Raw genomic sequence first — 41,574 nt, forward strand, 5'->3', positions numbered from 1 at the left:
GGATCTCCCCGAAGAGCGGGTGCAGCCGGTACCACGAGTGCCCCAGGGACTCCACGAAGGCGTTCTGGCGGCGCAGCCCGTTCAGGATCGACTCGGCGTCGAGCCGGCCGGTGAGGGAGTTGGCGAGCGCGGGGGAGAAGCGTTCGAGGACGCTGACCCGCAGCAGCAGGTCCTGGGTCTCGGCCGGCTGACGCCTGAGCACCTCGCCGAGCAGGTAGTCGGCGACTGTGCTCTGTCCGGCCTCGAACTCCTTGAGGTAGAGCTCGGCGTCGTCGGCCTCCTGCGCGGCCAGCGCGCACAGCCGCAGTCCGGCCGCCCAGCCGCCGGTGCGCTCCACCAGGGAGCCGGCGGCCGCCACGGACAGCCGCAGCCCGTGCAGCCCGACCAGGCCGACGGCCTCCTCGGGGGTGAAGGCGAGTTCGGCGTTGCGGATCTCGGTGAGGGTGCCGGCCGCGCGGTAGCGGTGCAGCGGCAGCAGCGGCTCGTTGCGGGTGACCAGGACCAGCCGCAGGCAGGGTCCGGCGTGCTGGAGGACGAACTCCACCTGCTCGCTGATGGCCGCTCCGGTCACCCGGTCGTACTCGTCGAGGACGACGACCACGGGCCGGTCCCGGGCGGCGAGGGCGACGGCGAGCCGGGCCAGCAGACCCCGGTCCACGCGGTGCGCGTCGGCGGGGAACCCCACGTCGGCGGGGTCGAGTACGCCCTGGTGGTGCAGGGCCTCCAGCAGATACGCCCAGAACAGGCCGGGCGTCTGGCCGGTGTCGGCGGTGAGCCAGACGACGGGCCCCTCCAGGCCCGCGGCCCAGTCGGCGACCAGCAGGGTCTTGCCCGCTCCGGCCGCGCCGTTGACCATCGTCAGCGGGGTCGTCCGGCCCTGGTCGAGCCGACGGTGCAGACGGGCGCGGCGCAGGAAGGTGGCGGGGCGGGCGGGTATCGCGAAGCGCCCGGGGAGGTACGGCGCGCCCAAGGGGTCGACGCCCGCGGCCGAGGGACCGTGCCCACCCTGATCGACCGCAACCATGCCGACCACCACCATTCATCAGGCCATGGTCAGTGTTCCTCCTCAAGAATCCCAGTTTCTCCGCATATCGGCATGCGATAAGGAGCCGCGCGGCCCCTCCGGCCCCCTCTCCGGGGCTCTGATCAGGAACGGAAGGCCGTCACCCGGAGGGTGGAACGGGGCGCACCCGAGGCGCCGCGCCGGTAAGCGCCACGGCCGTCCGGTCGGGGCGCCGCCCACCCCCGCTCCGTCGCTACCCCTCCGCCGTCCCGGCGTCGCTCGCGGCCGTCTCCCGGGCCCACCGGTAGTCCGCCTTGCCGCTGGGGGAGCGCCGGATCGAGTCGGTGACCACCAGCCGGCGAGGGATCTTGTACCCGGCGAGCCGGGAGCGGCAGTGCGCCTGGACGTCCGCCAGGGACGGCCGCTCCGCGCCCTCGCGCAGTTGCACCACCGCCGCCACCCGGTGCCCCCACTTCGCGTCGGGCACCCCGGCGACCAGCGCGTCGTAGACGTCGGGATGGGACTTCAGGGCCTGCTCGACCTCTTCCGGGTACACCTTCTCGCCGCCGGTGTTGATGCACTGCGATCCGCGGCCGAGGACCGTGACCACGCCCTCCTCGTCGACGGTCGCCATGTCCCCGAGCAGCACCCAGCGCGCGCCGTCCCGCTCGAAGAAGGTCTCCGCGGATTTCGCCGGGTCGTTGTAGTAGCCGAGCGGTACGTGCCCGCACTGGGCGACCCGCCCCACCACGCCCGGCCCGACCGGCGCCCGGGTCACCGGATCGACCACCTGCGTACGGGAGTTGACGCGGATGCGGAAACCGCGCTCCGGCCCGGCGTCCTCGGTGGCGGTGCCGTTGAAGCCGGACTCGGAGGAGCCGAAGTTGTTCAGGAGCAGTACGTGCGGGACCAGTTGGAGGAACTGCCGGCGCACCGTCTCCGACATGATCGCCCCGGACGACGACACCGAGAACATCGAGGAGCAGTCCGTGCCCTTCATCGGCCCGGCGAGCGCGTCGATGAGCGGGCGGAGCATCGCGTCACCGACCAGCGACATGCTGGAGACCTTCTCCTTCGCGATCGTGCGCAATGCCTCCTCGGGCACGAACTTGCGGTGCAGTACGACCCGTTGGCCGAAGTTGAAGCCGATGAACGCGGTGAGCGTGGAGGTGCCGTGCATCAGCGGGGGAGCGGGGAAGAAGGTGATCCCGGACCCGCCGGCCGCGACCCGCTCCGCGAGTTCCTCGGGCTTGCCGACCGGCTCTCCCGTGGGCGCCCCGCCCCCGAGCCCGGCGAAGAACAGGTCCTCCTGGCGCCACATGACGCCCTTGGGCATGCCCGTGGTGCCGCCGGTGTAGATGATGAACTGGTCGTCCCCGGAACGCGCCGCGAAGCCCCGCTCCGGTGAGCCGGACGCCTCCGCCTCGGTGAACGGCACCCCCACCGCCCCGTCGCCGTCCCCCACCCGCACCAGGTGCCGGAGTTTGTCCACGCGCGGCCGGGCTGCGGCCACGCGGTCCGCGAACTCCGCGTCGAAGACCACCGCCACCAGATCCGCGTCCCGGTAGAGGTAGACCAACTCCTCCTCGACGTAGCGGTAGTTGACGTTCACCGGCACGATCCGCGCCTTGAGGCAGCCGAGCACCGTCTGCAGGTACTCGACGCCGTTGTAGAGGTGCAGCCCGAGGTGTTCGCCGGGGCGGATCCCGCTGTCCAGGAGGTGGTGGCCGATCCGGTTGGCGGCGGCGTCGAGCTGGGCGTACGTCAGCCTGCGCTCCGCGCCGGTGCCGGGGTGGTCGAGGTAGACCAGCGCCTCGCGGTCCGGCACCACGTCCACGACCGACTCGAACAGGTCGGCAAGGTTGTACTCCACCGCTCCTCCTGACCTCGCTGTCCCGGGATGCCGGTCATCAGAGCAAAGGGCGGCACGAGTGTGAAGACTCCGCGCACAACAAATCTGACTGACTGTCAGAAAACTCTTGAAGTGCTCCGCCGCCTCCTGCAACCTGTTCTCGTTCTCGAGAGGGGAGACGGGCGATGAGTGGAACCGAACACCTCACCGTGCGGCGCGAGGGCGCCACACTCGTCCTCACGCTCAACCGGCCCGAGGCGAAGAACGCGCTCTCGCTGCCCATGCTCGTCGGCCTGTACGACGGCTGGACCGAGGCCGACGAGGACGACACCGTCCGCTCCATCGTGCTGACCGGCGCGGGCGGCGCGTTCTGCGCGGGCATGGACCTCAAGGCCCTGGCGGGCAAGGAGATGACCGGACAGGAGTACCGGGACCGGCTCACCGCCGACCCCGACCTGCACTGGAAGGCCATGCTCCGCCACCACCGCCCGCGCAAACCGGTGATCGCCGCCGTCGAGGGTCCCTGCGTGGCCGGCGGCACCGAGATCCTCCAGGGCACCGACATCCGCGTCGCCGGCGAGTCCGCCGTCTTCGGCCTCTTCGAGGTCAGGCGCGCACTCTTCCCCATCGGCGGCTCCACGGTCCGGCTGCAACGCCAGATCCCGCGCACCCACGCCCTGGAGATGCTGCTCACCGGCCGCCCCTACAGCGCCGAGGAGGCCGCCGGCATCGGCCTGATCGGGCATGTCGTCCCCGACGGCACCGCCCTCGACCGGGCCCTGGAGATCGCCGAACGGATCAACGCCTGCGGCCCGCTCGCCGTCGAGGCCGTCAAGGCGTCCGTCTACGAGACCGCCGAGCTGACCGAGACCGAGGGCCTCGCGGCCGAACTCAAGCGCGGCTGGCCCGTCTTCGACACCGCCGACGCCAGGGAAGGCGCCCGCGCCTTCGCCGAGAAGCGGCCGCCCCGCTACGAGCGCCACTGAAGGAGACCCGGCATGCCCGAAGTCCTCAAAGCCCCCCTCGTCGTCGAGTTCCCTTTCACCCGCTCCCTCGGTCCCGTCCAGAGCACCTTCCTCACCGGACTGCGCGAACGCGTCGTCCTCGGGGTGCGCACCGGCGACGGCCGCACCCTCGTCCCACCCGTCGAGTACGACCCGGTCACCGCCGAGGAACTGACCGAACTCGTCGAGGTCGCCCCCACCGGCACCGTCACCACCTGGGCCTGGAACCACGCCCCCCGCCGCGACCAGCCCCTGGACACCCCCTTCGCCTGGGTCCTGGTCCGCCTCGACGGCGCCGACACCGCCCTCCTGCACGCCCTCGACGCACCCGGCCCCGACGCCGTCCGCACCGGAATGCGCGTCCGCGTCCGCTGGGCCCCCGAACGCACCGGCGCCATCACCGACATCGCCTGCTTCGAACCGTACGACGGCGAGGCCGACCGGCCCGGCGGCCACCCGGGCGAGTTCGCGAACCCGGTCACCGGCATCGTCGCCGCCGCCCGCCTCGACTACACCTACTCGCCCGGCCGCGCCCAGAGCGCCTACATCGAGGCCCTCGCCGACCGGCGCAACGTCGGCGAACGCTGCCCCTCCTGCCGCAAGGTGTACGTCCCGCCCAGGGGCGCCTGCCCCACCTGCGGCGTCGCCACCACCGAACGGGTCGAGGTGGGACCGCACGGCACGGTCACCACCTTCTGCATCGTCAACATCAAGGCGAAGAACCTCGACATCGAAGTCCCCTACGTCTACGCCCACATCGCCCTCGACGGCGCCGGACTCGCCCTGCACGGCCGCATCGCCGGCATCCCCTACGACCAGGTCCGCATGGGCCTGAGAGTCGAACCGGTGTGGACCGAGGGCGCCCGCTACCCCGACCACTACCGGCCGACCGGCGAACCCGACGCGGACTACGACACCTACAGGGAGCTGCTGTGACCCGCGAGATCGCCGTCGTCGCCTTCGCCCAGACCGACCACCGGCGCACCACCGCCGACCTCTCCGAGGTCGAGATGCTGATGCCCGTCCTGCACCGGGTCCTCGACTCCACCGGGCTGAGGACCGCCGACATCGGCTTCACCTGCTCCGGCTCCAGCGACTACCTCGCCGGCCGCGCCTTCTCCTTCACCCTCGCCCTCGACGGCGTCGGGGCCTGGCCCCCGATCTCCGAGTCGCACGTCGAGATGGACGGCGCCTGGGCCCTGTACGAGGCGTGGACCAAACTCCTCACCGGCGACGCGGACACCGCCCTCGTCTACTCCTACGGCAAGTCCTCCCCCGGACCGCTGCGCGACGTGCTGACCCGCCAGCTCGACCCGTACTACGTGGCACCCCTGTGGCCCGACTCCGTCGCCCTCGCCGCCCTCCAGGCGCAGGCCCTCATCGACGCCCACGAGACCGACGAGCGGGAACTGGCGACGATCGCCGCCCGCAGCCGCACCACCGACAACCCGCACGCCCAGCTCCGAGGCCCGGTACCGCAGGGCGACTACCTCGTACGGCCCCTGCGCACCGGCGACTGCCCGCCCATCGGCGACGGCGCCGCCGCCGTGATCCTGGCCGCCGGCGACCGGGCCCGGGACCTGTGCGCCCGGCCCGCCTGGATCCGCGGCATCGACCACCGCATCGAGGCCCACTCCCTGGGCGTCCGCGACCTCACCGACTCGCCCTCCACCCGGCTCGCCGCCCAGAAGGCCGGAGCCTTCCTGCGCCCCGTCGACACCGCCGAACTGCACGCGCCCTTCACCGCCCAGGAGGTCGTCCTGCGCAAGGCGCTCCGCCTGGGCGACGACGTCCGCGTCAACCCCTCCGGCGGGGCGCTCGCCGCCAACCCGGTCATGGCCGCCGGACTGATCCGCATCGGAGAGGCCGCCGCCCGCGTCCACCGCGGCGAGTCCGACCGCGCCCTCGGCCACGCCACCTCCGGCCCCTGCCTCCAACAGAACCTGGTCGCCGTACTGGAAGGGGATCCGCGATGAGCAAGGAACCCGTGGCCGTCGTAGGGATCGGCCAGACCAAGCACGTCGCCGCCCGCCGGGACGTCTCCATCGCCGGGCTGGTCCGCGAGGCGTCCCGGCGGGCCCTGGACGACGCCGAACTGACCTGGGCCGACGTCGACGCGGTCGTCATCGGCAAGGCACCCGACTTCTTCGAGGGCGTCATGATGCCCGAGCTGTACCTCGCCGACGCGCTCGGCGCGGTCGGCAAACCCATGCTCCGGGTCCACACGGCCGGCTCGGTCGGCGGCTCCACCGCCCTCGTCGCCGCCGCCCTCGTCGCCTCCCGCGTCCACGGCACCGTCCTCACCTGCGCCTTCGAGAAACAGTCCGAGTCCAACGCGATGTGGGGCCTGTCCCTGCCGGTCCCCTTCCAGCAGCCGCTGCTCGCCGGAGCGGGCGGCTTCTTCGCCCCGCACGTCCGCGCCTACATGCGGCGCAGCGGAGCCCCCGACACCGTCGGCTCCCTCGTCGCCTACAAGGACCGGCGCAACGCCCTGAAGAACCCCTACGCCCACCTCCACGAGCACGACATCACCCTGGAGAAGGTCCAGTCCTCGCCCATGCTCTGGGACCCCATCCGCTACTCCGAGACCTGCCCCTCCTCCGACGGCGCCTGCGCGATGGTCCTCACCGACCGCGCCGGCGCCGCCCGCGCCCCCCACCCGCCCGCCTGGATGCACGGCGGCGCCATGCGCAGCGAACCCACCCTGTTCGCCGGCAAGGACGCCGTGTCCCCCCGGGCCGGCAAGGACTGCGCGGCCGACGTCTACCGGCAGGCCGGCATCGCCGACCCCCGCCGGGACATCGACGCCGTCGAGATGTACGTGCCGTTCTCCTGGTACGAGCCGATGTGGCTGGAGAACCTCGGCTTCGCCGCCGAGGGCGAGGGCTGGAAACTCACCGAGTCCGGGGTGACCGAACTCGACGGCGACCTGCCCGTCAACATGTCCGGCGGGGTGCTCTCCTCCAACCCCATCGGCGCCTCCGGCATGATCCGCTTCGCCGAGGCCGCCCTCCAGGTGCGCGGCCGGGCGGGGGAGCACCAGGTGGCGGACGCCCGCCGCGCCCTCGGACACGCCTACGGCGGCGGATCGCAGTTCTTCTCCATGTGGCTGGTGGGATCGGAGCCGCCCGACTCGTGAAACGGGCTTCACAAAGGTCCCCCTCACGTGGCCTGTCGGCACCACGGGCCGCTCGCTAGGCTGGCCGCGGACGACGAACCGGGAGGAGCACGGACGTGGCCGAGAGCACCATCCAGCAGCAGCCGCCCATCGGTTGGGACAAGCCGGAGCTGGACCTCAGCAACGCCGATTGGCACTCGAGCAGCCGCGGTCTGGGAGACGTCCAGATCGCCTTTGTGGAGGGTTTCATCGCGATGCGCAACAGCGGCAGCCCCCAGAGCCCTTCCCTGATCTTCACCCCCGCGGAATGGGGCGCGTTCGTCTCGGGCGCGCGGGAGGGCGAGTTCGACCTCACCTGAGCCGGACGCGCCGGACCCGCCGGACCCGGTCCGGCGGGCCGATCCCGCCCCAGCCGGCGGAATGAACACCTCCGCAGCCGACCCGGCCCCGGCGCGGCCGGGCGCCCTCGCGGCGCGCCCTCACGGCGCGGTGGAGACGGGGCGCCCAGCCGTCATGGACCCGCCCCGGACACGTACCATGGCGGCATGTCGTTCCTCCGCCGCCGCAGCGCCACGCCCGCCGGGCCCGACTTCGACGTCCTGGCCATGGACCCGGGCGACTGGCCCGGCAATCTGGGCGCCGGACTGCTGCCCGCCCCCGACGGCAGCTGCCAGGGTGTCTTCCTGCGCTACGACCTGTTCGGCGGCCGCGGCCCCGCGATGATCATCGGCAATCTCCCCGAGGGCTCCCCGGCCCGCGAGGTCGCCGAGGGCGAGATCCCCTTCGAGGTCGCCCAACTGCTGCTGGCCCTGGAGAACGACGAGGAGATCACCGTCGTCAGCACCGAGGACGTCCCGGTGATGCAGGGCGACAACCTCCTCATCGTGCGCCGGCTGAAGCTCTCCGAGGGCCGGATCTCCTGCGTGCAGTTCGACCGCAGCGACAACGTCCTGGTGACCATCGCCGCCTGGGACCGTCCCATCACCGACGACCTCTACGCCCTGCTGAAGCCCCTGCCCGCGGAGCTGTTCCAGCAGGGCTGAGGCCCGCCGTGCCCTACCGGGCCGAGGACACCACCTCCACGTCCGCGGCCCTGACGAACGCCACCCGGTGGCCGAACTGGATCTCGTAGTACAGGTCCTCGCCGGTCACCACCCGGTGCGTGGCCTCGTCGAAGGTCACCGCGTAGTAGTACTGACCGGGAACCCTGTCCCCGACCACGTACCTCTGCCCCGCGAGCAGCTGGTACGGCAGCGGTGAGACCGGCTGGACGGGTACCCCCTCCGGGTAGGCGGACGCCTCCGGGTAGGCCCTCCCGTACACAGGGACGCTCTCCACGCCCTCCTTCGCCCGCACCACGAGCCCCTTCGCGGGGACGGCGGTCGGCGCCTTCGCCGGGTTGTGGAACCAGGCCCGCTGCCCCAGGTACCAGATCGAGGTCCAGTCCCCGTCCCGTCCGGCGACCGCGAACCGCTGCCCGGTGGAGACCCGCGAGGACAGGTCGTTCACCCCGGTGGTCGGCGTGATCCCCAGACCGATGTCCTTGATCAGCGGGTACGACTCACCGGGCCCGGAGTACAGCCGTACCGCGCTCGAACCGTGCGGGGCGCAACTCTGCCCCGCGGTCGTGCAGCCGGTGTACGACGGCTGGTGGGTGGCGTAGTCGGGGCGGATCGTGACGAGTCCGCCGTGCTTCCCGGCGGTCGGCACCAGCGGGCGGCCGAGCAGCTCGAAGTAGTGCCGCCAGTCCCAGTAGGGGCCCGGGTCGGTGTGCATGTTCCGGATCGTCGCCGCGGTCGGCCCCGGCACCGTGTCGTGGCCGAGGATGTGCTGCCGGTCCAGCGGGATGCCGTACCTGCGCGCCAGGTACTTCACCAGCCGGGCCGACGAGCGGTACATCGCCTCCGTGTACCAGGCGTCCGGGTTCGCCAGGAACCCCTCGTGCTCCAGACCGATCGACTTCGCGTTGACGTACCAGTTGCCCGCGTGCCAGCCGACGTCCTTCGCCTTCAGATGCTGGGCGATGTGACCGTCGGTGGAGCGCAGGGAGTAGTTCCACGAGACGTACGTCGGGTCCTGGACGAGGTCGAGGACCCCCTCCCAGGCGCCCTCGGTGTCGTGCACGACGATGTAGTCGATGCTCTGCGAGCCCGGCCGGTCGCCCAGGTCGTGGTTGCCGTAGTCGCCGTCCCCGAACTCCTCGTACGGGGCCGGGATCCACTCGCAGGACACCGACGCCGGGCACTCCGTCCCACCGGCGGCCGGGGCGCGCAGCCCGGCGTCCGCCAGGGTGCCGGTGTCGGGCGTGAGTTCCGGCCGCGCGGCCAGGGCGACCCGCTGCCCCGTGTCGGTGACCCGCTCACCGCCGGTGCGCAGCACCGAGTACACCTCGTCGGCGTAGGCGGCGGCCGTCGCGCGGTCGTCGGCTCCCGAGAACAGGGCCACGGCCCCGTACCAGTCCGCCGGGTCCGCGCTCGGGGGCGCGCCGAGCCGCCGCTGGGCCGCGGCGAGCAGGGCCGCGCCGCCCGCCACATTGGCGGCGGGGTCGGTACGCAGCCGCTCGGCGCTCAGCCCGGTCAGCTCCGCCGCCCTCGGCAGCGTCCTCAGCCGGGCCGGCACCTCGCCGGCCGACCCGATCCGCTCCTCGGGGACGAGCGCCGGGCGGGCCTGGTCGCCGCGGGCGTCCTCCGCGCCCTCGCTGTGGTGGACGGCCCCGGCGAGCGCCGTCCGGGCGTCGGTGAGATGCATGGGGCCGTAGCCGCCGGTCACACTCGGCGCTCCGGCGTGCGCGTCCCAGCGGGACTGGAGATAGGAGACACCCAGCAGCACGCTGCGCGGGACGCCGTACTCGGCCGCGGCGTCGGCGAACGCCGACTGCAGACTCGGGGCCGGGTGCGGGGCGGGGGCGGGAGCCGCGCCGACCAGGGGCAGCAGCAGCGCGGCGGAGGCCACCGGAACGGCGGCTCTCCTCGGAGTGGTGACGGATCGTCGCAAAGCAGCCTCCTGGGACGGTCGGGTGCGATGAGCCGTGCGGGGCACAACGATGCGTCCGTGCTACCGGCCGGCCGACGATCCGTCAATCACGCCCAGGAGTGGGGGAGGTGGGGGACGCACGAAGGTCCGCGGTGCGCCGTTCTTCGGGGCGCGCCGCGGACCGCCGTCCCCGTCAGCGAGTGCCGACCGCCGCGCGCACGGCCCGCCGGGCCATCTGGCAGTCGTCGTGCAGCCGCCTGAGCAGCAGCCGTTGTTCCTCGCCGGACGGCGCAGCACCCGGGTGGGCCATCCCCGGTGCCGCCGGGGTCGTGTCGTGCATCGAACGCTGCACGGCCGTCTCGTAGGTGCGGATCTCCCGGGTCAGCACCAGCATCAGGTTCACCAGGAAGGCGTCCCGCGAGGCGGGGCCCGCCGTCTGGGCGATCTGGCTGATGTGCCGGCGCGCGACCGGTGCGTCCCCGAGGACCGACCAGAGGGTCGCCAGGTCGTAGCCCGGCAGGTACCAGCCCGCGTGCTCCCAGTCCACCAGCACTGGACCGGCCGGTGAGAGGAGGATGTTCGAGAGCAGTGCCTCGCCGTGGCAGAACTGGCCCATGCCCTGCCGGCCCGCCGAGTGCGCGATGCCGTGCAGCAGCTTCTGGAGGTCGCCCATGTCGCGGTCGGTGAGCAGCCCCAGCTCGTGGTAGCGGGAGATGCGCGCCGGGTAGTCCAGCGGGGCGTCGAAGGTGCCGGCCGGCGGCCGCCAGGCGTTGAGCCGGCAGATCGCCGCGAGTGCCGCCTTGACGTCCGCCCGGGGCGGTGCCTCGACAGGGTGGCGCTGGAGCGCCGCCACACGTCCCGGCATCCGCTCGATCACCAGGGTGCAGTTGTCCGGGTCCGCCGCGATCAGCCGGGGCACCCGCACCGGGGGGCGGTGCCGGACGAACGAGCGGTAGGCCGCTATTTCGTGCCGGATCCGCTCCGACCACACCGGGGAGTGGTCCACTAAACACTTGGCGACGGCCGTGCTGCGTCCTGTCGTCCCCACGAGGAGCACGACCCGCCCGCTGCGGCGCAGGACCTGGACCGGGGCGAACTCCGGGCAGATCCGGTGCACCGACGCGATGGCCGTACGCAGCTGGGCGCCCTGGGGGCCGGACAAGTCGAGTCTCCCGCTGAGCGGTTGCGTGCCGAGCCCCGGGGCGCGGCGCGTCCGTCCCGTCCCGAGGACGGGGGAGGCCGAGCGGGCGGGGTCGAGGTAGGGGCCGCTGCCCGCCGGGCGGGGGTGCAGCGTCCGGGGCGGGGCGGACACGGAGGACGATGCTGCGTACATGGGCTGAACAGATCCCTTCGTGTGCCTGCAGTGCCTGTGAAGCGCAAGTGCGCTACCCGACCCGGTCACCCGGGCGCACCCTGGGGAGTACGCCTTTTGCCTGGCGGCGACCGGGTCGGGGTGGCGCGTTCCTACCTGACACCCGTTGCCCAGTGGCACACCATCTGGCGCACCCTGGCGAACCCTGGCGAATAGTCGCCCGGCAACTCTCACCGGGCTACTGTCAACTCAGCCGAGAACCTGGGGGCTTGACGTGAACGGACAACCCAACTCCCGCCTCGCGGACCTGTTCGGCCTGGCCGGCTGGTCCAAGGGTGAACTCGCGAGGCTGGTCAACCGGCAGGCGGCGGCCATGGGCCACCCCCAGCTGTCGACCGACACCTCACGGGTGCGGCGTTGGATCGACATGGGAGAGATCCCGCGCGATCCGGTGCCGAGGGCGTTGGCGGCTCTGTTCACCGAGCGACTCGGCCGTGTCGTGACCATCGAGGACCTCGGTCTGGTCCGGCACGGGCGTACGGGAAAACGGCAGGGCGGCGGGAATGCGGAACATCCCGACGGCGTGCCGTGGGCGCCCGAGCGGACGGCTGCGGTCCTCACCGAATTCACGGGAATGGACCTCATGCTCAACCGACGCGGCTTGGTGGGCGCGGGTGCCGCGCTCGCCGCGGGATCCGCACTCAGCAGCGCCATGCACGACTGGCTGCAGACCGATCCGACTCTCACCTCCGACGCTCCCCGATTCGACGATCCCCTGCACGCCGACCCCGCCGGGTTCGACCGCTACGAGGCCGCCCCCATCGGGTCGCAGGAGATCGAGGAGCTGGAGCGCTCGGTGGAGGTGTTCCGTGCCTGGGACGCGGCCCGCGGTGGCGGGCTGCAACGCAAGGCAGTGGTGGGACAGCTCAACGAGGTGGGCGGCATGCTCGCCTACCACCACCCCGAACACCTCCAGCGGCGCCTGTGGGGCGTCGCGGCCAACCTCGCCGTCCTCGCGGGCTGGATGTCGCACGACGTCGGCCTGGAGCCCACGGCCCAGAAGTACTTCGTCATCGCCGCCCACGCGGCCCGTGAGGGCGGCGACCGGCCCCGCGCCGGGGAGGCGCTCTCCCGGGCGGCCCGCCAGATGGTGCACCTGGGTCGGCCCGACGACGCGCTGGACCTGATGAAGCTCGCCCGTTCCGGCTCCGGCGACGAGGTGCTGCCGCGGACCCGGGCGATGCTCTACACCATCGAGGCCTGGGCACAGGCGTCCATGGGCAAGGGCCAGGCGATGCGCCGCACCCTGGGACAGGCGGAGGACCTGTTCGTCTCCGAGCGGGGCGACGTGCCGCCCCCGAGCTGGATGCAGACCTTCAAGGAGGAGGACCTGTACGGCATGCAGGCCCTCGCCTACCGCACGCTGGCCGAGTACGAGCCGCAGGCGGCCGCGCACGCCCAGCACTACGCGGAGAAGGCCCTGTCCCTGCGGGTCGACGGCCGGCAGCGGTCGAAGATCTTCGACTTCCTGTCCATGGCCTCGGCCTGCTTCATCGCCGACGACCCCGAGCAGGCCGACCGCTACGCGCGGCTGGCGCTGGTCTCGATGGGCTCCAACTCCTCGCACCGCACCTGGGACCGGCTGCGGCAGATGTACCGGCTGACCGCCGAGTACTCCAGCTATCCGAGGATCAACGAACTGCGGGAGGAGATCAGGCTGGCCCTGCCGAAGCCGGCGAAGGGCGGCAGCAGCGCACGGGCATAGGGGCCTGTGCGCTCGACGGAACGGCGTCGGTCGGCCTCGTTGCAGACGGTCGGTCGGCGGGTAACCACGTCGGTCGGCGGACAACGGTGTCCGCCGGACGAACGGGTGTTGTCAGTGCGTCACCCTGGCGACCAGTACACAGGCGTCGTCGGCGTCGAACTCCTCCACGACCATCCGCAAGCAGTCCTGGGCGGTGTCCGCCGTGTCCAGGCGCGGGGCCAGGTCGAGGAGGCGGTCCAGGCCTTCCGTCTCGCTGTGCCCGGACACCAGTTGGTCGGTGTGCAGGAGCAGCAGGTCGCCGGTCTCCAGTGCCGTTTCGGCCTGTCCGTAGGCGGCACCGGTCGTCGCGCCCAGCAGCACGCCGTCCGGTGACCGCAGTCTGCGCCCCGTCCCGCCGCGGAACAGCAGTGGGGCGGGGTGTCCGGCCTGCGCCCAGACCAGGGTGCGGGTGCGGGGCCGGTAGCGGCAGCAGACCGCGCTGCCGAGGGCCGGCTGCACGGTGGCGTCGAGGAGTTGGTTGAGCCAGGACAGCAGCTGTCCCGGCTCGGTGCCGGCCATCGCCATGCCGCGCACGGCGCCCAGCAGGGTCGCCATGCCCGAGGCGACCGACACTCCGTGCCCGGTGAGGTCGCCGACGCTCAGCAGGGTCTCGCCGTCGGGGAGTTCGAGGGCGTCGTACCAGTCGCCGCCGATCGGTGAACCGGAGCCGGAGGGGAGGCAGTGGGCGGCCAGGTCGAGGCTCTGGGGGCCCTGGTGCGGCCGGCGCAGCGAGCCCCGCCACGGCGGCAGTACGGCTTCCTGGAGCTCGGCCGCCAGCCGGTGCTCGGTCTCCTCGCGGTGCCGCTGGCGCTGGAGGGTGTCCTCGGTGTCGCTCACCGCGCGCTGGCTGAGCCGCAGTTGGCTGACGTCCCGGAGGACGGCCCACATGGAGGCGGTGCTGCCGTCGCCGCCGAGCACGGGCTCGCCCATCATGTGGACGGTCCGGACCTCTCCGTCGGGGCGCAGGACGCGGAACTCCCCGTCGATGGGCTTGGCGTCGATGAGGCAGTCGGTGACCATCGAGGTGAGCTTGGGCCGGTCCTCGTCGAGGACCAGGGAGGGCAGTTCGTCCAGGGTGAGCGGGGGAGCGGAGGTGTCCCGGCCCAGGATCTGGTACAGCTCGCCGGACCAACTCGCCTCGTCCGTCAGGAGGTTCCACTCCGCGCTGCCCACCCGGCTGAGCAGGGAGCCGCCGTGCGGTGCGGACGGCACGGGGTCGGCGGCGGGGGCCGTCGGCACCGGCGGCGGTCCCTCCCGCAGTTGCGCCAAGTGGGCGTCGAGGTCGTCGAGTTGGGTCAGGGCCAGATCGCACAGGGCGCGCTGCCAGCGTTCCTGGGGGTCCGTGCCGTCACCGGGCGTGTCCCGTCGCACGGCGTCCACGTCGCCTTTGAGCCGCCGCGCCTGCGATATCAGCGCTTCGACCGAGCCGCGTCCGGGCGGCTGGGCCGCTGGGCGGTCCGCGGAGAGATGGGACGGCATGACGCACTCCGGTGAAGGGGACGGTACGGCCAAATGCGACGGAGGGACCGCTACGACTGTTGCACAGCCCGCGACGCGCTGTAAGGGATTTGGCAACACCCGATACGGTGGTGCACCTGGCATATGCCACAGTCTTTTCGGTGGCGTTCCCTCGTACCGATGAGGTAGGTCCTCACTGCGTCAAGTCGTAGTCGGAGTACGTGATGTGACGGTGTGTCGAGACTGTCGGTCGAGGGTCCTGGTGCGTGTTCGACGGCCACCAGTTCGAGTATTCCGCGGCCCAGTGTGGCGGCTTCGGGCGGTTTCGTGGTCGTAAAGGGAAAACGCCTGGATTCGATGTGACGCAGGTCACGCCGGAACCTTCGGTTCCGCCGTAATGCAATCGGCGACTTCGAGGTCGTACTGGCAGACCGGCCGCTGCCGGTCCGACCACTGACCCGCGGGGGGACCGTCATGGACATCACCTTGGAGCAGCCCGTAGAGGCTCGTCTGATCACCGCCGACGAGCGCGAACTGCCCGCCACCGCCACGCTCCGCTACGGGGCGGCGGACCCGCTGGCCGTCTACATCGACTTCCCGGCCGAGGTGTCCCTGGACGGCGAGGGCGTCACCTGGACCTTCGCCCGCTCGCTGCTGGCCGACGGGCTGCGCTCCGCGGCGGGCGCCGGGGACGTGCACATCTGGCCGTGCGGACCGGCCCGCACGGTGCTGGAGTTCCACTCGCCGTACGGGCTGGCCCTGATGCAGTTCGAAAGCTCGGCGCTGCGCGGGTTCCTCGGGCGCAGCTACGACGTCGTCCCGGCCGGGCAGGAGGATGTCGCGACGGCCGTCGAGGAGGGTCTCAGCGCCCTGTTCGGCAGCGTCTGACCGACCCCTAGTAGCGCAGCACGCCGGCGATGCCGGTCGCGTCGCCGAGCGTGCCGTCCGGTACGAAGCGGACGTCGGCGCCGGTCTCCAGGCACTGCTCGACGATCTCGTCCACGATGTCCTCGCGGGCGTCGAGGTCGCCGCTCTCGGCCGGGATCAGATGGTCGCCGGCGTCGTCGCGGACGATCGCGCGGTAGTTCTCCTCGACCGCCAGCAGGCCGACCCGGCCCTCCCGGGCGTTCCGCCAGATCTCGTCGAGTCCGGCCGCGTACGCCCTGCGGCCGCGGGCCGACTCCAGGTCGCGGGCCACCTGGTCGGCGGTCCTGCGGCTGTCGGCGGTCACCATGGGGTGCACCGCCTGCCAGACCGTCTCGGCGGTGGAGTCCGCGAGGCCGCCGTGCCGGATGTGGACGGCGTCATGGGTGATGCTGCCGCCGACCTCGTCGAGCAGCGACAGCGCGGCCGTCTCGCCCGTGACGTAGACGGGGCGCGGATCGTGCCGCAGCACCCGGCCCATCGCGGTGTCCGCGTCCCGCAGGAAGTGCCGGGTGGCCTCGTCGCGGAAGGTGCTCGGCAGGTCGCCGATCCGCTCCTGGCGCTCGGCGTCGAAGTTGTCCATGCTCCGGGTCATCGGGAAGCCGCCGACGCGCTCCTCCACGACCCGGTCGCCGCCGCCGTTCCACAGGGTGACGCGGTCGGCGGAGACCGACAGCACCCAGAACGGCCGCTCGGCGGCCTGCGCCGAGACCAGGTTGCGGGTGAGGAAGGTGTCGGAGAGGACCACCCGCTCGGGCACCGTCCGGGCCAGCGACCACACCTGGTGCTCACCCGGGGCGGCGAAGATCACCAGGCCGTCCTCGGCATGGGCCAGGTCCACCTCGGTGAGCGCCTCCTCCAGCTGTCGTACGACGTCGATGCGGCGCTCCCGGGTGACCGCGGGATCCGCCTCCAGCTGCTTCTTGGCGTCGGCGACGACATTGCGCAGCCGGACCGGGTCCTGGGCGTTCTCGGGCTCCCGGCGGTGCGTCGGGGTGAGGACGGAGACCGCGGGGTACGGGCGCGGGCGGCGCAGCTCGGCGAGTGCGGCGGGACTCAGTGCATGCTCCATGACAGCACGATAGAACCGTTTCGCTTATCTGGCACAAGGAGCAAACTGGGCGGGCATTCCCGGCATTTCGCTGTTAATCTCGCTCGGACCGCCGGATGGCGCCCCCGCATCGTCGACCTGCGGTGATGCCCGATCGCCCAAGGACGCCCATGGCCGAGGCCCGGACCACGACCGAGCAGTCCCGCACCGCCAAGCTGAGTCTGCCGACGCTCACCATGATGGTGGTCGGCTCGATGGTCGGCGCCGGTGTCTTCTCCCTGCCGAGCCGCTTCGCCCAGGAGACCGGCGTCGCCGGAGCCCTGATCGCCTGGGCGGTGGCCGGCACCGGCATGCTGATGCTGGCGTTCGTCTTCCAGACCCTCGCGGTGCGCCGTCCCGACCTGGACGCCGGTGTCTACGCCTACGCCAAGGCCGGGTTCGGCGAGTACCTGGGCTTCTTCTCCGCCTTCGGGTACTGGGCCAGCGCCTGCGTCGGCAACGTGACGTACTGGGTACTGATCATGTCCACCATCGGCGCGGTGGCACCGGCGCTCGGCGACGGCGACACGGTCCTCGCGGTGGTGCTCTCCTCGGCGGGGCTGTGGCTGTTCTTCTGGCTGATCAGCCGCGGGGTGAAGGAGGCGGCCGCCATCAACCGGATCGTCACCGTCGCCAAGGTGGTGCCGATCCTCATCTTCGTGGTGATCGCGCTGTTCTACTTCGAACCGGCCGTCTTCGCCGACAACTTCGGCGGCGCCGACTATGCCGGTTCGCTGTTCCAGCAGGTCAAGGGCACCATGCTGGCCACCGTCTTCGTCTTCCTCGGGGTGGAGGGCGCCAGCGTCTACTCCCGGCACGCGCGGCGCAGGGAGGACGTCGGACGGGCGACCGTGCTGGGCTTCCTGAGCGTCTTCGCGGTCTTCGCCTCGGTGACCGTGGTGAGCTACGGCCTGATGCCGATGGGCGAGATCGCCGAGCTGCGCCAGCCCTCCATGGCGGGGGTGCTGGAGCACGCGGTGGGCAACTGGGGGCAGGTCTTCATCAGCGTCGGGCTGATCGTCTCCGTCCTCGGCGCCTATCTCGCCTGGACGCTGATGGCGGCCGAGGTGCTGTTCGTGGCCGCCAAGGACGACGACATGCCCCGCTTCCTCAAGCGGTCCACCCCCGCCGACGTGCCGCTGCCCGCGCTGGTGATGAGCACGGCGTTGAGCCAGGTCTTCCTGATCGTCACCTACTTCTCCGACGATGCCTTCGACTTCGCCCTGAACCTGACCAGCGCGCTCACCCTGATCCCGTTCCTGCTCGCCGCGGCCTTCGCGCTGAAGATCTCCGCCGCAGGGGAACGGCAGCGCGCCACCGAACTGGTCGTCGCGGCGCTGGCGACCTTCTACACGGCTTTCCTCATCTACGCGGCCGGGCTGAAGTTCCTCCTGGTCTCCCTGATCGTCTACGCGCCCGCCTCCGTGCTGTTCGTCATGGCCCGCAAGGAGCAGGGAAGACGGGTCTTCAGCGCCCGCGAACTCGTCATCCTCGCCGTGTCGGTGATCGGCGCGGTGATCGGCGTCGTGGCCCTGACGCTGGGCTGGATCAGCATCTGAACCCCCGGAAGGTGCAGTGTGAGCAGTCAACAAACCCCTCCCGTGTACGGCGTCCACTCCGAGGTCGGCCGGCTGCGCAAGGTACTGGTCTGCGCGCCCGGCCTGGCACACCGCCGGCTGACCCCGAGCAACTCCGACGACCTGCTCTTCGACGACGTGATGTGGGTCGAGAACGCCCAGCGCGACCACGCCGACTTCGTCAACAAGCTGCGCGAGCGCGGTGTCGACGTGATCGAGCTGCACGATCTGCTGGCGCAGACGATGGCCGTGCCGGGCGCCCGGGACTGGCTCCTCGACCGCAAGATCGTGCCCAACGAGGTCGGTCTCGGGCTCGTGGACGGCACCCGGGCGTATCTGGAGACCCTGAAGACGGCCGAGCTGGCCCGGTACCTGATCGGCGGTCTGGCCACCGGGGACCTGCCCGACGAGTACCGCTCCGCCAGTGTCGCCCTGGCCCGCGAGTCGACCGGCGTGCGCGAGTACCTGATGCCGCCGCTGCCCAACACCCTCTACACCCGCGACACCACCTGCTGGCTCTACGGCGGGCTCACCCTCAACCCGCTGTACTGGCCCGCCCGTCACGACGAGACGCTGCTGATGAAGGCGGTGTACCGCTTCCACCCCGACTACGCCGGCTCCACGGTGTGGTGGGGCGACCCCGAACTCGACTGGGGGCAGGCGACGTTCGAGGGCGGCGACATCATGCCGGTGGGACGCGGCGTGGTGCTGATGGGGATGAGCGAGCGCACCTCGCGCCAGGCCATCACCCAGGTCGCGAAGGCGCTGTTCGAGGGCGGCGCCGCCGAGCACGTCGTCGTCGCCGGCATGCCGCGGCTGCGCTCGGCCATGCACCTGGACACGGTGTTCACCTTCGCCGACCGCGACCTGGTCACCCTCTACCCGACCATCATGGACGGCGTCCACACCTTCTCGCTGCGGCCCAGCGACAAGGCTCCCGGCGTGGAGGTCGTCGACGAGGCCCCGGCGTCCTTCGTCGACGTCGTCGCCAAGGCCCTCGGCCTGCCGGAGCTGCGGGTGGTGGAGACCGGCGGGGACGTCTACGCCTCCGAGCGCCAGCAGTGGGACAGCGGCAACAACGCGGTCGCGCTGGAACCGGGCGTGGTGTTCACCTACGACCGCAACACCCAGACCAACACGCTGCTGCGCAGGGCGGGCGTAGAGGTCATCACCATCGTCGGCGCCGAACTGGGCCGCGGCCGGGGCGGCGGCCACTGCATGACCTGCCCGATCGTCCGGGACCCGGTCGACTTCTGACGCCTCCCGGCGGGCTCAGGCGGCCTGCCGGACGGCGATCGTGCCCTGGGCGACCGCGCACAGGGCCGGCGCGCCGCCGCCCTCGACCGTCGACAGGTCGCAGCGCGCGACCACGCGGGTGCGCCCCGCCCGGACGACCCGCGCACGGGCGCGCAGCACCTCCCCCCGCGCGGGGCGCAGATAGTCGATGGTGAACCCGGCCGTGATCAGCCCGGCGCCCGCCACGGTGCCCGCGGCGAACGTGAGCGCGTTGTCGGCGGCGTAGCCGAGGACCCCGCCGTGCACGAAGCCGTACTGCTGGAGCAGTTCCTCGCGGATGTCGACCTCCAGGACGGCCTCGCCCTCGCCGAAGGCGGTGAGCCGGGCGCCCAGCAGGGCGCTGAAGGGCTGCGCCGCCAGGATCACCCGGGCCTGTTCCAGATCGGCGATCTCGTTCATCCCGCACCTCACTTCACTAGTGAACTGAGACTGGCGCGCGCCGGTCGGCTCTGTCAAGATCGGCCCATGTCCGAGCCCGACGACCGCCTGTACTTCCTGTTGCAGCGGGCCGCGCACCGGCTGCGCACCACCGCCGACCGCCGCTGTGTCGCGGCGGCGGGCGTCACCACCGCCCAGCTCGGCGCGTTGTTCGCCGTCGAGGAGCGGCCGGGCGCCACCCAGCGGTCGCTGGCCCGCACGCTCGGCCTGCGCGAGTCCGCCGTGACCGCCCTGGTCGCCCGCCTGACCACGGCCGGCCTGCTCACCAGATCGGCGCACCCGAGCGAACACCGCGCCGTGGTCCTGGAGTTGACCGAAGCCGGACGGACCGCCCTGCACGCCGCCCGCCCCGAGATCGACCGCTTCAACACCGAACTGCGCACCCTGCTGGGCGACGACGGCTTCACCCGGACCGCGGCAGCCCTGCACCGCATCGCGTACGACGACTGAGACCCGACGACCGAGACCCGACGACGAGGCGCCCCAAGTGTTCGAGTACCACGGCTGGATCACCGTGCGGGAGAGCGCGGTCGCGGACGACGACGAGGCCCGGCTGGGCCGGATCGTCGACGGGCTGCGCCTGCGCATCGAGGCCATGGACAGCCCGTACCTCGCCGACCTGCGCTGGATGAACGGGGAGGTGTTCGTCCATGTCGGCGGCAGCTCCAACCACCGGTCGGAGCCCGATGTCCTCGCCCTGTTCGAACATGTCGCGGGGGTCGCCCCGGGCTCCTACGGACTCCTGCACGTCATCGACGACGAGGACCCGGGCCACGAGAACGAGGTGCGGGTGCTCAGGCTCGCCCGAGGCGTCGTCAGCCGGCACACGGAACCGCTGCTGTCGCCGTGCGTCCCCGTCCTGGAGGACCCCTACGGCGTCCTCGTGCGGCCCCGGACCGACCGGGACCTCGACGCCTGTGTGCGCGTCCTCGCCGAGGTGCACGGCCGGGACGGCTACCCCGTCGACTGGCCGGACGACCCGGCCGCCTGGTTGGCCCCGCCGTCGGACCTCGCGACCTGGGTCGCGGAGACCGACGGCCGGCTCGCCGGGCACGTCCGGCTGTCCCGCGGCGGCCCGGGCGACGCGGCGCCCGGAGTGTGGAGCGCCCTGTCCGGGACCGACGCGGCGGCCGCCGCCGTGATCAGCCGGCTCTTCGTCGCCCCCTCCGCGCGCGGGCAGGGGATCGGCGCACTGCTGGTGCAGCGGGCCGTCGCCGCGGCGCGGGAGCGCGGTCTGTGGCCGGTGCTCGACGTGGTGGCCTCCGACACGGCCGCGGCGGCCCTGTACGAGCGGCTCGGCTGGCGGCTGCTGGCCACCGTCGACCAGGAGTGGGGCCCGGGGCGCACGGTGGCCGTCCGCTGCTACGCGGCGGGGGCCTGACGGGGTCAGCCGATCTCCTCGGGGCCGCACGAACTGCCGTCCGCCGGGAGCGAGCCGTACAGCAGGAACGCATCCACCGTGCGCTGCACGCAGGTGGAGGAGGCGTACCCGGTGTGCCCGCCGTCGCGGTTGTCCAGGACGACGGCCGCGGAGCCGAGCCGCTTCGCGGTCTCCACGGTCCAGCGGTACGGCGTCGCCGGGTCGCCCCGGGTGCCGACCAGGAGCAGCTTCGGGGTGTCCAGGTCCTTGACCGCGTCGCGGATGAAGTCGGTGCCCGCCGGGCGGCCGTAGCACATGAGGATCTCGGTGAGCCGGTAGCGGCCGAAGACCGGGGAGGCGCGCTGGTACTCGGCGCGCAGCCGGGGCAGGTCGCGGGTGATGCGCTCGGCGCCGGGGCGGTCGGGATCGTCCGCGCAGTTGATCGCCATCAGCGCCGCCGGGAGGTTGTCCAGGGGCACCTCCTCGGCATCGGTGAGGCCGCCGTCACCGTCGCCGTCGCGCGCGGGCCCGGCGATGCCGCCGTACGCGAAGTTCACGACGCCCGTGGTGTCGCCGTCCTCCACCAGCGCGGCGAGGGCGCGTTGCAGCGACGGCCACAACTCCTCGCTGTACAGGCCCTGTCCGAGGGCGCCCGCGAGGTCCTGCCCGGTGAAGGAGTCACCGAAGGCCGTCGGCACGGGGTCCTTGTCCATCGACCGCACCAGCCGTACGACCTCCTCACGCGCGGTGCGCGCGTCCTCGCCGAACGGGCAGGCGATGTCCTTGGTGCACCAGTCGATGAAGTCGTCCAGCGCCGCCTGCTGGCCCCTGGCGCCCACCACGCCCTGCTCGGTGAGCGACTCGGTGAGGGTGTCGACCCCGTCCAGCGCCATCCGGCCCACCTTGTCGGGGAACTGCTTGGCGTACACCGCGCCGAGCCGTGTGCCGTAGGAGAAGCCCAGGTAGTTGAGCTTGTCGTCGCCGAGGGCCTCGCGCATCACGTCGAGGTCGCGGGCGGCGTTCACGGTGCCGATGTGGGGCAGCACCGGCCCGGAGTTGCGGGCGCAGGCGGCGGCGGTGCGGCGGATCTCCTCCAGCAGGGCCCGCGGATCGGAGTCGAGGCCGGTGCCGTCGTCCGTGGTGTCGGACGTCTCCTCGGTGCCGACGCCGCAGCTGACCGGCGAGGACCTGCCGACGCCGCGGGGGTCGAAGGACACCACGTCGTAGCCGTCGGTCAGGCTCATGAACTCCTTGCCACCGTAGGCGAGTTGCGGGACGCCCGCGCCGCCGGGGCCGCCGAAGTTGAGCAGGACCGAACCGCGGGAGTCGCCGGTGGCCCGGTAGCGGGCGAGGGCGAGGTCGAGCGTGCCGGCGCCGGGGTCGCCGTAGTCGAGGGGGACGGTGACCTTCCCGCACCGGAGGTCCTCCGGCGCGTCCATGAACTCGCACTTCCCCCACGACACCTTCTGGTCGTAGAAGCGGGACAGGGACGGCTTCTCGTCGTTCGCCGCGGGCAGTCCGAGCCCGAGCAGGCAGAGCGCGGCGGCCGAGATGACCGCGCAGCGTCCGAGGGCGGACCGTTTCGACCGCACGACCGGCATCGATGCCTCCAGGGCGCCCGTCGGCGGACCGGGATGCGGCGCCCTCGAACACGATAGGCGGCCCGCGCGAACACCGCCTCCGGGCGAGTCGGCCCGACGCGGCCGGCGGGGGCCTCACCGGGCCACGCCCGACAGCAGCACCATCCCCGAGTCGCCGTAGTCGGGGAGCGTGGGGTCGGAGTCGATGTGGGTGACCGACAGCTCCTGGGTCAGGGGGGTGAACACGTCGGTCACCCGCTCCGGGTCGATCGGGCAGCCCGGCCAGCGCGACGCCGGGCCGATGCGGTACGTCGGCATGTTCTCCATGAACGCCGCCACCAGGTACCCGCCCGGGGCGACACAGCGCACGAAGGCCCGGCAGAAGGCGGTGAACTCACCGAGGTCCTCCGTGGCACCCTCGGCGACGAAGTGCATCGACGCCAGTCCGTAGGCGTCCGCCGGCAGGTCACGGACGTCCGCGTGCACCACGTGCACCGGCGCCAGCGCCCGCGCCGGGGTCGGCGGCACGGCGGGGTTGAGCCGCCGGCACAGGGTGTGGAACGGCAGCCAGCTCGCCTCGGGCCCGCACATGATCTGCCGCTCCAGGTAGTCCACGTTCCCCGAGCCCGCCTCGACGGCCTCGATCCGGCGGCTGACCGCGGCCGCGAGCATCAGCGGATACAGGTTCGGCCCCGCCCCGAACTCCACCGAGCGGTCCACCGAGGCGGACGGCAGATGCCGGTAGAACGCCGAGTGGTGCGCGATGACCGCCGCGTCCGAGGGATGCACGTCCCGGTAGTTCTCGGCGAGGTAGTCGGCGACCGGCCAGCGGTCCCAGTCGACGTCGTCGTTGTGGGTCGTCATGGCTGCACCAGCCCCGGTGCCTGGGCCGCGGCACCCGCTGCCCGGCGCCGCAGCGGGTACCGCTGCGCCAGCCGGGTCAGCGTGCCGTTCAGCCGGTCGATGTCCTCGTCGGAGTTGAGAGCGGTGAGCTGGACGCGGAAGCCCACCCGGTCCCGGGGGACGAGCGGGTAGGCGGCGAGCGTCACATAGACGCCCTCGGCCCACAGGAACCGCCCGACCGCGTCCAGGCTGTCCGGATCGGCCAGCGGGATCTCCAGGATGGGCAGCCCGTCGCGGTTGAGGCAGTGCACGTCCAGGGAGGCCAGGTGGTCCAGCACCCGGGCCGTCTTGCGGTGCAGGTCCGCCCGCAGGAGGTCCCCGCGGCGGTCGTTGACCTCCAGGCCCGCGAGCGCCGTGGCGAGCGACGCCGTGGGCGAGGGACCGGAGTACAGATAGGGGGCCGCGGCCGTCTTCAGCCGGTTCTTCAGCCCGGTCGGCAGCGCCAGGAAGGCCAGCAGCGACGAGTAGGCCTTGGAGAACCCGGCGACCAGCACGATCCCCTCGTAGGAGTCGCCCGCGTACCGCACCACGCTGTTGCCGCGGGAGCCGTACGCGCACGGCTCGTCCGGGCCCCGCTCGCCGATCACGCCGAAGCCGTGCGCGTCGTCGACGTACAGGGTGGCGCCCCTCGCGCGGCAGACGGCGGCGAGCGCGGACAGGTCGCAGACGTTGCCGCTCATGCTGTTCACGCCGTCCAGGCACACCAGCCGGGGCCCGCCCATGGGCGCCGCCGCCAGCAGCGAGTCGAGTTCGCCGGGCCGGTCGGCGTGGAACCGCCGCAGCGTGGCGCCCTGGCTGCGGGCCACCAGGCAGCCGTCGTAGACCGTGCGGTGGGCGGTGGCCTCCACGAAGACGTGCCCCTGTTCCGCGAGGACCGGGATGACCGAGTTGTGGATGAGGGTGAGCGTCGGCAGCAGCAGGGTGTCCGGGGCGCCCAGCAGTCCGGTGAGCCGCTCCTCGATCGCCGGGTAGAGCCGGGGGCTGCCCAGCAGCCGCGACCAGCTCGGATGGGTGCCCCACTGGCGCACCGCGGGTTCCACCGCGGCCATGATCTCAGGGTCCCAGTCGAAGCCGAGGTAGTTGCAGGAGGCGAAGTCGATCAGCCAGTGGTCGCGGCTGCGGATGTGCCGGCCGCGCACCTCGTCCAGGACGGCGTCGCTCATCGGGCTGGTGCGCCGCAGCCGCTCCAGGTCCTCCGCCCGGTTCGGGCGGCTCGGCGCGGTGGCCGGCGAGGGGGACCGGCGCGGGGGCCGGGACGACGGCGTACGGCCGCCGCCGCGCCGCCGCATCACCCGCTCGGTCTGGTCGATCGTCATCGGGCGGGCGAAGAGATAGCCCTGCCCCAGCCGGCACCCCATGCCGGCCAGCAGGTCCCGCTGCGCCGGGTCCTCGATGCCCTCGGCGATCACCTGAAGGCCCAGGGTGTCGGCGAGCCGCACGATTCCCTCGACCAGCGCGACCTGCTGGGTGTCCCGGGTGATGTCGTCGATGAACGACTTGTCGATCTTCAGCACGTCGATGGGGAAGTCCCGCAGATAACGCAGCGAGGAGAAGCCGGTGCCGAAGTCGTCGACCGCGATCCGCACGCCCAGCTCCTTGAGGGTGTGCAGCACCGCCTGGACCTCGGTGTCCCGGCGCAGCAGCACCGTCTCGGTCAGCTCCAGCTGGAGCGAGCCGGGGGTGAGGCCGGGGGTGCGCAGGGCGTTGCCGACATGGTCCAGGAAGGCGCCGTCGCGGAACTGCCGGGCGGAGACGTTGACGCTGATGAACGGCGGCCCCTCGCGCGGCTGGGTCAGCGCCGGGAGCCCGGCGAAGTCGCTGACGGCGTTCTTCAGGACCCACGCGCCGAGGGCGGCGATGTGCCCGGTCTCCTCGGCGAGGGTGATGAACTGCTCCGGCAGCACCGGCGGGCGCGGGGCGCCCGGCCAGCGCACCAGCGCCTCGAAGCCCACGACCTGGCCCGCGGAGATGTCCACCACCGGCTGGTAGCGCAGGGTGAACTCCTCGTCGGCGACGGCCCGGGCCAGCCGGCTCTGCAGGTCGTGCCGCTCGACCATCCGCGTGTGCAGCATCTGCTGGAAGCGCCGCCACTGCCGTTTGCCGGCCGCCTTCGCCGCGTACAGGGCGAGGTCGGCGTGGCGCAGCAGCTCCTCCGCGTCGGTGCTGTCCCGCGCGGTGGCCACGCCGACGCTCGCGGAGACCGTCACCGCCTCGTCGGCCAGCACGAACGGCCGGGACAGCGCCTGGATCACCTGCGCGGCGAGCAGCTCGGCGTCGAGCGGCTCCCGGGCGTCCTCCATCAGGACGGCGAACTCGTCGCCGCCGAGCCGGGCCGCGGTGTCGCTGCGGCGCAGGGTGCGGGACAGACGGGTGCCGACGGCGTCCAGCAGCTGGTCGCCCGTGCTGTGCCCGAGGGTGTCGTTGACCTGCTTGAAGTCGTCGAGGTCGATGAAGAGCAGACAGGTCAGCGCGGACTCGCGGCGGCCGCGGAGCAGGGCGCGTTCGATCCGCTCCAGCAGCAGGGTGCGGTTGGGCAGCCCGGTGAGCGAGTCGTGGAAGGCGCGCTGAGTGAGCTCCTGCTGGAGCCGGCGCTGCTCGGTCACGTCCCGCAGGGTGACCACCAGGCCGCCCACGGTCGGCTCGGCGCGGAAGTTGGTGCACCGCACCTCGACCTCGACATGGCCGTCGCGGCGGTGCACCCACCAGTGGTCGTGCCCGGCGCGGGACTGGTCGTCCCGCATGGACGCGAGCGCCCGGGCCGCCCGCGGCCGGTCCCGGGGGTCCATCAGGTCCGGCAGCGAACTGCCGGCCAGTTCCGAGGTGCCGAACACGGCGCCCGCCGACGGGCTGGCGTACCGGATGGTGTCGTCGTCCTCCACGATCAGGATGACGTCGCTGGTGTTGCGTACCAGCGTGCGGAAGTACGCCTCGCTCTCCCGGCGCACGACCTCCTGGCGGAGGCGCACGCGCTCGACGGCGAGACCGGCGTGCGAGGCGAGGATCTCCAGTGAGCCCCGGGTCTCGGCGAGCCGTCTGGCGGGGCCGGCGACCAGCAGCGCGCCGGCGGGGCCGTCGGCCGGGCGGTCGGGCTGGGTCATGGGGCAGACCAGCACCGCGGGCAGTCCGGCGAACTCGGTGGCCAGGGCCGCGCCGAGGGTGTCGGGGGTGGTGAGGTGGGAGGCGCGCAGGGCCGGGTCGGCGGTCTCCTCGGTGGACAGCACCCGGGTCCGGTGCCGTACGCCGGGACCGAGCAGGCGGTCGACGGCCGCCTCGCAGGAACTGGTGACGTCGGGCAGCCGGAAGGCGGAGACCAGTGAGGCGGCCGCACCGCGCAGCGCGAGTTCCCTGGTCACCGCTCTGCGGTGGGCCACGACCATGACCGCGAGCCGCAGGATGACCAGCAGGAACAGCACGGCCGAGAAGGCGGCGATCACGGCCGCGTCGTGGGCGGTGCCGCGGATCGCCTCGTGCAGCAGGATCCCCGGTGCGATGAGGGTCGCCAGGGTCAGCAGCAGGAGGCGGCTGGCGGGCGGCAGGAGGGACTCGCGGGTGGGGACGGACGCGGTCAGCTCCACCATGGCCGGGTGGAGCGCGGCCAGGCCCCAGGCGGTGTAGAAGGCGATCCAGCCGGCGTCGAGCAGGGTGCCGGTCTGCCACATGTCGTTGAGCTGGAGGATGCCGTAGGCGATGTCGAACAGGAGCAGGGTCGAGGTGCCGATCACCAGGAGCTGCACCGACCGGTTGGGGCCCTTGAGCGGGGTCGGGGCCAGCAGGCGGACCAGCAGGGCCAGGACGAGGACGTCGCCCAGGGGGTAGGCGATGCTGATGGCCCGTTGCTGCCAGGTGAGCCCCTCCACCTCGGTGAGCGGCTGGATCAGGTACACCCACACCGGGAGCGCGAGGCCCGCGGTGAAGATCAGCGCGTCCAGCAGGCTGGGCAGGTCCTTGCCGGCCCACCGGTAGCGGATCAGTCCGGACAGACCGACGGCGAAGAGCGGATAGGTGGCGAGATAGCAGGCGTCGGCCGGTGAGGGGAACGGATTGGAGACGTCGAAGTACGTCTCCATCACGTTGTAGTACGTGTCACCGGCGATGAACGTGAACAGCCCGGCCGCCAGTGCCCACCAGGGCCATCGGTGGGCGGGCCGGTGCAGGTGCACGCCGACCAGCACGGCGCCGACGCCCAGGAGGCCGATCACGGCCCAGACCGGGGTGAGTGCGGCGGGGACGGTCAGGTAGACGGTGGTGGCGACCGCGACCAGCGTCACCAGTACGGCCGTCGGCCGCTGTTGCGGGTGCAAGGTCATGCGCCTCCCCGCGTGGGGGGACCCTGCCGTCCACCTGGCCGGGGCCTTTACCGATCTTAGGCAGCGCCGGTCGGCCCGTGCATCTCGGCGGGGGTACGCCCGGTCAGTGCCGCCCCTCGTGGAAGCGGACGTGCAGCGCCCGCACCCGCGCGGTCAGTTCGGGCGCCGGGCCCTCCACCGTCACGCCGGGCGCGATGTCGTTGACCGGCAGTGCCCGTACCGGAGCGGCGGGTACGCCCAGTTCGGTCAGCCAGCCGGTGAGCTGCTCGGTGGAGGCGGCGTACACGATGCGGCCCAGGCCCACCCAGGCGTGCGCGGCCGCGCACATGGGGCAGTGCTCGCCGGAGGTGTACACGGTGGCCGCGGCCCGCTCCTCGGGAGTGAGGTGCGCGGCCGCCCAGCGGGCCAGTTCGAACTCGGGGTGGCGGGTGCGGTCCCCGGAGGCGACCCGGTTGTGGTCCTCGGCGAGGACGGTCCCGTCGGCCGAAACGAGCACCGATCCGAACGGCTCGTCGCCGGCGTCCAGCGCCTCGGCCGCCAGCTCCACGCAGCGGCGCAGGTAAGGCAGTTCGGAGTCCTTCACGGCCATGGTGTACGGCCCCTTCTCGCTCGGTGGTCCCGCTCGGTGATCTTCCCCCGCACCCTACGCCCGGCCCTCATTGCTACAGGATCTCGCGAGAGTTATAGTCTCTAACGAACCTGGCAATGACTCGCAGTCACTCGTCCCGAGAAGGGGTCAGCCATGACCGCTCCCGCCCAGTCCCTCCACGTCGTCCTCGGCTCCGGGCCCGCCGGGACCGCGCTCGCCGCCGAACTGGTGCGCAGGGGGCACCCGGTACGGCTCGTGGATCGCAGGGGTGAGGGGCCCGCGCCCGCCGGGGCCGAACGGTTCGCCGCCGATGTCGCCACGGCCGACGGGGCGAAGGCGGCCGTCGCCGGAGCCGCGGTGGTCCACCACTGCGTCAACGTCGGCTACCACCTCCAGGTCGAGGTGATGCCCCGGATCCAGCAGGCCGTCCTGGCCGCTGTGGAGGCCGCCGGCGCGCGTCTGGTGGTGCTCGACACCCTCTACCCGTACGGCGAGACCGGGGGAGCGGTCAAGGCCGGGTAGTTAGCCTGTTTGTGCTGGTGGCAAGGGGGTTGAGATCCAGGCTGTGGCTGCGTAGAGGCCCGGTCCGAGTTTGTGGATGAGCCCGGTGGCGGCCCATCGGGACAGCTGCCGGTACATGGTGTGCAGGGTGATGTCGCCGAAGTGGGCGGCGATCTCCGCGGGTCTCCACAGGCGGGTCGGGTCGTCCTGCAGCAGGGCGAGGACGCGATGGCGTCGGCGCTGGGCCGGGACGGTGTAACGGTCGTCTCGGGAGGTCGTGGGCAAAGGCGGCTGTTCGGGGCCGGGTTCGAGGACGGTGACGGCGAGGTCGGTGATGGTGGGGCTGCGATCTGGACGGCCGTCGTCGCGTCGCTCGCTGTAGCGGGACATCGGCGACTTGACCTTGCGGGTGCTGGTCCGGTGGCGGCGGGGCGCAAGAAGGCGGGCCAGCACCCGGCGGCCGATCAGTCCGAGGCATCCGTGCTCGTCGGGAACGATCCCGGCGGCCTGGACGACCTGGTCGCGAGCGGTCTGGAGTGCCACGGTGAAACAGCAGCGATCGGGGTCGGTGCCGCGGACGGACTCGGCGGCCTCGACCATCACGGCCCGTAGGGCCTGGTAGAGCGTGAGCAGGGCCCACATCTCCTGCTCGAGGCCGGCGGGGTCGTTCGAGCGGAGGGTCCGGCCGGCCATGATCGTGTGGCGGAGTGCGTAGTACGCGCTCTCGTTCTCCCAGCGCTCGTGGTAGAGGTTGATCAGCACTGTCGCGGGGTGCCGACGGGCGTTGGTCAAGGTGGTGACCAGCCGGTATGAGCCGGCGAAGACGGTACCGTCGGCGCAGGTCACCGTGACCTCGGCATCAATGACCCGGACGTTGACGGTGCCGATCACCGACAGATAGGAGCCGTCGTCGAGACGGGCCAGGACCGGGGTGCGCCGGTTGCTGCGGAGTCGGCCCAGTACCTTTGCGCCGGTCGCGGTCGCCCGGGCGAGGAAGGCGTTGGCGTCGAAGCCCTTGTCCCACAGCACCAGCATGTCCGGCCTCAGCAGGTGCAGCAGTCGGCAGGCGTAGGCGGTCTCGCCCTCATCGGTGGGACCGAACACCGCCCCGATCAGGGACCTCGTCCCTGTCTCGACCAGCGTCATCAGCTCCAGCGTGGGATACCCGTGATGGGCCGTCCGCCGCAGCCAGGACCGGTTGCGGGGCGAATCGGGCGCCCGCAGCGAGCTGCAGCCGTCGAAGGACACGGTCCGGTAAGCGCCGAAAAGCACCCCCGGTGTGGTCGGGCGGGCCAGCGGCCCAGCAAGCACCTCGAACAGCGACCGCACCGGCGCGGCCCCCAGCCGCCGACGAAGGTCCCGCAGGGCCTTCGAACTCGGCGAGGCCACAGGCATCCCGGCCAGGCCAATGGTGAGCTTGTCCCAGACCAGCCGGTAGCCGACCTCGGGGAACAGACACATTGCAAGCAGGAAGTACATCCCGACCCGGGACGGCAGATCACGTAGCCGCCGCTGCACCGTCCGCGTCTCCTTCAACACCGCGTCCACGAGCTCGAACGGCACCACGGCGGTCAGCTCTCCCAGATGCCCCGGCGCGAACCGGCCCGCAGCCACGGTCACTGTACGAGTGATGGCCGTCACCGCGGACGGCAGGGCAGAATGAACCCGCAACGGAGCTCCTCACGTACAAGCTGTCTTGGTCGACTGCCTGTACCAACGAGCTCCGTTGTGCTTTTGCCTCGAACCCTCAACGCCCTTGCAGGGCCTGCGGAAACGCTAACTACCCGGCCTTGGGGGAGCGGTGATGACCGAGGACACCCCGTGGCGGGCGACCACCCGCAAGGGGCGCATGCGCGCGGAACTGGACCGGCGCTACCTCGACGCGCACCGCGAGGGACGGGCGCGCGTGGTCCTGGGCCGGTCGGCCGACTTCGTCGGTCCCGGCGTGCTCAACTCCACGCTCGGCGGGGCCGTCTTCCCCGCCGCGCTGACCGGCGGCGAGCTGCCGGCTCTCGGCGACATCGACCTGCCGCACAGCTACACCGCCATCGGGGACGTCGCCGCGGGACTCGCCACCCTCGGCGAGCGGCCCGAGGGCGACGGCCGCGTCTGGCACCTGCCGACGGCGCCGGCCGTCAGCACCCGCGAGATCCTCGCCCTGATCGAGAAGCGGGCGGGCCGCCCGCTGAACCTCGTACCCGTGCCCGAGGCCCGCCCCTTCGGCCCCTTCGACGAGGAGTTCATGGCCGAGTACGCGGAGATGTTCTACCAGCACACCGAGCCCCAGATCGTGGACTCCTCGGCGTTCGAGCGAGCCTTCGGGGTCGCTCCCACGCCGCTGGCCGAGACCGTCGACGCCACCGTGGAGTGGTACGCCGCACAGCTCGGCCGGCAGCAGTGATCAGCGACGCGCCCTCGAACGGTCCAGCGCGGCGACGCCGAGCGCGGCGAGGCCGATCTGGATGAGCCACTCGATCCAGTCGGGGCCGTCGGTCGAGCGGACGTCGAACGCGTCCGCCAGGGCCGTCCCCACCAGGGCGGCCACGATGCCCACGACGATCGTGAGCAGGATGCCGATGCGCTGACGGCCGGGCACCACCAGCCGGCCCAGGACACCGATGACGATGCCGATCACGACGGCGCTGATGATGCCTGAGATCTCCATCTCCACCCCTTCTCCTCGGTTCCCACCAACCGGATGCCCGGGGAGGGCGGGGACATGCCCGCGAGGGGTGCGGCGCCGGGCGGTGCGCCCGCACGCCGGTCGAACGGCCCGGAAGCGCGACGCCGGCCGGTCCGTTCGTCCCGGACCGGCCGGTGCCTCCTCCTCCGTCTCCCCGGACCTCACTTCGTGGCTGTCACGGCTTGCGCGTGCTGCGCGCCGCCGTCATCGCGCACACCAGCCCCAGAATCACGGCCAGCGTGCCGATGATGATGTTGTTCCACACGACACCCGCGTCCGGGCTGTCGCCGACGATCCACGGCGAGACGATCATCCAAGCGCCCAGCGCGCACATGGCCCAGCTCAGGCCGTACATGCGCTCGGGGGCCCGGGTGAACCCGAGGGCCAGCAGGGCGATGGCGATGCCGATCACCAGGTTGTGCGGCACGAGGTCGGGTTGGCTGGTGGTGTAGTGGACGATCCACGGCGACACGGCGCAGTACAGACCGAGCAGGAACACCGGTCCGTCCACGAGCGCCACATCGCGACCGCCGAGCATCCGGGCGTAGCGTTCGCGCATTTCCAGTGCGTCGGGATGGCTGGTGATGTCACCTCTGGTGGGCGAGACGTTGGCCATGACTCGTCTCCTTTGACTCGCAGGCCTGACCGCGACTGGTGCGGTATGCGGTAAAGCGCCGCTGATATACATACTGCCCTTATTTCACCTTTATGTGTAGATCCTGTCTGTTATGTGCAGGGCCTGTGGGTGTTCCGCCTACACACTCAGCGCCTCCCGCACCGTCCGCTCGGCCTCCTGCCCGCCCTCACCCTCGGAGGTGACCCGGCCCGCCTCCAGCACGCAGTACCGCTGCGCCGCCCGCATGGCGAAACCGACGTGCTGCTCGACCAGCAGCACCGACAGACCGCCCCGCGCGGACAGCGCCAGGATCGTCTCCTCGATCTCGGCCACCACCGAGGGCTGGATCCCCTCGGTCGGCTCGTCCAGGAGCAGCAGCCGCGGCTCGCCGACCAGGGCGCGGGCGATGGCCAGCTGCTGACGCTGACCGCCGGAGAGCAGACCCGCCCTGCGGTTCGACAGGGCCCGCAGCGCCGGGAAGAGGTCCAGCGCCTCCGCGGTCGCCGCCTTCCCGCGCCGCCGGCCGTCGGCGACCAGCCGGAGGTTCTCCGCGGTGGTCAGCTGCGGGAACGACTGCTGGCCCTGCGGCACGTACGCCATGCCCCGCGCCACCCGCTCGTGCGGCCTGCGCCGTGTGATGTCCTCCCCGTCCAGCCGCACACTGCCGCGCACCGGGGTCAGCAGCCCTACGGCGGCGCGCAGCAGGGTGCTCTTGCCGGCGCCGTTGTGGCCCAGCACCGCGGCGACCCCGTCCCTCGGCACCCGCACGGACACGCCGTGCAGCACCGTGCTGCGGTGGTAGCCGACCCGGATGTCGTCGATCTCCAGCATCTACGCCTCCTGTACCGCGACGTCGGCGGGTGCGTGCCCCAGATAGACCTCCTGCACCCTCGGATCGGCCTGCACCTCGGCGACCGTGCCCTCGCTGAGCACCCGGCCCGCGTGCAGCACGCTCACACTGCGGGCGAAGGAGCGCATGAAGTCCATGTCGTGCTCGATGACGACGACGGTCCGCTCCGCGCTGATCCGCTCCAGCAGCTCACCGGTGGCCTGCCGTTCGTCGTGGCTCATCCCGGCGACCGGCTCGTCCAGGAGCAGTAGCCGTACGTCCTGCACGAGCAGCATGCCGATCTCCAGCCACTGCTTCTGGCCGTGCGCGAGCGTCCCGGCGGGGGAGTCGGCCAGCTCGGTGAGCCCGATCGTCTCCAGCGCCCTCGCCACGGGCTCCGGCACCGACCTGCGCCGCCGCAGCATGGTCCACATCCCGCGTCCGGCGCCCGCCGCGATGTCCAGGTTCTGAAGGACCGTCAACTCCTCGAAGACGGTGGCGGTCTGGAAGGTGCGCCCGATGCCCGAGCGGGCGATCCGGTGCACGCTCCGGCCGAGCAGCTCCGCCCCGTCGAACCGCACCGAGCCCTCGGCCCGCACCAGCCCGGTGACGGCGTCGACCAGGGTCGTCTTGCCGGCGCCGTTCGGACCGATCAGGAACCGCAGATCTCCCGCACGCACCTCCAGGTCCACGCCGTCCACGGCGGTGAAACCGTCGAAGGAGACCCGCAGTCGACGAATCTCGAGTCCTGCCGGCTGTTCGCTCATGCTGCTTCTCCCACGGAGAGGGCGGGGGTCTGCCGGGCTGCCCTGCGCCGCCGCAGGAGCGCCGCGAGCGAGGCGAGCCCGCCCGGCAGGAACGCCAGCGCGACGACGAACAGCAGACCCTGGAAGTAGGTCCACGCGGCCGGGAACTCCTCGGACAGCGCCGTCCTGGCCCAGGCCACGCCGATCGCGCCGAGCACCGCGCCCACCAGGGAGGCCCGGCCGCCCACGGCGGCGCCGATCACGAACTCGATCGACGGCACGATGCCGATCATCGCGGGCGAGATGATGCCGACCGCCGGCACGAACAGCGCACCCGCGAGCCCCGCCATCCCGGCCGCCACCACGTACGCGACGAGCTTGACGTTCGCCGGGTCGTACCCGAGGAAGCGCACCCGCTCCTCGGAGTCCCGTACCGCGACCAGGAGTTCGCCGTAGCGGCTGTGGATCAGCTGCCGGGCGAGGGCGATCAGGGCCAGCAGACAGGCGGCGATGACGAAGTACACCATCCGCTGGTTGACCGGGTCGTCGAGGTCGTAGCCGAAGAAGCCCTGGATGTCGGTGAGTCCGTTGGTGCCGCCGGTGGTGGCCTGCTGGCCGATCAGCCAGATCGCGAAGGCGGCGGCGAGCGCCTGGCTCAGGATGGCGAAGTAGGCGCCCTTCACCCGGCGCCTGAAGACGAACGACCCGAGGACCGCGGCGACCGCCATCGGCAGCAGCACGGTCGCCGCGAGCGCGAACAGCGGGTTCCCGAACGGCCGCCACCACCAGGGCAGTTCGGTGGCGGTGCCGTACAGGGCCATGAAGTCGGGCAGGTTGCCCGGGCCCGCGTCGGCGATCTTCAGATGCATCGCCATGGCGTAGCCGCCGAGCCCGAAGAACACACCCTGCCCGAGGGTCAGCAGCCCGCCGCGGCCCCAGGCCAGACAGATGCCGACGGCGACCATGGCCGTGCACAGGTACTTGGCGAGCAGCCCGAGCCGGAAGTCCGACAGGGCCAGCGGGGCGACGGCGAAGAGCAGGGCAGCGGCCCCGGCGAACCCGGCCGCGGCCCGCGTGGAGCGTCCCTTGAACAGGTTCATACGAGACTCCTGGTGCGCAGCGTGTACAGCCCCTGGGGGCGCCACTGGAGGAACGCGACGATGGCCACCAGGACCAGCACCTTGGCGACGCTGACGGTGGTGGAGTACTCCAGCACCGACTGGAGTGCGCCGAGTGCGAAGGCGACGATCACCGTGCCCTTGAGCTGGCCGATCCCGCCGACCACGATCACCAGGAAGGCGTCGATGATGACGTTGGTGCCCATCGTCGGCCCGATCGGACCCACCAGGGTGAGCGCGACCCCGGCCACGCCCGCGAGTCCGGAGCCGAGGAAGAACGCCGTCCGGTCGACCTTCGAGGTGGAGATCCCGGACACCTCGGCGAGGTCGCGGTTCTGCACCACGGCCCGGATCCGGCGGCCCAGCGGGGTGAGCCGCAGCGTCAGTGACAGGGCCACGACGGCCGTGACGGCCAGGGCGAGGATGAACAGCCGGCTGTTGGCGAAGGTGAGCGGATCGTCGCCGCCGACGACCGTGATGTTGCCGGTGAGCCAGTCGGGCGCCCGGGTCTGCACGTTCGGCGCGCCGAAAATGTCCCGGGCGAGTTGCTGGAGCATCAGCGAGACGCCCCAGGTGACGAGAAGTGTGTCCAGCGGCCGCAGATACAACCGGCGTATCAGCAGCCATTCGAGCAGGGCCCCGAGGGCACCGGAGACGAGAAAAGCGACGGGAAGGGCGACCAGCAGCGAAATTCCGGCGCTCGAAATGGACTTCTGAAGGACGAATGTGGTGTAGGCGCCCGCCATGATGAACTCGCCGTGCGCCATGTTGATGACGTTCATCTGGCCGAAGGTGAGCGAGAGGCCGAGGGCGATGAGGAGCAGGACGGCACCGATGCTGATGCCGGTGAAGGTCTGACCGAGGATCACGGTCACGGGGCGGCTCCGGGGGACGGACGCCGCTGGCCCGCCAAGGGACGGGCCAGCGGACGGTGACGGTCGGTCAGGAGAGTTCGGAGGCCCAGTCGTAGCCCTTGAGGTACGGGTCCGGCTTGACGGGCCCGCCGGAGTTCCACACCTCCTCGATCAGTCCGTCGGTGCCGATCTCGCCGATGCGGGCGGTCTTGTGGATGTGCTGCGTGGCGCCGTCCACGGTGACCTTGCCCTCGGGCGCGTCGAAGGTGATGCCGTCGGAGGCGGCCTTGACCTTCTCCGGGTCGAAGGACTTCGCCTTCTCCACCATCGCCTTCCACAGGTAGACCGAGGTGTACGCGGCCTCCATCGGGTCACTGGTCGGCTTGTCCTGGCCGTAGGCGTCCTTGTACGCCTTCACGAACCTCTCGTTCGCCGCGCCCGGGGTGGTCTGGTAGTAGTTCCACGCCGTCAACTGGCCCGCCAGGTACTGGGTGCCGATCGACTTGACCTCCTCCTCGGCGATCGACACCGAGACGACCGGCATGGACTTCGCGGTCAGTCCGGCGGACTTGTACTCCTTGAAGAAGGCCACGTTGGAGTCGCCGTTGAGGGTGTTGAAGACCGCGTCCGCCTTCGACGCCTTCACCTTGTTGGCGATCGTGCTGAACTCCGTGGAGCCGAGCGGCGCGTAGTCCTCGCCGAGGACCGTCATGCCGTTGGCGTCGGCGTACGCCTTGATCTCCTTGTTGGCGGTGCGAGGGAAGACGTAGTCGCTGCCGACCAGGTAGATCTTCTTCAGGCCCTTGCTCTTGAGGTAGTCCAGTGCCGGCACGATCTGCTGGTTGGTGGTGGCGCCCGTGTAGAAGATGTACGGGGACTGCTCCAGGCCCTCGTACTGCACCGGGTAGAACAGCAGCGATTTGTTCTTCTCGAAGACCGGCTTGACCGCCTTGCGGCTGGCGGAGGTCCAGCAGCCGAAGGTGGCCGCGACCCGGTCCTCCCGGATCAGCTTCTGGGCCTTCTCGGCGAAGGTCGGCCAGTCGGAGGCGCCGTCCTCGCTGATCGGCTCGATCCTCTTGCCGAGCACCCCGCCGGAGGCGTTGATCTCCTCGATCGCCAGCTTGACCGCGTCACGTACGGTGACCTCGCTGATCGCCATGGTGCCGGACAGCGAGTTGAGCAGACCGACCTTGACCGTGTCGCCGCTGACGTCGGCCTGCGCGGCCTTGTCGGACGTCGCACCGCCCTCGTCGGTCTTGGCGCCGCACGCGGAGAGCACCACGGCCGCCGTGAGCGCCGCGCCGCCGGCCAGGAGACGCCGCCGGAGTACACGAGAAGCACCGAAACCGCCGGAAGCCCCGAAACCGCCGGAGGCATCGGAATCGCCGGGACCGCTGAAACCGTTTGAACGGCTGGAACCGCTGGAACCGCTGAACAAAGGAACTACCCCCTCGGGTATGGAGGACGACAACCTCCTGAAGCGCGGTCCACAGACTCAAGTCCCCCTGTTTCAGGGGTGTTTCGCGCTACTTTCCCCAAGGCAACAAAAAACGCCCCGGCGTTCCGCGACATGCGCCTGGAAAACGCATTCACAATTCGCCCGAGGCATTCTAATTACTTTCTGTGGGAAGTATCTTGACGGCGCCGGGGACTGTCAAGGGGCGGGGAGGTCCAGCTCGGTCAGCACGTCGAAGTCGAGCCCCTCGGCGCGGGCCAGGTAGATCCGCTGCCGGACATGACGGCCCCTCAGATGCATGAGCCCGCGCGGCCCTTCGTAGGAGACGGTGTCGGCCGCCGCGCCGATGGCGGTGACGTCGAGGGTGCCCGCCCGCCTCAGCAGCGCGGCGAGCAGCAGCACACCCTCGTAGCAGGACTCGCCGAGGCTGCCCAGTGCGGGCGCCTGAACGCCGTAGCGGCCGGCGTACCGGCCGTGGAAGTCGAGGGTGTCCTGGTTGGCGAGCGAGGCGAAGAACCCGGCGGTGCTGTACAGGTCCTCGGTGGCCGAAGGGCCGCTCGCCATCAGCATGTTCTCGTCCATCAGCGTGCTCAGCCGCAGACAGCGGGCGGGCAGTCCGGACGCGGCGAACGCCCGGTTGAAGCGCACCGCGTCACTGCCGACCAGCAGCATCAGCACGGCGTCCGCCTCGGAGCGCTCGATGTGCCGCAGCACCGGCTCGAAGTCATGGGTGCCGAGCGGGAGATACACCTCCCCCTCGACCGTGCCGCCGCACGCGCGGGCGTACCCGTGCGCGGCCCGCGCCGTACGGCGCGGCCAGACGTAGTCGTTGCCGACCACGAACCAGCGGCGCACCCGCCGCTCGCGCGCCAACAGGGCCATCGCGGGCCGGAGTTGGTCGCGCGGGGTCTCGCTGGTGAGGAACACCCCCGCGGTGTGCTCACCGCCCTCGTACAGCGCGGTGTAGACGTAGGGCACCCGATGGGCGATCCTCGGCGCCAGCGCCTGACGCACCGAGGAGATGTGCCAGCCCGTGACGCCCTGCACCACGCCCAGGTCCACCAGCCCTTCCACGTGGTCGGCGATCTCCCGGGGCGTACCGCCCCCGTCGACGGGCACCAGGCGCAGTTCCCGGCCGAGCACCCCGCCCGCCCGGTTGACCTCCTCGGCGGCCAGTCGGGCGCACAGCTCGCAGGTCGGCCCGAAGAGGCCCGCCGGCCCCTGGAGGGGGAAGACCAGTGCCACCCCGAGCGCGGAGTCGTCGGCCGGGACCCACTCGGGCGGCGCGGAACGGTGCCGGAACATGGCGTCATGATTTCGGGTCCGCCCGGTGAACTCCAGCCTGTCTCATACGATGTACGCACCCCGTGACCTAGGAGCACGATGCCACCCTCATCCGCGCGTCGGTCCCGTGATCTGGTGCAGCTCCTGACCCGCGCCGAGCGGCTGGTCGCGCGCCGGCTGCAACGGGCCCTCGACGAGGAGGGCTGCTCGCCGGACGCCTGGCGGGTGCTCGCGCTGCTCTCCGACGGGCAGGGCCATCACATGACGGCCGTCGCGGAGGCGGCGTTCCTGCCGCCGCCGACGCTCACCAAGCTCGTCGACCACCTGGTCGACCAGAACCTCGTCCACCGCCGTGTCGACCCGCTGGACCGGCGCCGCGTCCTGGCACACCTCACCCCGCGCGGCGCGGACTACTGGCGCCGGGTCGACCGGGCCGTGCGCGCGGACTGGCCCGTCCTGGGCGAGGGCGACGACGAACTGCTGCGCGGGCTGCTGGACCGGCTCGCGACCGCCCTCGACGACTCCACCCGGGTGTGACCGGCGCGTCGCGCGAAGTGATCAGGGTGTCGCGGGAATCAAATCGGGCACGGTGATAGTTGGCAATTACATGCAACCGTCCCGGGTCGTAGTCGTCGGCCCGCGCACCCTCAGCGAGGCACCGTGAACCACCCAGCCGACACCGTGGCGCGCCTGCGCGCCGCCTTCCGCACCGGCCGCACCAAGCCCGTCGAGTGGCGGGTCAGCCAGCTGCGGCGGCTGCGTGACCTGCTCACCGAGCACACCGACGACCTGGCCGCCGCGCTCCACGCCGACCTCGGCAAGAGCGCCACGGAGGCCCGGCGCACCGAGATCGGGTTCACCGTCCGCGAGATCGACCACACCCTCGACCACCTCGACGAGTGGCTGCGCCCCGAACCGGCCCCGGTCCCCGACCGGCTCGGTGCCGACGCGCGCGCCTGGACCCAGTACGACCCGCTGGGTGTCGTCCTGGTCATCGCACCCTGGAACTATCCCGTCCAACTGCTGCTGACGCCGCTCCTCGGCGCCCTCGCGGCCGGCAACGCCGTGGTCGCCAAGCCCAGCGAGCTGGCCCCCGCCACCTCGGCGGTCCTGGCCCGGCTGCTGCCCGCCTATCTGGACCCGGAGGCCGTAGCGGTCGTCGAGGGCGGGATCCCGGAGACCACGGCCCTGCTCGCCGAGCGCTTCGACCACATCTTCTACACCGGCAACGGCACGGTCGGCCGCGTCGTGATGCGGGCCGCGGCCGAGCACCTGACCCCGGTCACCCTGGAACTGGGCGGCAAGTCACCGGCGTTCGTCGACCGGGACACGGACCTGTCGGTCGTCGCCGACCGGCTGGCCGCGGGCAAGTTCCTCAACGCCGGCCAGACCTGCGTGGCCCCCGACTACGTCCTGACCGACCCGGCGACCGCCAAGGCCCTGGAGGCCGAGTTCGTCCGCGCGGTGGAGGCCCTGTTCGGCACCGACCCGGCGTCCTCGGGGGAGTACGGCCGGATCGTCAACGAACGGCACTTCGACCGGCTGACCGCGCTGCTCGACTCGGGGCGCGCGGTGGTCGGCGGCGGCAGCGACCGCGCCACGAAGTACATCGCGCCCACGGTGCTGGCCGACGTCGACCCCGCCTCGCCCGTCATGCGCGAGGAGATCTTCGGCCCGATCCTCCCCGTCGTGACCGTCGCCGGGCTCGACGAGGCGATCGAGTTCATCAACGACCGGGACAAGCCCCTTGCCCTGTACGTCTTCTCCGCCTCGGAGGGGACCCGGGACCGCGTCGCCGCCGAGACCTCCTCCGGCGGCCTGGGCCACGGTCTGCCCCTCGCCCATCTCACCGTCTCCGACCTGCCGTTCGGCGGGGTCGGGGAGAGCGGCATCGGCAACTACCACGGCCGCTACTCCATCGAGACGTTCAGCCACCGCAAGGCGGTGCTGGAGAAGCCGCTGGCCTGACACGCGGACGGGCCGCACCTCTCCCCGGGGAGAGGTGCGGCCCGTCGTCGGTGCGGGCTCAGTTGGTCCTCAGACCGCGGCTGCGCAGCACCCGCCGTTCCAGCGGGCTGAAGATCAGCAGGTCGATGGCGATGCCGACGAGGAGGATCAGGAAGATCGCCAGGAACACCTGGGACATGCTCGCGTTGTTGCGGCCGTTCTCCAGCAACTGCCCGAGTCCGACGCCGAGATCGGGGGAGGAGGCGATGATCTCGGCGGCCATCAGCGAGCGCCAGGAGAACGCCCAGCCCTGCTTCAGACCGGCCAGATAGCCCGGCAGCGCGGCCGGCATCACGATGTGCCGGGCGCTGTTCAGACCGGTCGCGCCGAGGGTGCGTCCGGCGCGCAGGAACAGCGGGGGGATCTGGTCGATGCCCGAGACCAGCCCGTTGGCGATGGAGGGCACCGCGCCGAGCAGGATGACGGCGTACATCATCGAGTCGTTGAGGCCCAGCCAGATCACCGCGGGCGGCACCCAGGCGACGGACGGCAGGGACTGAAGACCGGACAGGATGGGTCCGATGGCGGCGCGGACGAACTTCACCCGGGCGACCAGCAGGCCGAGGGGCGTGCCGATGGCCAGAGCGAGGAGGAAGCCGAGCAGGCCGCGCGAGACGCTGGTCCAGATGTAGTCGAGCAGCGTCCCCTGCACCCACGCGGCGTGCACCTCGTCCCAGACCGCCGAGGGGGAGGGGAGCTTGTAGTCGGGTGCGACCTCCGCCCAGACGAGGATCTGCCACACCGCGAGCACGAGCGCGACGGCCGTGACGGGGGGCAGGACCTTGCGCAGGAGGGTTTCGCGCAGGGGGGTGCGGCTGGTCTGGACGGTGTCGAGGGCGTCCAGGCCGGCTTCGAGCCCGGCGAGATCGGAGGTGTCAGTGCTGGCCATGGC

Annotated in this window: 35 protein-coding genes and 3 pseudogenes (1 of these 38 only partly in view); 17 read left to right on the forward strand and 21 right to left on the reverse strand. The window is 71.8% G+C overall.

Features of this window, described 5'->3' with window-relative positions:
* Together ABT296_RS01760 and ABT296_RS01765 are read right to left on the reverse strand one after the other, a co-directional pair.
* Positions 1–1,024 carry the beginning of a winged helix-turn-helix domain-containing protein gene (locus ABT296_RS01760; RefSeq protein ID WP_351922367.1) on the reverse strand. It extends 1,625 nt beyond the left edge of the window, so 1,024 of the gene's 2,649 nt are visible here — the first part of the coding sequence; the start codon lies at positions 1,022–1,024; its stop codon lies beyond the left edge, outside the window.
* A gap of 232 nt (positions 1,025–1,256) precedes the next feature.
* The gene (locus tag ABT296_RS01765; RefSeq protein WP_351922368.1) at positions 1,257–2,876 is read right to left on the reverse strand and encodes an acyl-CoA synthetase; all 1,620 of its coding nucleotides are present in this window, start codon (positions 2,874–2,876) and stop codon (positions 1,257–1,259) included.
* A gap of 164 nt (positions 2,877–3,040) precedes the next feature.
* On the opposite strand from ABT296_RS01765, the gene ABT296_RS01770 reads away from it, so the two are divergent.
* The 6 genes from ABT296_RS01770 (at position 3,041) to ABT296_RS01795 (ending at position 8,020) form a co-directional block, all read left to right on the forward strand.
* The gene (locus ABT296_RS01770; protein WP_351922369.1) at positions 3,041–3,841 is read left to right on the forward strand and encodes a crotonase/enoyl-CoA hydratase family protein; all 801 of its coding nucleotides are present in this window, start codon (positions 3,041–3,043) and stop codon (positions 3,839–3,841) included.
* A 12-nt stretch (positions 3,842–3,853) separates the two neighbouring features.
* Complete coding sequence (locus tag ABT296_RS01775; RefSeq protein WP_351922370.1) at positions 3,854–4,795, forward strand: Zn-ribbon domain-containing OB-fold protein; 942 nt, start codon at positions 3,854–3,856, stop codon at positions 4,793–4,795.
* On the forward strand, positions 4,792–5,835 hold the full coding sequence (locus ABT296_RS01780; RefSeq protein ID WP_351922371.1) for a thiolase family protein: 1,044 nt from the start codon (positions 4,792–4,794) through the stop codon (positions 5,833–5,835). Before ABT296_RS01775 ends, ABT296_RS01780 begins: the two co-directional genes overlap by 4 nt.
* A complete protein-coding gene (locus ABT296_RS01785; RefSeq protein ID WP_351922372.1) occupies positions 5,832–6,998 on the forward strand; it encodes a thiolase family protein in 1,167 nt (388 codons plus the stop codon). Before ABT296_RS01780 ends, ABT296_RS01785 begins: the two co-directional genes overlap by 4 nt.
* Positions 6,999–7,093: 95 nt before the next feature.
* Positions 7,094–7,336: a DUF397 domain-containing protein gene (locus tag ABT296_RS01790; RefSeq protein ID WP_351922373.1), complete on the forward strand. Its 243-nt coding sequence runs from the start codon at positions 7,094–7,096 to the stop codon at positions 7,334–7,336.
* A 186-nt stretch (positions 7,337–7,522) separates the two neighbouring features.
* Positions 7,523–8,020, forward strand: a complete 498-nt coding sequence (locus ABT296_RS01795) for a hypothetical protein (protein WP_351922374.1) — start codon at positions 7,523–7,525, stop codon at positions 8,018–8,020.
* A gap of 13 nt (positions 8,021–8,033) precedes the next feature.
* Here ABT296_RS01795 and ABT296_RS01800 read toward each other — a convergent pair whose 3' ends face one another.
* Together ABT296_RS01800 and ABT296_RS01805 are read right to left on the reverse strand one after the other, a co-directional pair.
* On the reverse strand, positions 8,034–9,971 hold the full coding sequence (locus ABT296_RS01800) for an N-acetylmuramoyl-L-alanine amidase (RefSeq protein ID WP_351922375.1): 1,938 nt from the start codon (positions 9,969–9,971) through the stop codon (positions 8,034–8,036).
* A 172-nt stretch (positions 9,972–10,143) separates the two neighbouring features.
* The gene (locus tag ABT296_RS01805; RefSeq protein WP_351922376.1) at positions 10,144–11,283 is read right to left on the reverse strand and encodes an aminoglycoside phosphotransferase family protein; all 1,140 of its coding nucleotides are present in this window, start codon (positions 11,281–11,283) and stop codon (positions 10,144–10,146) included.
* A 253-nt stretch (positions 11,284–11,536) separates the two neighbouring features.
* Here ABT296_RS01805 and ABT296_RS01810 point away from each other — a divergent pair, with 253 nt between their 5' ends.
* Positions 11,537–13,027, forward strand: coding sequence for a DNA-binding protein NsdB (locus ABT296_RS01810; protein WP_351922377.1), 1,491 nt, complete (start codon positions 11,537–11,539; stop codon positions 13,025–13,027).
* Positions 13,028–13,138: 111 nt separating this feature from the next.
* Here ABT296_RS01810 and ABT296_RS01815 read toward each other — a convergent pair whose 3' ends face one another.
* Complete coding sequence (locus tag ABT296_RS01815) at positions 13,139–14,545, reverse strand: PP2C family protein-serine/threonine phosphatase (protein WP_351922378.1); 1,407 nt, start codon at positions 14,543–14,545, stop codon at positions 13,139–13,141.
* 453 nt (positions 14,546–14,998) lie between these two features.
* On the opposite strand from ABT296_RS01815, the gene ABT296_RS01820 reads away from it, so the two are divergent.
* A complete protein-coding gene (locus ABT296_RS01820) occupies positions 14,999–15,412 on the forward strand; it encodes an SsgA family sporulation/cell division regulator (RefSeq protein ID WP_351922379.1) in 414 nt (137 codons plus the stop codon).
* A gap of 7 nt (positions 15,413–15,419) precedes the next feature.
* Here the strand turns inward: ABT296_RS01820 and ABT296_RS01825 are convergent, their stop codons facing one another.
* The gene (locus ABT296_RS01825) at positions 15,420–16,520 is read right to left on the reverse strand and encodes a baeRF3 domain-containing protein (RefSeq protein WP_351922380.1); all 1,101 of its coding nucleotides are present in this window, start codon (positions 16,518–16,520) and stop codon (positions 15,420–15,422) included.
* A gap of 149 nt (positions 16,521–16,669) precedes the next feature.
* Here ABT296_RS01825 and ABT296_RS01830 point away from each other — a divergent pair, with 149 nt between their 5' ends.
* On the forward strand, positions 16,670–18,097 hold the full coding sequence (locus tag ABT296_RS01830) for a basic amino acid/polyamine antiporter (RefSeq protein ID WP_351922381.1): 1,428 nt from the start codon (positions 16,670–16,672) through the stop codon (positions 18,095–18,097).
* Between the two features lie 18 nt (positions 18,098–18,115).
* Entirely contained in the window at positions 18,116–19,372 is a 1,257-nt protein-coding gene (locus ABT296_RS01835; RefSeq protein WP_351922382.1) for an arginine deiminase, read from the forward strand.
* 15 nt (positions 19,373–19,387) lie between these two features.
* Here the strand turns inward: ABT296_RS01835 and ABT296_RS01840 are convergent, their stop codons facing one another.
* Positions 19,388–19,810: a PaaI family thioesterase gene (locus ABT296_RS01840; RefSeq protein ID WP_351922383.1), complete on the reverse strand. Its 423-nt coding sequence runs from the start codon at positions 19,808–19,810 to the stop codon at positions 19,388–19,390.
* A 66-nt stretch (positions 19,811–19,876) separates the two neighbouring features.
* Here ABT296_RS01840 and ABT296_RS01845 point away from each other — a divergent pair, with 66 nt between their 5' ends.
* From ABT296_RS01845 to ABT296_RS01855, 3 genes and pseudogenes are all read left to right on the forward strand, one after another.
* Positions 19,877–20,299: a MarR family winged helix-turn-helix transcriptional regulator gene (locus tag ABT296_RS01845; protein WP_351922384.1), complete on the forward strand. Its 423-nt coding sequence runs from the start codon at positions 19,877–19,879 to the stop codon at positions 20,297–20,299.
* Between the two features lie 37 nt (positions 20,300–20,336).
* Positions 20,337–20,705 (forward strand): annotated as a pseudogene (locus ABT296_RS01850) (Imm7 family immunity protein); the annotation flags it as partial.
* A 63-nt stretch (positions 20,706–20,768) separates the two neighbouring features.
* Positions 20,769–21,230: a GNAT family N-acetyltransferase gene (locus ABT296_RS01855; RefSeq protein WP_502977155.1), complete on the forward strand. Its 462-nt coding sequence runs from the start codon at positions 20,769–20,771 to the stop codon at positions 21,228–21,230.
* 5 nt (positions 21,231–21,235) lie between these two features.
* Here ABT296_RS01855 and ABT296_RS01860 read toward each other — a convergent pair whose 3' ends face one another.
* The 4 genes from ABT296_RS01860 to ABT296_RS01875 form a co-directional block, all read right to left on the reverse strand.
* Positions 21,236–22,810, reverse strand: a complete 1,575-nt coding sequence (locus tag ABT296_RS01860) for an alpha/beta hydrolase (RefSeq protein ID WP_351922385.1) — start codon at positions 22,808–22,810, stop codon at positions 21,236–21,238.
* A gap of 114 nt (positions 22,811–22,924) precedes the next feature.
* Entirely contained in the window at positions 22,925–23,653 is a 729-nt protein-coding gene (locus tag ABT296_RS01865; RefSeq protein WP_351922386.1) for a class I SAM-dependent methyltransferase, read from the reverse strand.
* A complete protein-coding gene (locus tag ABT296_RS01870; RefSeq protein ID WP_351922387.1) occupies positions 23,650–27,999 on the reverse strand; it encodes an aminotransferase class I/II-fold pyridoxal phosphate-dependent enzyme in 4,350 nt (1,449 codons plus the stop codon). Before ABT296_RS01870 ends, ABT296_RS01865 begins: the two co-directional genes overlap by 4 nt.
* A 103-nt stretch (positions 28,000–28,102) precedes the next feature.
* Positions 28,103–28,588 (reverse strand): nucleoside deaminase, encoded by a 486-nt coding sequence (locus ABT296_RS01875; protein WP_351922388.1) that lies wholly within the window; start codon positions 28,586–28,588, stop codon positions 28,103–28,105.
* Positions 28,589–28,741: 153 nt separating this feature from the next.
* On the opposite strand from ABT296_RS01875, the pseudogene ABT296_RS01880 reads away from it, so the two are divergent.
* Positions 28,742–29,098: pseudogene (locus ABT296_RS01880) on the forward strand (NAD(P)-binding domain-containing protein); the annotation flags it as partial.
* A 12-nt stretch (positions 29,099–29,110) separates the two neighbouring features.
* Here ABT296_RS01880 and ABT296_RS01885 read toward each other — a convergent pair.
* Entirely contained in the window at positions 29,111–30,703 is a 1,593-nt protein-coding gene (locus ABT296_RS01885) for an IS4 family transposase (RefSeq protein WP_351922389.1), read from the reverse strand.
* Between the two features lie 178 nt (positions 30,704–30,881).
* On the opposite strand from ABT296_RS01885, the pseudogene ABT296_RS01890 reads away from it, so the two are divergent.
* A pseudogene (locus ABT296_RS01890) lies at positions 30,882–31,490 on the forward strand (Rossmann-fold NAD(P)-binding domain-containing protein); the annotation flags it as partial.
* Here the strand turns inward: ABT296_RS01890 and ABT296_RS01895 are convergent.
* The 8 genes from ABT296_RS01895 to ABT296_RS01930 form a co-directional block, all read right to left on the reverse strand.
* Positions 31,491–31,754 carry a GlsB/YeaQ/YmgE family stress response membrane protein gene (locus tag ABT296_RS01895; protein WP_351922390.1) on the reverse strand — a complete coding sequence of 88 codons (264 nt, stop codon included), beginning with the start codon at positions 31,752–31,754 and terminating at the stop codon, positions 31,491–31,493.
* Positions 31,755–31,947: 193 nt separating this feature from the next.
* Complete coding sequence (locus ABT296_RS01900) at positions 31,948–32,388, reverse strand: SPW repeat protein (RefSeq protein ID WP_351922391.1); 441 nt, start codon at positions 32,386–32,388, stop codon at positions 31,948–31,950.
* A 138-nt stretch (positions 32,389–32,526) separates the two neighbouring features.
* A complete protein-coding gene (gene urtE, locus ABT296_RS01905; protein ID WP_351922392.1) occupies positions 32,527–33,219 on the reverse strand; it encodes an urea ABC transporter ATP-binding subunit UrtE in 693 nt (230 codons plus the stop codon).
* Positions 33,220–33,984, reverse strand: a complete 765-nt coding sequence (urtD, locus tag ABT296_RS01910) for an urea ABC transporter ATP-binding protein UrtD (RefSeq protein ID WP_351922393.1) — start codon at positions 33,982–33,984, stop codon at positions 33,220–33,222.
* Positions 33,981–35,063: an urea ABC transporter permease subunit UrtC gene (gene urtC / locus ABT296_RS01915; protein WP_351922394.1), complete on the reverse strand. Its 1,083-nt coding sequence runs from the start codon at positions 35,061–35,063 to the stop codon at positions 33,981–33,983. Before urtC ends, urtD begins: the two co-directional genes overlap by 4 nt.
* Complete coding sequence (gene urtB, locus ABT296_RS01920; protein WP_351922395.1) at positions 35,060–35,956, reverse strand: urea ABC transporter permease subunit UrtB; 897 nt, start codon at positions 35,954–35,956, stop codon at positions 35,060–35,062. The genes urtC and urtB overlap by 4 nt, the downstream gene beginning before the upstream one ends.
* A gap of 67 nt (positions 35,957–36,023) precedes the next feature.
* Positions 36,024–37,214: an urea ABC transporter substrate-binding protein gene (gene urtA, locus ABT296_RS01925; protein WP_351922396.1), complete on the reverse strand. Its 1,191-nt coding sequence runs from the start codon at positions 37,212–37,214 to the stop codon at positions 36,024–36,026.
* Positions 37,215–37,589: 375 nt separating this feature from the next.
* Positions 37,590–38,696 carry a substrate-binding domain-containing protein gene (locus ABT296_RS01930; protein WP_351922397.1) on the reverse strand — a complete coding sequence of 369 codons (1,107 nt, stop codon included), beginning with the start codon at positions 38,694–38,696 and terminating at the stop codon, positions 37,590–37,592.
* Between the two features lie 78 nt (positions 38,697–38,774).
* Here ABT296_RS01930 and ABT296_RS01935 point away from each other — a divergent pair, with 78 nt between their 5' ends.
* Positions 38,775–39,212: a MarR family winged helix-turn-helix transcriptional regulator gene (locus ABT296_RS01935; protein ID WP_351922398.1), complete on the forward strand. Its 438-nt coding sequence runs from the start codon at positions 38,775–38,777 to the stop codon at positions 39,210–39,212.
* Positions 39,213–39,254: 42 nt separating this feature from the next.
* Entirely contained in the window at positions 39,255–40,643 is a 1,389-nt protein-coding gene (locus tag ABT296_RS01940) for an aldehyde dehydrogenase family protein (protein ID WP_351922417.1), read from the forward strand.
* A gap of 58 nt (positions 40,644–40,701) precedes the next feature.
* Here the strand turns inward: ABT296_RS01940 and ABT296_RS01945 are convergent, their stop codons facing one another.
* Positions 40,702–41,571, reverse strand: coding sequence for an ABC transporter permease (locus ABT296_RS01945; RefSeq protein WP_351922418.1), 870 nt, complete (start codon positions 41,569–41,571; stop codon positions 40,702–40,704).
* Between the last annotated feature and the right edge of the window lie 3 nt (positions 41,572–41,574).

The organism is Streptomyces sp. NPDC000983, assembly GCF_040299205.1.
In the GTDB taxonomy this organism is placed as follows: domain Bacteria; phylum Actinomycetota; class Actinomycetes; order Streptomycetales; family Streptomycetaceae; genus Streptomyces.

Excerpts from the sequence above, each read along its gene's own strand:
- ABT296_RS01840 (WP_351922383.1), bottom strand. The coding sequence starts at position 19,810 with ATGAACGAGATCGCCGATCTGGAACAGGCCCGGGTGATCCTGGCGGCG.
- ABT296_RS01775 (WP_351922370.1), top strand. The coding sequence starts at position 3,854 with ATGCCCGAAGTCCTCAAAGCCCCCCTCGTCGTCGAGTTCCCTTTCACC.
- ABT296_RS01900 (WP_351922391.1), bottom strand. The coding sequence starts at position 32,388 with ATGGCCAACGTCTCGCCCACCAGAGGTGACATCACCAGCCATCCCGAC.
- urtC (WP_351922394.1), bottom strand. The coding sequence starts at position 35,063 with ATGAACCTGTTCAAGGGACGCTCCACGCGGGCCGCGGCCGGGTTCGCC.
- ABT296_RS01805 (WP_351922376.1), bottom strand. The coding sequence starts at position 11,283 with ATGTACGCAGCATCGTCCTCCGTGTCCGCCCCGCCCCGGACGCTGCAC.
- ABT296_RS01795 (WP_351922374.1), top strand. The coding sequence starts at position 7,523 with ATGTCGTTCCTCCGCCGCCGCAGCGCCACGCCCGCCGGGCCCGACTTC.
- ABT296_RS01860 (WP_351922385.1), bottom strand. The coding sequence starts at position 22,810 with ATGCCGGTCGTGCGGTCGAAACGGTCCGCCCTCGGACGCTGCGCGGTC.
- ABT296_RS01945 (WP_351922418.1), bottom strand. The coding sequence starts at position 41,571 with ATGGCCAGCACTGACACCTCCGATCTCGCCGGGCTCGAAGCCGGCCTG.
- ABT296_RS01875 (WP_351922388.1), bottom strand. The coding sequence starts at position 28,588 with ATGGCCGTGAAGGACTCCGAACTGCCTTACCTGCGCCGCTGCGTGGAG.
- ABT296_RS01845 (WP_351922384.1), top strand. The coding sequence starts at position 19,877 with ATGTCCGAGCCCGACGACCGCCTGTACTTCCTGTTGCAGCGGGCCGCG.
- ABT296_RS01770 (WP_351922369.1), top strand. The coding sequence starts at position 3,041 with ATGAGTGGAACCGAACACCTCACCGTGCGGCGCGAGGGCGCCACACTC.
- ABT296_RS01865 (WP_351922386.1), bottom strand. The coding sequence starts at position 23,653 with ATGACGACCCACAACGACGACGTCGACTGGGACCGCTGGCCGGTCGCC.
- ABT296_RS01820 (WP_351922379.1), top strand. The coding sequence starts at position 14,999 with ATGGACATCACCTTGGAGCAGCCCGTAGAGGCTCGTCTGATCACCGCC.
- urtD (WP_351922393.1), bottom strand. The coding sequence starts at position 33,984 with ATGAGCGAACAGCCGGCAGGACTCGAGATTCGTCGACTGCGGGTCTCC.
- ABT296_RS01930 (WP_351922397.1), bottom strand. The coding sequence starts at position 38,696 with ATGTTCCGGCACCGTTCCGCGCCGCCCGAGTGGGTCCCGGCCGACGAC.
- ABT296_RS01825 (WP_351922380.1), bottom strand. The coding sequence starts at position 16,520 with ATGGAGCATGCACTGAGTCCCGCCGCACTCGCCGAGCTGCGCCGCCCG.
- ABT296_RS01870 (WP_351922387.1), bottom strand. The coding sequence starts at position 27,999 with ATGACCTTGCACCCGCAACAGCGGCCGACGGCCGTACTGGTGACGCTG.
- ABT296_RS01895 (WP_351922390.1), bottom strand. The coding sequence starts at position 31,754 with ATGGAGATCTCAGGCATCATCAGCGCCGTCGTGATCGGCATCGTCATC.
- ABT296_RS01830 (WP_351922381.1), top strand. The coding sequence starts at position 16,670 with ATGGCCGAGGCCCGGACCACGACCGAGCAGTCCCGCACCGCCAAGCTG.
- ABT296_RS01935 (WP_351922398.1), top strand. The coding sequence starts at position 38,775 with ATGCCACCCTCATCCGCGCGTCGGTCCCGTGATCTGGTGCAGCTCCTG.
- ABT296_RS01785 (WP_351922372.1), top strand. The coding sequence starts at position 5,832 with ATGAGCAAGGAACCCGTGGCCGTCGTAGGGATCGGCCAGACCAAGCAC.
- ABT296_RS01815 (WP_351922378.1), bottom strand. The coding sequence starts at position 14,545 with ATGCCGTCCCATCTCTCCGCGGACCGCCCAGCGGCCCAGCCGCCCGGA.
- urtE (WP_351922392.1), bottom strand. The coding sequence starts at position 33,219 with ATGCTGGAGATCGACGACATCCGGGTCGGCTACCACCGCAGCACGGTG.